Origin of the sequence: Pseudomonas sp. Sample_14 (assembly GCF_004307515.1) — a bacterium.
In the GTDB taxonomy this organism is placed as follows: Bacteria; Pseudomonadota; Gammaproteobacteria; order Pseudomonadales; family Pseudomonadaceae; genus Aquipseudomonas; species Aquipseudomonas atacamensis.
On sequence record NZ_RCOC01000093.1, the window covers coordinates 180,777 to 229,148 of the forward strand.

Sequence of the window (48,372 nt, forward strand, 5' to 3'; positions counted from 1 at the left end):
CACAATCAGGCTGAGGTACACCAAGGTGTAACCCAGCGTCAGCCCGAAGCCGGGTATGACGGGGGAGATACGACGCGACATAAAAGTCCCTGGTTGAAAACGCATCAATGTGGGAGCGAGCCCTGTGGTGAGGGGATTTATCCCCTCACCACAAAAGCTCAGTCCCACATGTCATGTGCCCAGACATCAGGCCGGTTGAAGGCGAGATTACTGCGCCTGATAGATCTGGTCGAACACGCCGCCGTCGTTGAAGAATTTCGGCTGCGCGGATTTCCAGCCGCCGAAGTCCTTGTCGATGGTCACCAGTTCCAGTTTCGGGAACTGCTGTGCGTACTTGGCCGCTACTTCCTTGTCACGTGGACGATAGAAGTTTTTCGCGGCGATTTCCTGGCCGGCCGGGCTGTACAGATGCTTGAGGTAGGCTTCGGCGATCTGCGCGTTGCCCTTCTTCTCGGCATTCTTGTCGACCACCGCCACGGGTGGTTCGGCGAGGATCGACAGCGACGGCACGACGATGTCGAACTTGTCTGCGCCGCCATCTTCTTTCAGCGCCAGGAACGCTTCGTTTTCCCAGGCTAGCAATACGTCACCCTGACCGTTGTTGACGAAGGTGATGGTCGAACCACGGGCGCCGGTGTCAAGGATCGGCACATGCTTGAACAGGGTTTGTACATATTCCTTGGCCTTGGCCTCATCACCCCCGTTGGCTTTCAGGCCATAGGCCCACGCGGCGAGGAAGTTCCAGCGCGCGCCACCCGAAGTTTTCGGGTTCGGCGTGATCACCGAGACATCGTTCTTGACCAGATCGCCCCAGTCCTTGATGCCTTTCGGGTTGCCCTTGCGCACCAGGAACACGATGGTCGAGGTGTACGGCGTGCTCGCTTCCGGCAGACGCTTCTGCCAGTCGGCGGGCAGGCTCTTGCCGAGCTTGGCGATTTCATCGATGTCACCGGCCAGGGCCAGGGTCACCACGTCAGCCCGCAGACCGTCGATCACCGCACGGCCCTGCTTGCCCGAACCGCCATGGGACTGCTGGATTTTCACCGTGTCGCCGGCATGATCCTGCTGCCAGAACTTGATGAATTCGGCGTTGTATTCCTGATACAGCTCCCGCGTCGGGTCATACGACACGTTGAGCAGCTCGTAATCCTTGGCAACGGCGGAACCGGCAAACACGGCGCTGGCCAGCGCGGCCAGAGCGTAACGGCGAATCGACGACATGGTGAAAGCTCCTGGAATTCCTGGTGGTGGCTTTTTCTTGTGTATTGCTGGAATCGGTCCCGTTTCAAAGATCGCCGCCTTCGCCAGCTCCTGCACACAGCCCCCTGTAGGAGCCGCCGAAGGCTGCGATCTTTTGATTTCAGCCCGGTTGCTTACCGGGTTGCTGCAAACGGAATTTCTCTTTGCGTTCGATCTGTACGACTTGCGCGTTGTGCACAGTGATCTCCACCGCGCCGAACCGCAGATCGCGCAGGGCGCTCTGGATTTCCCGCAAGATGGTGCTTTCGTCCTGACCGTCAACGCTGCGAAGGGATGCGCTCATGGTGCTGCTCCTTTGAAGGGGGTTTGCCTGGCAGTGGGCGGCACTGCGTTCGGCGTGGGAGCAATATAAGAGAGGCAGGAATATTCTTAAAAAGACTATTTAAGAATGTTTATATAACCAAAAAATAATATGAGAAAGGGCAAGGGGTTTGCGCTGATTTGAAATCGTCAAGAGCACTTGTGGCGAGGGGATTCATCCCCGGTGGACTGCGTAGCAGTCCCATTTCTTGGGGCCGCTACGCGACCCAACGAGGATAAATCCCCTCACCACAAGGTCGGTGATAGCCAGATAGGTCTTTTCAGCCAATCAATGGCGTTCTCGCCCAATCAAGCCGATCCGCAGACACCGGCCGCCCAAACCAGTAGCCCTGCCCCAGATCGCATTCCTGCGCCAACAGAAATGCCGCCTGCTCAGCCTGCTCGATCCCCTCGGCATGCACCTGCATACCCATGCTCCGCGCCAGCGCGATGATCACCCGGACAATCGCCACGTCATCCTCATCCCACGGCAACCCGGCGACGAAGCCCTGATCGATCTTGAGTTTCTGCACCGGCAGGCGCTTGAGCCGCAGCAACGACGAATAGCCGGTGCCGAAATCATCGATGGCCAGACGCACACCCAGTTCGCGCAAGCGATGCATCTGTTCCAGCGCCACTTCCGGATCATCCATCACCGCGCTTTCGGTAACTTCCAGTTCCAGATACGCCGGATCCAGCCCGGTGTCGTGCAGCACCTGCGCTACCTGCTGGTAAAGCTCACGTCGGGCAAACAGCCGCGAGGAGACATTCACCGCGACGAACGCCAGCACCACACCGCTCTGCTGCCATTGGCACATCTGTCGGCAGGCCTGCTGCATCACCCAGGCATCGATCTCGGCGATCAGCCCGGTGCGCTCGGCAATCGGAATGAATTCCGCCGGCGACACCAGCCCGCGCTGCGGATGCTGCCAGCGCACCAGTGCTTCGACGCCGATCAGACGGCTGCTGTGCAGGTCATGCACCGGTTGGTAGTAGACGCGCAACTCCTCCTGCTCCAGTGCACGGCGCAGCTCGAAGGCGATTTCGACCCGTTGCTGGGCATGGGCGGTCAGCTCTTCGGTATACAGCGCGTAGCCATTGCGTCCGCTGCTTTTGGCCTTGAACAGCGCACTGTCGGCATTGCGTAACAACTGCTCGGCGCTCAAGGCGTCGCTGGGGAACAGGCTGATACCGATGCTTGCGTTGATGAACAGTTGATTGCCATCTACCAGCACCGGCTCCTTCAACGCGTCCAGAGTCCGTTGCGCCAGCGCGGCGGCCTGGGCCGGCTGTGGACAACTTTCCGCGAGTACCGCGAACTCGTCACCGCCGAGCCGTGCGAGGGTGATGCCGGGGCCGAACAATGCCTGCAACCGCGTCGCCACCGCTTTGAGCAATCGGTCGCCGACGTTATGGCCGAGGCTGTCGTTGATCAGCTTGAAATGATCCAGATCAAGCATCAGCAGCGCGCAGCCACGCTTGTGTGTCTGCGCGGAAGCCAACGCCTGCTCGGCGCGGTCGCTGAACAGCAGGCGATTGGGCAGATCGGTCAACGGATCGTGATGCGCCAGGTGTTTGAGTTCGGACTCGGAATCCTTGATCGCACTGATGTCGGAGAACACCGCCACGTAATGGCTGAGCCGGCCGAAATCATCGTTAATCACCCGAATGGTCTGCCACTGTGGATAAATCTCGCCGGTCTTGCGCCGGTTCCAGATCTCGCCGCTCCATTCACCTTCAGCCTCAAGGGTGGCGAACATCGCCTGATAGAAGCCCGGCGGATGATGGCCGGACTTGAACAGACTCGGCTGCTGGCCGATGACTTCGTCGCGCCGATAACCGGTGATCTCGATAAAGGCGCGGTTGACGTGGACGATCAGGCCCCGGTGATCGGTAACCAGCACGCCTTCACGGGTGCAATCGAACACGGCGGCCGCTTGACGCAGACGCTCACGGTCGCTGTGGCGCTCGCGCAGGCGGGCACCGATGCCGAGAAACCGACACAGCCGCGCCCGCGCGAGAAAAATCAGCCCGGCGCTGACCGCTGCCAGCAAATAACCGTTGATCAGTTGCCAGCGGGCCAGCGCACTGGAGTTATCGAAGAATCTGCTTAATAAATGATCGGAAACCTGCAGCCACACGGCGGCGAGTACGAGGTAGAGCAGCGCTGCACGCAAGGCATCGCGGTAAGTCGCAGACATTCGGTCGTCCATGTCCCTACAAAAAGGTTGGAATTATAGGTCAAGAAACATTCAGCGACTTCTTATCTGAAAGGGCGACTGGTTTTATCTGTGTGCTTAGTGATAATGCAACGGCTGTTTTTATCTTTATCGAGGGCCCTATAGCCTATGTGGTACGAAGGTTTTCTTGGCTTGTCGGCCTGGTCACTGGTCGCGGTCACCCTGCTGATGACCCATGTGACGATTGTTGCCGTCACGGTCTATCTGCACCGTTACTCGGCCCATCGCTCGCTCGAGCTGAATGCGGGTCTGAAACACTTTTTCCGTTTCTGGCTGTGGCTGACCACGGCGCAGAACACCCGCGAGTGGACCGCCATCCACCGCAAACATCACGCCAAATGCGAAACCGAAGATGACCCGCACAGCCCGGTCATCAAGGGCCTGTCCACGGTGCTGCGCACCGGTGCCGAGCTGTACCGCAGCGAAGCGCAGAACCCGGAAACCCTGCGCATCTACGGCAAGAACTGCCCGGAAGACTGGATCGAACGCAACGTCTACAGCCGCTATCCGCTGCTGGGCGTGGCGATCATGGGCGCGATCGACCTGCTGCTGTTCGGCACCATCGGCATCACCATCTGGGCGATCCAGATGATGTGGATTCCGGTGTGGGCCGCTGGCGTGATCAACGGCCTCGGCCATGCCGTCGGCTACCGCAACTTCGAATGCCGTGACGCGGCGACCAATCTGGTGCCGTGGGGCATCCTGATCGGCGGAGAAGAGCTGCACAACAACCATCACACCTACCCCAACTCCGCCAAGCTGTCGGTGAAGAAGTGGGAATTCGACCTCGGCTGGGCGTGGATCAAGGTCTTCTGCTTCCTGCGTCTGGCCAAGGTGCAGCGGGTCGCACCGATTGCCCACCGCGTCGAAGGCAAGGGCAGCCTGGACATGGACACCGCCATGGCGATCCTCAACAACCGCTTCCAGATCATGGCCCAGTACCGCAAATTGGTGATCGGCCCGCTGGTCAAGCAAGAGCTGGCCAAGGTCGATCATTCGGTGCGCCACCAGTTCCACCGGGCCAAACGCCTGCTGTCGCGGGAAACCAGCCTGCTGGAAGACCGTCATCACCTGCGCATCCAGACCATGCTCGAACACAGCCAGGCGTTGAAAGTCATTTACGAAAAACGCCTGGCTTTGCAGCAGATCTGGGTCAAGACCAGCTCCAATGGCCACGACATGCTCGCCGCCATCAAGGAATGGATTCACGAGGCCGAGGCCAGTGGCATCCAGTCGTTGCGTGACTTTGCTGATCAGTTGAAAACCTACTCGCTGCGTCCTGCGACTGCCTGACCTGCAACGAGGCTGCGATCTCGAAGATCGCAGCCTCGTTGCACACGTCGCCTCCTTAACCCCGCCGCCCGGCGGGACTCGGTAATGGCCGGGAACTTCGCCGAAAATCCTCTATCTCAAAGACACTTCGCCATTCCGGCGGGTTGTCCTGTGGCCGTTGTCGACATTGCGGCGCGCCCTTTGAGATTTGTGCCGATGGTCAACAACAACCAGAAAGACACAACCTACACCCAATGGCCTGAGGCCGCGCAAACGCTGATGGCGCTGATGCATGCGCAGGGCGAAGTCGCGCGCCTGAGCGAGCGCGAACAATTGATCAGTTCGCTGCTGGTCAGCGTCAACGCCGTGCTCTGGGCTTTCAACTGGGAAACCCGCCAGGTGTTGTACGTCAGTCCGGCCTATGAACGGATCTTCGGCCGTTCCGCCGCGCTTGTGCTGGCTGACTACAACCAATGGCGTGACAGCATTTACCCCGATGATCTGGAGTACGCCGAACAAAGCCTTGCCGAAGTCCTGCACCGAGGTGCGGTGGAAGATCGCGAGTACCGCATCATTGCCGCCGATGGCCAGGTGCGCTGGCTCAGCGACAAATGCTTTATCAATCGCCAGGACGAGCCCGGGCAGCCGGTGATCATCGTCGGCATCGCCGAAGACATCACCGACAAAAAACACATGGAAACCGAGCTGCAACGCTTGGCCACCACCGATGTGCTGACGCAAAGCAGCAACCGCCGCCACTTCTTCGAATGCGCCCACCGCGAGTTCGCCGAGGCCCGCCGCCAAGGCACACCGCTGGCCTTCCTGCTGCTGGACATCGACGATTTCAAAGTGATCAACGACAGCTACGGCCACCCCGAAGGCGACAATGTGCTGCAACGGATCGCCGAATGCGGGCGCGGCTCATTGCGCCGTGGCGACCTGTTCGGGCGGATTGGTGGTGAGGAGTTCGCTGCGGTGTTTCCTGGCTGTGCACCGGAGATGGCGGTGCAAGTGGCGGAGCGCCTGCAACAGGAGATCCAGCGACTGCGCTTCAACCACGACGGGCAAGCATTCAGCATCACCGTAAGCCAGGGCCTGACCAACCTCACCGACGAAGACAAGAGCCTGGACAGCCTGTTCGCCCGCGCGGATGCCGCGATGTACGAGGCGAAACGGCAGGGCAAAAACCGGATCATTGCGGCCTGACCCGTATTTTGTGGCTGCAGCAATTCCTGTGGGAGCGGGCTTGCCCTCGATGAGGCCTGCACCTTCAACAAAAATGTTGCTTGCGCTGGCGCCTTCGCGAGCAGGCTCGCTCCCACATTGGAATGTGGTGATCTGTCATTTGCGCATCCGCATCAACTCCGGCAGCCCGATCTTGAGCAACCGCGCCGTCCGGCTCTTCGCCAGCTCCTCGACACCTTCATGCTCGGTCAGCCGCGCCATCTGCGCGGCCATGTGCATCACCAGCGCCTCGCGACTGTAAACGCCACCACCGAGCTGGTAGGCCGAAGCAATCAACTCGCGCAACTCCAGCGGCAGACGCCAGCGGGTGCGCAATGCCGAGCCATAAGAAGCGCCAAACTTCCCCAACGCTTCACCGACCTCCTCCAACTCGTCCAGCTCGCCGCCGGCCTGCTGCCATTCCTGCAGGCAGCGCAGCAGCGCCAGATCACCGAGCCGATGCAGCATGCCCGCGCAATAGCAGCGCTCCTGATCCAGATCGAGCAGGCGTGCCAGCGTGCGGGCGTATTCCGCCGTGTGCAGTGACAGCCCCCAATAGCGCTCGGCGTAATCCGCCAGGCATGGATCGCTGAGCCGCGCGCTGCGTTTGAGCGCTAGCCCGAGAATCAGGTTCATGCTCTGCCCGGTGCCGAGTCGGTGCAGCGCCTGGGCCAGGGTTTGCACCGGCGCGCCGTAGTGTTGCGCGGCACTGTTGGCGGCTGCGATCAGCACGGCGGTAATCTGCGGGTCAGTGCGGACCTCTTCTTCCAGCAGTTTGAGGTCCAGCCCCTCGGGATTGAGGCTGCGCTTGACCGCCACTTGCACGTCGGTCATCAACGGCGCGCCATCGGCCTGCTCGCGACGCCGTTCAAGGAACACCGACAGGGTCATGCCCGGCGCCAGTGCCGGCACTTCGCAAACCACTGCTTCGCCAGCGTTGAGCAGCAACCCCTGCAAGCGCTCGGTCAGGCCTTCCATGTTCAACGGTTTGGTCAGGTACGCCGTCGGCGCCAGCGGAATCGCTTCGCGCACGCTGGCGCTGTCGTTGCGGCTGCTCATCAGAATGAACGGCAGCGGCGGATTGCGTTTGCGCTGGCGGACGCTGCGCAGCACATGCAATCCGTCGATGCCAGGCAGCTCCCAATCGACGATGGCCAGGTCATAGGGCACCTCGCTGAGCAGCGACATTGCCTGCTGGCCATCGGCACACAAATCCAGGCGCGCATCGCAGCGCACATTGAGCAGCACTTGTTTGAGCAGGTCGCGGGACCAGGGATCGGCCTCGGCAATCAACACCCGGGGTACGGCGGGTAAATCAACGGCAGTCATGCGCGCTCTCCTTGCAATGCCTGAACCTTAGCCAATGCTGGCGATTCGATACAGCGCAAACCCGTCCGATGTGTTTCAAGGAGCGAAAAAAACCCGCCGAAGCGGGTTTTTGTCGAGCGGGTCACAGCAATGGATCAGAGTTCAGAGAAGCACTCTTCGATGATCGCCAGGCCTTTGTCCAGTTGCTCGTCCGGCGACGTCAGCGGAACCAGCACACGCAGCACGTTACCGTAAGTGCCGCAGGACAGCAGGATCAGGCCCTTGTCACGCGCCTTGGCCACCACGGCAGCCACGGCAGTCGGGTTCGGCTTGTGGCTGTCGCCGTTTTCGAACAGCTCGACCGCGATCATTGCGCCCAGCGCACGCACTTCACCGATGACCGGGTACTTGGCCTGAATCGCCTTCAAACCGGTGACCAGGCGCTCGCCGACAGCCTTGCAGCGGTCCAGCAGTTGCTCTTCTTCAAACACTTCCATGACTGCCAGCGCAGCGGCGCAAGCGATCGGGCTACCGGCGTAGGTGCCGCCCAGACCGCCCGGAGCAATGGCGTCCATGTATTCGGCCTTGCCGCACACGCCGGCCAGCGGGAAGCCGCCAGCGATGGACTTGGCGAAAGTGGTCAGATCGGCGGCAACGCCCATCTGTTCCATGGCGAAGAAGGTGCCGGTACGGCCAGCGCCAGTCTGCACTTCGTCAGCGATCAGCAGGATGCCGTGCTGGTCGCACAGCGCACGCAGACGCTTCATGAATTCCTTCGGCGCGACGTAGAAACCGCCTTCGCCCTGCACCGGCTCGATGATGATTGCAGCGATGTCTTTCGGCTCGGCGTCGTTCTTGAAGATGCGTTCGATGGAAGCGATCGAATCGTCGATGCTCACGCCGTGCAGTTCGTTCGGGTACAACGCGCGGAAGATGCCGCCTGGCATCAGGCCCATGCCCGCCGAGTACGGCACGACTTTACCGGTCAGGCCGAGGGTCATCATGGTGCGACCGTGGTAAGCGCCGGTGAAAGCGATCACGCCAGCGCGGCCAGTGGCGGCACGGGCGATCTTCACGGCGTTTTCGACGGCTTCGGAACCGGTGGTGACCAGCAGGGTTTTCTTGGCGAAATCACCCGGCACCTTGGCGTTGATTTTTTCGCACAGCTCAACGTACGGCTCGTAGGCCAGTACCTGGAAGCAGGTGTGGGTCAGCTTGTTCAGCTGTTCAGTCACGGCGGCGATGATTTTCGGGTGCACGTGGCCGGTGTTCAGTACAGCGATACCGCCAGCGAAGTCGATGAACTCGCGACCTTCAACGTCGGTCACGGTGGCGTTCTTTGCCGACTCGGCGAAGATCGGGTGAATCTGGCCAACACCACGAGGTACGGCATTGGTGCGGCGGGCCATCAGTTCAGCGTTAGTCTTGCTCATTACAGTCCTCATTCGCCGCTCATCGGGCGGCGTGGTTCAAGGATGAAGCGGGAGAAATAGGCGGTGGCAGCATGCGATGATCGACTGCCACAGCGTTCCTGGCCGCAGAGAAAATTCCTGTTTGAAACGACGCAAAGGGACAGCGCTCTCGTGCCCTTTGCGTTTGCAGCGATCCCTTTCCCGGCTTAGATGCCCAGGCAGAGGTATTTGATTTCCAGGTAGTCTTCGATGCCGTACTTGGAGCCTTCACGGCCCAGGCCCGAGGCCTTGATGCCGCCGAACGGCGCGACTTCGTTGGAGATCAGCCCGGTGTTGACGCCGACCATGCCGTACTCCAGCGCTTCGGCGACACGGAACACACGGCCAAGGTCACGCGCGTAGAAGTAAGAAGCCAGACCGAATTCGGTGTCGTTGGACATGGCGATCACTTCGGCTTCGTCTTTGAAGCGGAACAGCGGCGCCAGCGGACCAAAGGTTTCTTCCTTGGCCACGGCCGCGTTTTTCGGCACGTTGGTCAGAATGGTCGGCTCGAAGAAGTTGCCTTCCATCGCCTTGCCGCCCGCCAGTACGGTGGCGCCTTTGCTTACGGCGTCAGCGATGTGTTCCTGAACCTTGGCCACGGCTTTTTCGTCGATCAGCGGGCCGGTGGTGGTGCCGTCTTCCAGACCGTTGCCGATCTTCAGTTTGGCCACCGCCACTTTCAGCTTCTCGGCGAACGCATCGTAGACCGCGTCCTGAATGTACAAGCGGTTGGCGCAGACGCAGGTCTGACCGTTGTTGCGGTACTTGGAAATGATCGCGCCTTCGACGGCCTTATCCAGATCGGCGTCGTCGAACACGATGAACGGCGCGTTGCCGCCCAGTTCCAGCGAGACTTTCTTGATGTCCTTGGCGCATTCGGCCATCAACTGGCGACCGATTTCGGTCGAGCCGGTGAAGGACAGTTTGCGCACGATCGGGTTGCTGGTCAGCTCGCTGCCGATGTCACCGGCGCTGCCGGACACCACGCTGAACACACCCGCCGGAATGCCCGCGCGCTGAGCCAGTTCGGCGAGGGCGAAAGCGGAAAATGGAGTTTGCGATGCTGGCTTGAGCACCATGGTGCAACCGGCGGCCAGCGCCGGGCCGGCCTTGCGGGTGATCATTGCCGCCGGGAAGTTCCACGGGGTGATCGCAGCGGTGACGCCGATCGGCTGCTTGATCACGATCAGGCGCTTGTCCGGCTGGTGGCCTGGAATCACATCACCGTAGATGCGCTTGGCTTCTTCGGCGAACCACTCGATGAACGATGCGGCGTAAACGATTTCGCCCTTGGCTTCGGCCAGCGGCTTGCCTTGCTCGAGGGTCATCAGGCGCGCGAGGTCGTCCTGGTTCTCGATCATCAGTTCGAACCAGCGACGCAGCTTGCCGGCACGCTCTTTGGCGGTCAGCGCACGCCAGGCCGGCAGCGCTTTGTCAGCGGCTTCAATGGCACGGCGGGTTTCAGCGGCGCCCATCTTCGGCACGGTGCCGAGGATTTCGCCGGTGGCCGGGTTGTTGACCTTGATCGTCTGACCGTTGTCGGCATCGACCCAAGCGCCATCGATGAAGGCTTGCTGGCGGAACAACTGGGTATCTTTAAGCTGCATGTCGGCTTTCCTTAACAGCACCGCGGCCTGCGCGGAGCAAATTATGATTGTAGAAAGGCGCCTCGCAAGGCTGCCGTCAGGGAAATCAGTGAGCGGATTGTGGCGCATCAACAGTGCACGACCGGGCGCACCTGCGCTGCAACTTCCCGCCAAAGAGCGTTTGAAATCTCAAACGGATCGTAGGTTCAAAGGGGGTAAAGGACAATAGGTCGTTCGAAAAAAAGAACAAAAATGCCGCTTTTCAGATCAACGTACTGAAAACCCGTGCCGCAGGAAAAACCTTAGATCAACCCCGGCAAAGCGCCAAGCGAGGGTTTTGCAGGACGTTACCGCTTTAAGGAATGCAGCGATTTGCACCGACACGCACACTGACAAAACCCGCCAAACCCGGCATGGACGCCCCGAGCCGACCTAGGTATGATGTCGCCCGCTGCACCAGTAGCTCAGCTGGATAGAGTACTGCCCTCCGAAGGCAGGGGTCGTGGGTTCGAATCCCGCCTGGTGCACCATGAATCATACGAGAAAGCCCCGGACTGTGATGGTCCGGGGCTTTTTTGTGGGCGATGACAGGATCGCTGGAACGCCGTCACTCCGTCGTCCAGTCAAACTCGTCATATTCATCGTCGTCATCCCCCTCCTCCTCAGCCTCGTCGAATACCTCGTCTTCTTCAACGAGGTCTTCTTCCGGCTGATTCAGCAGAAACTCCTTACGTGTCTCGGTTACTGCCCGCCGCATTTGTTCGCCCTTTTCCGGGCAGTTGAGTAGCTGGGCGATGCGGTCGATTTTTGCTGCCACGGTGTCCTCCAGCGCATTGGCAATGGCTCGATAGTGCGCGTTTTCGCGGGGCAATGCCAAATGGCTGGGGAATCAGAGCAGTCAGCCGCCCGTGAGCGGCCGAGCCTCAGCGGTGATAACGCCGCACCGCGCTGCTATTACGCAGCACATGGCCTTTGATTTTTTCCATCAGCTCGGCGCGGGTCAGGCCTGCAGGCAGGGCGTCCGGGGCGAGGTCGAGGGCGTAGATCTGGATGATGTAGTGGTGCGCGCTGTCGCCCACTGGCGGGCATGGCCCCATGTAATGGGTGTTGCCTTTGCTGTTGGTGCCACCGACGCCTTCGAGGGCGGATTTGGCACCGACGCCGGCCGCGATCTGGTGGGTGGTGGGTTTGATGCCGTAGTGAATCCAGTGATCGACGCCCAGGCCTTTCTGGCCATCCGGGTCGTGCATGACGATGGCGTAACTCTGGGTACCGGCCGGGCCGGCGTTCCAGCTCAGCGCCGGCGACTGGTTTTTGCCGCCGCAACCGGGTGCGTCGCTGGCAGCGGCCGAGGTGAACAGACGGTTATCCGACACGCCGGGGATGCTCAGGGTGAAGCGCTCCTGGGCCTGAGCCGGGAACTGCACGCAAAGGGTCACGGCGATGGCCGCCAGCCATGGGTTGAGAGAGGTCAATCGGGTCATTCCGGGAGCACCTTGTGCAGTGAGGCCGTCGTCGGCCCGCAAACTATAGCTGTACCGTTCGTGCCTTGGCAGTAGCAAATGGCTGAACCTCGCGCGGCGCCGCCAACTCACAAGAGAAATGCCTGCGAGGAAGCCGAAAATGTCCCTGCACCGTGTCGCCCGTTTCGCCGATGTCCCGCAAGACCGTGGCCTGCAAGTCGAAATCGGCGACTGCAAGATCGTCCTGCTGCGTGCCAACGGCGAGTTGCGGGCGTTTCAGGGCCTGTGTCCACATGCCGGCGCACCGTTGGCCGAGGGGGCGATGTGTCACGGCAGGTTGATCTGCCCCTGGCACAAGGCCGCGTACCGCGCCGAGGACGGTGGCCTGTGCGAGCCGCCATCGCTGGACAGTCTCAAGCGCTATCCACTGGAGTTGCGCGGCGATGAAGTCTGGGTCGATGACCAGCCCCTGCCCGATCCGCACACCCCGCCCGCTGACGACCCTAGAACGTTCGTGGTTGTCGGCGCCGGGGCGGCGGGCACGGCTTGCGCGGCGGCGCTACGGGAGAAGGGTTTTGGCGGGCGCATCGTGCTGGTCGATGGCGAACCGGATGCCGGCTACGACCGCACGGTGTTGAGCAAATTTGTTCTCGCTGGAGAGATGTCACCGAAAGAAGTCCCGCCCCTGCGCGATGAGGCGTTCTATCAAGCGCAACGGATTGAACGCGTGCAAGGCGAAGTGACTTCACTCGACGCCCCAGGCAAAACGCTTCATCTGCACAACGGCGGCATCCTGCGCTACGACGCCGCTGTACTCGCCACCGGTGGCGCGCCCAATCCGTTGAAGCTGCCTGGTGCCGAGTTGGCCAACGTCTTCGTCCTGCGTTCGAAAGCCCAGGCTGAACAGATCATCAACGCCGCTCAACCGGGCCAGCGCGCGGTCATCATCGGCGACAGTTTCATTGCCCTCGAATGCGCGTCAGCGCTGCGCGAGTTCGGCCTCGACGTCACCGTGCTGGCACGCCATGCAATCCCGTTTGCCAAGCAATTCGGCGAGGCCGTGGGCAAGGCGATTCGCGCCCTGCACGAAGAGCACGGGGTGAAGTTCATCAGCGAACACGAGGCTACGGAGATCCTTGGCGAGGACAAGGTCGAGGGCGTGCTGCTCGACAACGGTCTGCGCCTGGCGGCGGATCTGGTTCTCGCCGGCGTCGGCGTTCACCCCGCCACCGAGCCTTTCGAATCATTGCCCAAGGAAGAAGACCAATCGTTGCGTGTCGATGACGGCATGCGCGTCAGCGATGACCTGTGGGCCATCGGCGATATCGCCACGTTTCCGTTGAATGGCCAGCCAACCCGCATCGAGCATTGGCGCCTGGCCCAGCAACACGCGCGCATCGCTGCCGCCAACATGCTCGGTGGCGAGGAACATTATCTGGATGTGCCGTTTTTCTGGACCTACCACTTTGGCAAGAACTACGACTATCTCGGTCACGCGCAGGAATGGGACGAGGTCGAGTTCAGCGGTGAGCCGGAACAGCCGCCGTTCATTGGCCTGTTTGCAAAAGACGGCATCGTCGTCGCGGCGGTGGCCTGCGACAAGCAACGCGCAATGGCGCTGCTGGCTGAGCGAATGAAGCAACCTCTGCAAATGAAAGAGGCCTGGACGCTGATCCAGGCCTGACAACGACCTTCGGCAGCTCCTACACAGGCCGTGTGGAGTTCAGGTCAGGCGTTTCACCGGCTCGCGACTGTCGTCTTCTTCGGCATGCAGAAAGATCACCCGTGGATGCTCCAAAGGTGCCAGCGGCGCCGGCAGTGCTTGCTGCTGAAGCGGCCACAAATGCGTTTCGACATGGCTGATGTCGCCGTCCTGGTCGTTGTGAATGGTCATCACCCCCGGCGTGCGCAGTTTCTGGAAACGCTCATCGCACAGTTTGAAACTCTTGCTCAGACCTTCATCACCAATTACCGGCGACGGCAAACGGCGCTGGGCGAAGCTGCGGCTTTTGCGTTGCTGATAACGCGCCCAGCCGATCAGGATCACCGCGTTGACCAGCGCCACCCACATATAAACCTGCAAAGTGCCCAAGGCATCGAACGCCGAATGATCGATGCGCGGGCCACCGCTGGTTTCGATCAATGGCCATAACCCGCGTACCAGCAGGAACAGCAGGCCGACCCAGGCCAGGACGGTGAGGATCACGTCGATCACCACCAGAAAGGGCCGTTGGCGAGTCCGGATAATTTTCATTTGATGACTTCCTCCTGGTCGTCGCCAAGCGGTTTGATACCCCGATCAGGACTGACCCAGCGCGCGCGTTTTTTGTGTTGGCTGAACAACACCTTGGGGAAGCTGACCAGGGTGGTCAGCAGACTGACGAGCCAGAACACCAGCGGATACCAGACCACCCAGAACATGGTCTTGCCCAGACCCGGTTCATAGCGCCGATCGATGATGATGCTGACAGCGAACTGCACCAGGCAGACAAACGCCAGCAACAGACCGGTGAAGGCCGGCGGCATCAGGTGATCGACGGCGATCGCGTCGGGCATGACCATGAACTTGCCCATGCCCCAGAAAATCACCGACAGCAGGAAAGTGAACGCCCAACCGGTGGACAGGCAGTATTCGAACAGCAGCGGCCACAGGTAGCGATGGCGGTACTGCCAGATGCCGCGAATGTTCTTGAACAGCACTTCGGCGCCGCCCTGAGCCCAGCGCAGACGCTGCTTCCACAGGCCGCCGAGGGTTTCCGGCATGAGAATCCAGCACAGCGCACGCGGTTCGTAGAAGATGCTCCAGTGATCCAGTTGCAGCTTCCAGCTGATGTCGATGTCTTCGGTGATCATGTCCGGGCTCCAGTAGCCGACCCGGTTCAGCGCAGTACGACGGAACGCGACGATCACGCCGGAGACGGTGAAGATGCGCCCGAACACCCGTTGCGTACGTTTGATCAGCCCGATGATCGAGGAGAACTCGCCGACCTGCACCCGCCCGATCAAGGTCGAACGCGTGCGGATCCGCGGGTTGCCGGTCACTGCGCCAAGACGTGCGTTATCCAGCATCGGCGCGACCAGGTACGCCGCCGTGTTCGGCGCCAGCAAGGCGTCGCCATCGATGCACACCAGATACTCGCTGCGCGCAGCGATCGCGCCCATGCGCAGAGCCACAGCCTTGCCCTGGTTTTCCGCCAGATGCAGAACCCGCAGTCGCGGATCTTCCTTGGCCAGCGCATCGAGCACTTCGGCGGTGTTGTCCTTGGAGCCGTCGTTGATCGCGATGACTTCGATGTTCGGGTAGTGCTGGGCCAGCGCCGCGTAAATGGTATCGGCAGCGTTATCGCCTTCGTTGTAGCAAGGAATCAGGATCGAAATCAGCGGCTCGCCTTCCAGCGGCGGCGGCAGCGTGTCGTCCTGCCATGGCCAGTGGCGCTCCCAGTGCAGCCAGAAATACAGGCCGCCGGCGATCCACAACCCGGACATGAACAATGGGTAGAAGAACACGAACGACATCAGGAACTGGCCGGTCACGAGGAAGATCAGCCCCAGCGGAACGCCAAGGACAATCGCCAGAACAAGCAGGGCTAACAGTCTATCCAGCATGTTATGGATTCCATTTGTTGGAGAGTGCAGGCCTTACGGTTTTCAGGTCTGGCAGGTTGTCGAGGAAGTTGTCCGGGTAGTAACCGAAACTGGTTGCGCCCTGGCGCTTGAGCCGGCCCATCCAGTCCGCCAGATGCACGGCGTCGATATCGGCCTGATCCTTCTGGTTCCAGTCACGCGCCTGCAATTCGAACACGGTGCGGTTGAGCGCGCCGGGACGTTTCTTCACCGTGGCAACCAGTTCTTCCAGCCACGGGCCGGACTCGGCCAGCGTCTGTTTTTCCATCAATGGCATGGCCATCGGCGCCGTCCAGTCGTAGGTGGCGAGGAAGTCATCGAGGTTCTGCGCGAACCACGCTTCGCTTTCAGGATTGAGCATCGGCTCGGCGAAGATGTTGCGTGCGGTCAGCACTTGCGGGCCGCGAATCGCACGGACCTTGGCGGTCAGTTCGTTGGTGAAGTCGATCAGGTAGCGGCTCTTGAAACGCGTCCAGCGTTGCATCGCCGCCGGATCGTCGCGCAGCGCGGCAATCGAACCCGGCAGACCTTGAGCGGCGTAGGCCTTCAAAGCATCCGGGCTGGCGTCTTCGAAATCCGAAAGCACCGCATCGTCGTGGTAGAGAATGCCGTCGACCGAGGTCAGCCGCGCCACGTCTTCATAGATTTCACCGATGATCTTGCGCACTTCGGGATTGAACGGTGACAGGCGTTTGTACTGCTTCGGGTCGACCGAGGTGATGGCGGTTTTCGGGTCCCAGCGGGTTACACGCGGCAGCTTCGAATCCAGCTCGAAACTCAGCACCGGCATCCACGCAAAGACCTTCACGTGGGCACGGGTGCGCAGTTGCCAAGCGACGCGGTCGAACAGGTCGGCGCGCATCGGCAGGTGGCGGTTGGGGAAGTACAGCGAATGCACCAGACCATCGCCCTTGGGATCGGCGAAGGCTTGCAGAAACACCGTGCTGGCGCCCAGGTCAGCCATGCGCTGCACCAGTTTGCCGAGGTTGATGTCCTGCTGGGCCGGGTCCGGGTCGTAGACGTTGTCGAGATCGACATGCACCACGCGCATCGGCGCTTCGGCCTGCACCGAAACGATGCTGTTGGCGAAATGCTCGCCGTCAGGATCGGACGCGACGAGAAAGCGCGGCCCGCTCATCAGGTTATCGAGGGTGTCGAGGCCGTCGTCCAGGGTCAGGGCCATTTCATAGCCCTCCTCACCGACCACGGTCAGCGAGGTACCGTCGGCGGTGCCGTACGGCCAGACCCAGACCCGTGGTTTGTAACCGGTGGCCTTGCGGATCTTCTCGGAAATGTTCTTCACGTCGGTACGAATGCGTGCCTGGAAATCGGCTTCGGATTCATAGCGTTTGGTGACCGGGTCATAACGCCGGGTCGCGGCGGCCGGTTGCAGGTTGCCCTGCGGGTTGCCAAGGATGCCTTTGTGGTTGGCATCGGTGTGAGCGGCGATCTCTACCAGACCGGACTTGGAAATTTCGCGAATCTGCTGCCAGGTCAGGAAGTTGTCACGGTTACGCGGCGTGCCGGCGAAATCCACCGGTTGATTGAGCGGCGTGTCGATCCAGGTGCCCACCGGCGCCAGCAAGGCTGGCCAGTTGTAGGCGCGCAGCACCGGCAGCACGCGGGTATAGAAGCTGGCATAACCGTCGTCGAAACTGAGCAGCACCGCTCTCGCCGGCAGCTCCGGGCCACCCTTGCGCGCGGCCATGATCTGGTCGACGGTCACTGGTTTGTAGCCGTTCTCGCGCAGCCAGGCGAGTTGCTCGATCATGCGCTCGGTGCGCACCGCCACCACGGCCTGATCGGGATCACGGTCTTCGACGTCGTGATAGGCAATGCCGAGCACATGGTTTTTTGGCCACGGTTGTTCACTGGCCGCGACCGGGCGCTCGGAGGGCGGCGCGAAGGCCGGGGCTTGCTGGGCGCAGGCGCTGATCAGCAGCGCTCCCAGCAGAAGGATGAAACGCGAGATAAAAGGCATCTTCAAACTCTTCTAGAAGCGGAAAGTGAGGTCGACGAGCAGACGCAGATCAGTTTCCCGATCACCGTCGTAAGGCCGGTTGATCACACTGAACATGCCGCCCACATCGAACACGTCGTTCCAGGCGTACCGTTGGCCGTAACCGAGCAATGCCATGCCGCCGGTGCCGTGGTCGCGCTGGCTGTAGGTGCCCGCGCCGGCCTGGAATTGCTGGCTCCAGGAAGTCTCGTAGCGGTGGTAGAGCACGTGGTTGACGTTGACCAGCGGCATCACACTGAAGTCCGACTTCGGATTGAAGTACGGCACGTCGTCGGATTTCGAGTTGTGGCTGGTGCCGACTTCCAGGCCGGCGTCGACCTGAATGTTCGGCGCGGTGTAGATGCCCTCGCGCCCGGTCACCAAGGCTTCGACGCGGTTGTTGCCATCGCTGAAGTGCGACGGGCTGACCGACACGCGCCACTCGCGGCTTTCGTTGGCGCGCCAGCGCAGGAACGCACTGCCGCCATTGGCCTTGATGTCGCTGTTGAGCGCGCGCAGCGGCGTTTCCGCCGAGAGGTATTCGAGGCTGCCGCCGTACTGCCAGTGATCGTTGATGTCGCGGGCTATCGCCAGGCGTGCGCCTTGTTTGTCACCGAAGCCGTAATCGTGATTCGACACCTCGGCTTCGAGGGTCATGTCACGGGTGCGCCGTTCCAGGCCGACACGCTGGAAACGATGGTGGCCAGTGCCTTCGGCGAAATCACCGGTGGCATAACCGGCGCCGGCAAACACCCGCCAGTCTTCGTTGATCGGTGGGCTGTAAAGGGTGCTCTGGATACCGAAATCTCGGCTGCCGCTGACCGCACCGGCATCGCCGCTGCCGCCACCGTTGGCCTTGCCGCCGTAGGCTTCGACGCGCAGTTCGGCCATGTCATGCACTTCGCGTTCGCGAGCCAGGCGCTGCACCTGCCGGTTGTCCGGATAGCGCGCGACCACGTCGTCGACCAGCGCATCGTTCTGCCGCCACTCCTGCAACTCCATCGCGGTGCGCGCCTGAGCGACTTCCAGGCCGGCATCGCGCGGGGCCATGCTCTCGGTTTCCTTGAGCTGGCTTTCCGCGCGGCGCGGCATCTGGCGGGCGAGGTAGAGATCGGCCTGGGCCAGACGCAAGCCAAGGTTACCCGGCGCTTGATCGACCAGCGTCTGCAAGCGCTCTTCGCCGTGCGGAAGATCGGAACCGTAGGTGCCAGCCTGAGCGGCGAGTTGCTGGGCGTCCATCCATTCGTCGTTGGGGTTGCCGACCGGCAAACCCTTGAGTTCGACGCGCGGACGCTGGGATTTCGCTGCGTCCTCGGCGACCTTGCGAGCTTCGTCGGCGCGGTCGCTTTCCAGCAGCGAGTAGTACAGCGCAGTGGTGTCCTCAAGACGATCACCGACATCGGCGTCCGGCGCTGAAAGCACCTGGCGATACAGATCAGTGGCAATCTCAGGCTCGCGCTGATCCAGATAAGACGCCGCCACCCAGCGCAGGGCGTAGGTCGGAATCTCCACACCCTCCGCTTGCAGTTTCTGGTATTCACTGATGACGTCGGCAGTGCGCGCGCGGGCCTTGAGCGCGCCCATGCGATCGATGCGCCAGCGCGTCACGTCGTCGTGAGCAGTGGCGTCAGGGGCCCAGGTCGCGAGCAATTTGTCGTAATCGGCCAGCGCGCGGTCGGCAATGACGTAGCGTTCCTTCTCGCTGCGCGTGGCCAGTTCGGCGAGGCGCACGCGTTCGGCGGCGAGATCGCCTTCCAGGCGGCGCAAGGTCACCGGATCAATCAAACCGGGACGTTGACTGGCCAGACGCAGCGCCGGTTCAGGCAGACGGGCCTTTTGCAGGGCGACCACGTACTCGCGGGCGACTTCCGGTTTGTTGCCGGCGCGGATGAAGGCTTGATCGAATTCAAACAGCGCATCGTATTGTTTGCCGGCGCGGCCGAGGGCATAGCCCAAGGCCAGGCGGCGTGACGGATCGTCGGGTTTGGCGGCGACCAGCGCCTGCGCGCGGGTGACGGCCTGATCGGGCTTGCCGGCATCGGCCTGAGTCAGCGCGAGGCCCAGTTGCAGGTCAGCGTTGTCCGGCTCCAGCGCCAGCGCCTTGTTGTAGACCTGGGTAGCCTGATCCCAGCGCTTGAGGTTGCGATAGGCACGCGCGGCGGCGGTCAGTGCCTGCACCGGCAGGACGCGGTCGCGACCCTGGGTTTCATAGACCTTGACCACTTCGGCATCGAGCCCGGCCCAACTGGCGATTTGCAGGTGATCGCTGACCTGGCCGTCGCTGGCCTGGCCCGGCGGCACCTGACGCAAAACCGTCAGCGCAGGCGTGTAATGCCCGGCGCGGGCATCGCGCACCATCTCGTCGTAGGGTGTGTCGGCCAACGCCAGCACTGGCCAGAGCAACTGGCTGCACAGGGCAAATCGGAACAAAGGGCGCAAACCACGATGTAATACAGGGCCATCAATACGCGGCATTTGTCAGCATCCTTACATGGCCAGCCGGGTCGCAATGCCCTCCTTGCCCATTCGTAACGGTGGCCGACGATGACAGCCCTCGGCCAAGCTTGGTGAGGCAGTCTGCACGCAAGCGTAGTCGAATTTTCACAACGCAATAATTGTTCAGAATCGGCCCATCTGTACAAAACCCGTACAGCAAAACGCCCGGCGCCTGTTTACACAGGGGCCGGGCGTCTGGAGGGCGCGCGGTGGGCTTATTGCTCTTGGGTGACGCCGGCAAACTTGCTCATCAGGAAGCCGATGAACTGCTCGACGGTCATCTTCTGGCCGTTGAATTCGACCTGATTGGCCGCGTAATGCAGTTTGGTCACCACGTTGGTGCCGTCGGCGACAGCCAATTGCGAGCCGACCGCCATGCCGGCGAACATGTCCGCCGCTTCCTTGGACTGATCGACGATGGCTTTGGCGTCAGTCTGGCCATCGAGTTGCGCCTGCACGCTGAGCAGATCGACCAGCATCGGCTTGGACACCTGAATGTTCAGGTCGAGCAGCGCGATCAGTTGCTTGCCGAGTTGATCCGGCGGCAGGTCCATCGATTGCGGCTTGGTCAGGTCGATCACCAGATTGGCGCGGCTTTCACCGTTGGCGGTGTTGAACGACAGGTTCTCCAGCGCCAGCTGCGGACCGGCCGCCAGCAACTTCTGCAGATCGGCTTTGACCTGGGCGTTTTCCGCTTCGGTCAGATTCAGCTCCGGTGCCGGCAAACCTTGTGCGGCGGCCTCGGCGGCGGCTTTTTCATACGGCTGCAATTTGGTCTGGTAGATCTGCATCAGCGACATGGTCGACGGAATGTCGAGGTTCTTCAGGCTCATGGCCATGGCCGCCGAACCGACTTTTTTGTCGTTGAGCGTCACTTCGCCGATTTTGTAGTCGGCACGCCCCGAGGCGTTGCTGCCGCTTTCTTCGGTGCGGTTCTTCATTTCGAAGTTCTTCACGCCCAGCACCATCGGCTTGGCGCCGAAGGTGGTTTTGCTGCTGGTCACTTCCAGGGTGTTTTCCCCGGTGTAGTAGCCGTAGCTGCTCTTGGCGAGGTTGCTGGCCAGGGTCAGACCGTTGAGCTCGACCTGCACCGGCGCCTGGTCTTCCGACACGGTGACCAGTTTCAGATTGTCCATGTAACCGTCGGCCTTGACCTTCTGCGCCTGGGCGCTGGCGGCGATGTCCATGCTCAGACCGGAAAACTTCAGGCTCGACTGCTCATCCAGCGCAGTTTCGAACGGCACCAGATTCAGAGTGCTGGTGGTCGATTCGTCGTAACCGATGTTGGTCACGCCCTTGAGCGGCGCGGCGCCGTTGGTGGCGGCGAACCATTTTTCCGTGGACGGGCTCTTTTCCAGCTCGTAGTTGCTGGTGGCCATGACCGGCAGCCACTTCAGCGAAACCAGACGCGAGAACGGCAGCGGGCCGTGTTCGATGTGGTCGACGAACAGCAGCTCGACCGGCGCATCACCGAACATCTCGCCCTCGCCCTTGAGGCGATAGTGCGCGGTGCTGGTGAAGGTGTGGCGTTCCAGCGACACCAGTTCCAGCGACGCGGTGCCGTTGGAGCCGGCCATGGCGGTCTGCAACTCTTTGTTGGCGTTGGTCACGGCGTTGTTCAGCACGCCTTCGATCTTGGTCCCGGTGTACCAGGCCCCGCCTGCGCTGATCGCGCCGATGGCAACAACAATTCCGAGAAGCACGCCTGCTGATTTATTCATGAATGACCTGATCGGTTTCCGTGGCTGTGGATGAAGTCGTCTTCCTTGAACCCGGGATCGGGTCACGGCTCGACTGTGCAAAAGTGACGGGAAGGTTAGCATCCGCCACTCGGAGTGGTTGGCTTTTTAATCCGGCCATACGGCTGTGCCGGTCATACCGAAACCTGAGACGGTTTTGCCCCTAAAAGGTGCCGCAGGTCCTTCATGCTGTCCTGAATCATTGCCGACGCAGACTGGCCGTCATAGCGGATGCTCGATTCGTAATAGCTGTAAACGCTGGATGACTGACGCACCGAGGAAAGCCAGTTGAACGATCCCACGGCGAGCCATGCGTCATCCACCAGAAGCATCTTGCTGTGCACACTGCGCACCTGCGTGTTTCTGAACTTCGCTCCGGCCTCTTCAAGCAACCGGACACACTCTTCGAAAGCTTGCGCTTTTGTCGGCTCGGCACTGCACAATTCACGACTGCTGATGACCACGACGCTGACGCCACGGGTGCATGCCTCGCGGATCAGCGTCGGTACCTGATCCTGCCTGATTGCATCCTTCGTAAGATAGGGAGACACGATGATCAGACGCTCTCGGGCGCTTTCGAAGGCTGATCGCAGGGTTTGCCTGTGACTTTCCAGATCGCTGATTTGCTCGGTGAAATACGGGTTATAGGCCGGCACCAGCCATTGCAGGGGGATTCCCTTGAGTTCATTGCGCTCGTCCTTGAACAAATGCCGGCCGAGAATCGCCGACGGGGTTGTTCCGACCGGGTTGAAGAGGTTCATGTTGCCAAACACCAGAAACGCGTCTTGTGCCCGAGAGATAGCAACGTTCAAAAGAGAACCTGCATCCTTGTCGAAAAAAGGCGACCCGGGTTCGGTATCCAGACCATAGGTCGGTGAAAATATAATCAGCCGGCGCTCAGCGCCCTGCAGACTGTGAACGGTGCCTACCGTTATGCCATGTCCGGCACCGAGACTGTGATCCAGCGCCTGACGAATTGCCGAGGTCTGCGCCGCGAACGGCGTGACGACCGCCACCAGATCCTTGTAAGCTTTTTTGTCTTCGGCGAAAGAAGCCTCGATGCCTGCTCGATGTTCCTGCAACCAATGAGCAATCACCTGTGCCTCGACCTGATTGCGTCGGCTTTTACCGACACGTTGGTCCAGCCCCGTCAGGTGGACGTAGCCCAGACTGGGACTGAAACGGCGAGGGCCTTCTTCGCGGCAAGGCTGCAACAATTGTTTGTAAACCAGCTCATTGCAGATCTCGATGATTTCGCGCCAACAGCGACGATGCTCACTGAGGAACATGCCACGACCACGCCTGGCATGCTTGGTGTAAGGCGTAGCCTGTTGGGCGACCCGCATCAGATTGCCTTTTGAAGCTGATCTGCCCGATTCGCAAAACGCCTCCCAGCCATCGCCCAGCAGGCCGAAGTGCCGAGCATTGGCCAGATCGATCGAGGACGGCAAACCATGTACCGGGGCAATTTGATCGACGTCACCGACAACCATCGCCCGCTTGGCCAGCGCAAAGGCGGGAACGCCGATCTGGGAGGCGACCTGGCCGGCTTCGTCGACGATCAACAGATCGATGCAATCGAGCAAGGGAAGGTACTGGCTTTTCCAGCCACTGAACCGGTTTGGCAATGAATAAAGGGTGACCACGGAGCAAGGAAACAACTTGGCCAGACGGCGGTATTGGCGCTCGAGTCGCTCCGGCGACAGGGTGTCCTCTACTTTGGAAAAACGCGCAAGCGTTTGCTCGACCTCCAGCAGATAACGCGCTTCCCAGTAATGGGTCGCCCATTTGAACGCTTCAAATCGCAGCCCTTTGTCGAGTGCGTCCTGGATGACTGCGGTTTCAAGCTGCCCATTGGCGTCGCCGAAGCTCTCCAGCCGAGCGATTGTTTCGTTGAGCGTCGAGAGCGACTGGCGTGTCGTCGTCAACTGCGTTTGTAGCCGCTCGTGGTTTTTCGAGAGCGCTTCGGCTTGCTTGGCCAATAGCGCATCGAAGGCTTCGCGGCTGCCGACATGATGGATCTGCGCTCCCAATGTTTCGCTGTGGTCGATGGCGACCCGAGCAAAGAAGACATCGTCGCGGCGGCTTCGCAGCGACTTCCGCCCGCACCAGGCCATGAACGTGACGAAAATGTTTTCCTGCTCTACGTGAAGCTTCCAGGCCAGCTTCAACTTTTGAACCTGCACCAGCGCGTCGGCAGCCCTCTGCAGGTCTTTCACGCCGCCGTTGATCGAACCCTCAAGCGCTGAGCGTGCGTGTGCCGCCATTTCCTGCGAGACACTCACTGCGCCGAACAGCGTATTGAGCGCGATCAGATCTTCAGTGACGCGTTCGATACGACTGCAGCAAGCTTCGAGTCGAGCATGAAGCTCGGTGGTTGCGCCTTCAAGCGACGGCTCGCGTAAGCGTCCCAATGCGTTTTGGGCGCACTGTAGAAAATGGTCAAGGGCCAGCGCAAAACCTTCGGCCTTTTCCACCAACTGAAAGTCATGCACCGAGTTCTTGCCCATACCTTTCAAGGCATGAACGGTGAAGCCGTGCATGTCGTTTTCTCGGCTTTTGGCAGGCAGGTACAGACCGTAACTCTCAAGCCCTTTGATCCACCGACCGGTCAATGGTCCATCTCGCTCCTTGACCTTGGCGAAGGCTTCCAGGATGTTGACGACAGCTTGATTGTTCGTCGAGGTTGCGACGATCAGCGGCGGCTCCTCTTGCGCCCTCGCCTGTTTGATCCACAGCGAAGCGATGACGCTCAACAACAGCGTGGTTTTACCGGTACCCGGAGGGCCATCGACGGCTGTCACCGCGTCCGGCAGGGAAAAAAAGTGCACCAGCGATTCACGCTGCGATGGCGACAGCCCATAGCGGCATTCCATTTGCCCCAGATGTTCAATCGAACCTGCCAACTGCTGCTCGGCCGTGAGCAACGGCTTGTCTGTGACAGGGTTGAGGAGAGTTTCGAGCAGATGCAGCGCGGCATCACTGTCGTGACGCAAATGATCGAGCAAGGTCTGGATGTGCTGCGTTGCACCATTGGCGCTGGTTGCAAGCAGAATCAGCGGGTGATTGAGCCTTTCGTACTGATCGACCTGAAGATTTTCCCACTCCTGCCCGCAGACCTCACGACAAAAGGTTCTGGCGTTGTAGACAAGACTGTTCCAGTCCGTCGGACGAGGTAGCCGGGCATACACCCGGTCGACGTCTTCCACGGTACCGACCGTAACCTGATAGGCACTTGGCTCAAGGAAGTTGCGTGGCGCAACGGGTCGCAGGTTTTCCGGATCAATGCTGAGCTTGCCGTTGCGTTGCAACAGGCCGAAAAAGAACAGTGGTGCGATGCATTCAGGCAGCAGTCTGCTTGGATGGCCATGCTCCGGTCGCAGGCCGAAGAGAAAAGGGCAGACGATGACTCGTAGTGGCCAGCCCTCATCGGCGTCGACCTTGACCGCGCGATCAGTTGAGCTGGATTTGGGTCTCTGCCCGTACAGCTTCTTGCAGCAATGGTCGGACAGCTCGCCGCGTATGATTTCGTCCAGCGTGAGCGCGCGCGAGGCCTGATCAAGCTCAGGCATCAAATTACAGGCGTCGGCCAACGCAGCGCTCAAGTAGTCGAGATGAACCTTTACATTCCCTTGCATCAGTTTTGCAGCCATCAAAAAAGTCTGCGGCCATTATGCCAGCAGGGTAGAAAAACCCCATCCTGGGATTTTCAGGAATACTGAACCTCGATTTCATCCAGCTGATGATCAAAGCTCTTCAGCCGAGCGGTCCAGGTATACACCAGCACTTCAAAGTCGCGATCGATCACCGCTCCGCCGGTGGTATCCGCCCGCACATCGCAGAAATCCAGCTGATAGCGTTCGCGGGCCATGGCCGTGGCGACGTCGGACAGCTCGCGGGCGTTGTTCAGCCAGTGCCAGCCGTCATCGGCGATCTGCTTGTCGAGTTCCAGGCATTGCTTCTTCAGGGCTTCGAGGCTTTTTTCCAGCGGCGTGCCGGTGAGCTCGCCCATGACTTCGGCGAAGGTTCGCCCGGGCTGCCAGTAGCTGCCCCAGAAGTAGCGGTCGAACACGGTTTCGACCCGGCGCAGGGCGACTTTGGTGTCCCAGATCAGCACGAGCATCCTGCCCCGTTCGAGCTGGCGCTTCTTGACCCGTTGCAGCTGAATCGAGGTCCACGCGACGACGACGATCGCCATCACCGCGATCAGCGCAACGGCGCTGTCGAGGAAGATCATCGCCGTATCGATCTGGTGGGCCAGCATGATCCCGTAGAAATACGTGGCCGAGAGCAGCACCAGTGCGACCAGAGCGCACCAGAAGCCGAGAGCGTAAGGGTTTTTCATTATTGGTTTCCCCTGGGCCAGCACGAGCAATGTGCATTGCAGGAGCGCTTGGCATGGGGCGCCCCTCCAACACTTCAAAGCATAGCAACGACCTCAGGGTTTGCTGGCGCTCGAGGTGTTCGTTCGTCCGCTTTCCCAGCCACCGCCCAGGGCGAGGAACAAATCGATCTGGCTCATCGCGACCTGGGTGTTGGCGGCGGCCAGTTGCGCGGTGACATCGGTATAGGTGCGGGTTGCTTGCAGGTCGGCAAGGAACGACTCGCGGCCGGCCTGGAAGAAGCGGTGCGTCTGCTCGGCGGCGAGCTTCGCCGACTGCTCGGCTTCGGCCAGCGCATCGCGGCGTTGCAGCAGCGCGCTGTACTGGGCCAGACCGGTCTGGGTCTCGCGGATGGCGTTGAGCACCACGCCGTCGAAATGCGCCAGCGCGCCTTGAGTGTTGGCCTCGGCTTCACGAATGCGCGCACGGGCGCCGTTGGTCGGTACTTTCCAGCTCAGCGACGGGCCAAAGCCCCAGCGGTTGGTCGACGGATCGCCGAGGTCATCAATGATGCCGACGGTGCCGATGGTCGCGCCGATGCTGATGTCCGGGTACAGCTCACCGGTGGCGATGCCGATGCCGGCGGTTGCCGCTGCGAGACGCCGCTCGGCCTGACGAATATCCGGGCGGCGCTTGAGCAGCGCAGCGCCGTCACCGACCGGCACCAGTTGCGCGATCTTCGGCAACTCGGCGCAACTGGCGGTACCTGCCGGCAACTGTTCGACCGGTTTGGCCAGCAGCATCGACAGACGGAACAGCCCCGCCTGACGCGCGGCTTCATAGCGCGGCAAGTCGGCGCGCAGGGATTTGAATTGGGTCTGCGAGCGGGTGACCTGGGTCTCGTCGCCCCGCCCGGCATCGCGCAGGCGCTGGATCAGCGTGGTGCTCTGCGATTGCAGATCGAGAGAGTGCTCGGCGATTTCCCGCTCTTCGTTGGCTGCGCAGACCTGGGTGTAAGCACGAACCACGTCCGCCACCAAGGTGATACGCGCAGTGTCGGCGGCGGCCTGAGTTGCATCGGCATTGGCTTTGGCCGCTTCGATGCCGCGCTGCAAGGTGCCCCACAGGTCGAACTGGTACGAAGCGCTGATGCCGATATCGGCAATGTTGGCCACCGGGACTTTCTCCGGCAGCAGGAACGCCTGACCGGATTCCTGCAAACGTTGCGCGCCCATTTTCACCCCGCCGCTCCAGCCACCAGCGGCCTCGGCTTCATCCACCTGAGCACGTGCCCGCGACAGGTTCGCCGCCGCTACACGCAAATCGGTATTGGAAGCCATGGCCTGCTGCACCAGTTGATCAAGGCGCGGGTCTTTATACAGCCGCCACCAGTCGGTCGGCACCGGCGCCGAGACAACCGGTTTGCCGGCGACTGCCAGCTCACCCTGAATATCCTTGCGCTGCACCGCCGCGTCAGTGGGCACCTGATAATCCGGGCCGATCATCTGACAGGCCGAGAGCATCACGCCCAACCCGGCGATCAACCAGGCCCTGCTCATGGCTGCGGCTCCTCATGCTGATCGTCGATGATCGACACAGTGGCGGTACGCCCGGCGATCATGCGGAAGTCGGCCGGCACCTCATCAAAAGCGATGCGCACCGGAATCCGCTGCGCCAGGCGAACCCAACTGAACGCCGGGTTGACGTTGGGCAGCAGGTTGCTGCCGCTGGTGCGGTCGCGGTCTTCGATACCGGCGACGATACTTTCGACATGTCCGCGCAACCGCGCGCGGTCACCGATCACGCGGATATCCACCGATTGCCCGACGTGGATGCCGTCGAGTTTGGTTTCTTCAAAATAGCCGTCGATGTGGAAGGAGTTGCTGTCGACCACCGACAACACCGGGCGCCCGGCGGTGACGAATTCCTGCGGACGCGGCGCGCGGTCGTTGACGTAACCGTCGACCGGGCTGCGGATCACCGAGCGATCGAGGTTGAGCTGCGCACTGTCGACCGCCACCAAGGCTTCGGCCAATGCCGACTGTGCACGGGCGACGCGCGACTGGCTTTCTTCCAGCTGTTCGGCCGGCACCAGATTGCCGAGGCCACGGTTACGCTTGGCTTCACGCTGGGCCTGGGCGAGGGTTTCTTCGCGATCGGCAACGGCGGCCTTGGCCTGGCGCAGGGCCAGTTTGAAGCGATCCTGGTCGATGCTGAACAGCACCTGGCCACGCTTGATCAACTGGTTGTCCTTTACCTCGACCTGCTGGATCAACCCGGACACGTCCGGGGCGATCTGGATGATGTCGGCGCGAATGTGGCCGTCGCGGGTCCACGGCGCGAACATGTAATACATCACCATGCGCCAGACGAGGACAACGGCAAAAGTCACGATCAGCAGGGTCAGAACCACGCGACCGATGGTCAGAAACGGTTTTTTCATGTCATCAGGTATCGACTGAGTGAGTCCACGCCGTACAGCAGCACGGCGTAGAGCGCCACGTTGAACAATGCCCGGTGCCAGACCAGACGGTAAAAGTGCAGGCGTTGCAGCACGCCGTGCACCAACAAAAACAGCACGTAAGTAATGCCCATCAGCACCAGCAGGGTCGGCAGGAAAATGCCGCTGATATCCAGATCACCGATCATAGGGGCGCTCCATCGGGCAGCGGTTCTTCGGGCTCGGCGCTGGAGACGAACTCGACGCCGGGCAGCAAGGCCAGACGCAGACCGCTCAAGGCGTGCAACAGGTGTCGACGGGTTTCATCGTCGCCCTGGCCGTTCAGCGCACGTCGGGTGCGATCAAGGGTCATCAGCAGACCGCTCGGTGCCGGCAGGCGTTCGTCGGCTTTGAGGCAGGCGCGGAAATACTCGCCAACCTCGCCCACCACTTGTCGCAGCAGGGCGTTTGGCACGCCAGTGACGCGCGGGGTGTAGGCAAGCAGATCGAGCATGTTCAGACCGACACGCACTTCGCGCATGGCGATACCGGTGTCCTGACCGGTCAGGGCCAGGCGCGGCAGGTGCTGCATCAGCCGATCAAGCAGTTGCACGCCCAAGTGCCGATGCTCGGCGAGGCTGGCTGGCTCGGTCATGCTGACAATGTCTTTCCAGCTGAATCGGGTCAGACGCTTGGCCGCGAGTTCGGCACCGAATGGCCGCGCCACCAGCGTCCAGATAAAAGCGAACAACAGCCCCAGCGGTCCAGCCAGATTGGAGTTGGCGAAGGCGAAAAAGTCAGCGTCGTAGGCGCCCTGAATACTGATGAACGACGAGGTATTGACCAGCGTCAGCAGCATGCCGAGGTAGAAGCGCGGCTGCACGGTCAGCGTGCCGACGCAAATGAACGGCACGGCAAACGCCAGCACCAGCATCGGGAAATCGTGCAGGTTGGGCAGAATCAGAAACAGGTAAAGGCTGGCAAACAGCACCGACATCCCGGTCCAGAAAAAGAACCGGTAAATCTGCGGCGCCGGGTCGTCCATCGAGGCAAAGAAGCTGCACGCCACCGCTGCCAGGATCACCGCGCTGCCGCCGTCCGGCCAGCCGAGCAGGATCCACAGCACCGAAGCAACGATGATCGCCAGAATGGTCGAGGTCACCGAGTACAGCATCAGCCCGCGATCGATGAACGGCGTCAACCGGCCCAGGCGCCAATGCCGGTACACCGCGCGCCAGCTGTCCTGGCGCTCGCACAGAATCGCATCCTGCAGGCTGCGGCAGTCCTGCCACAGATCGATGAACTCACCGAGGCGGTAGATCGCATTGGAGAACAGCAACTGCTTGCGCTCCTCCAGCGCTTCGGCGCTCGGTTGCAACGCGTCAAGTTGATCTCTGAGTGCTTGCCAGCGCTCGAGATTGGCGTCCGCGTGGCCCAGCCATTCCCGGGTCGCGGTCAGCAACGGCTGGAATTTTTCCACCAGTTCCGGGGTGCGCCGCTCGAGTGCATACAACGAATCCTCAAGGGCATCGATCACCGGCAGCAGATGAATCATGCGCCCGCGCAGTTCCTTGGTGTTGCGCACGGTTTGTGGCCGCGCGCCTTCGTGGGGCAACTGGCCGATCATCAACTCGAGGCTGTTGAAGTTGGCGACCATGGCCATGCGCAGCGCGGTGACTTCTTCCGGTTGCACATCGCGGCTGAGAAACTTCAGGCTGTAGCTCGTCGCATCGGCGAACCACTTGCTTACTGCATCGTTGAACAGCGGCGCCAGCCGACGCGGCCAGAACATCGCACCGACCACCGCAGCGACGGCGATGCCAAGGAAAATCTCTTCGGTACGCGCCTCGGCCACGTCCCACACCGCCAGCGGATTATCCACCACCGGCAGGGCAATCAGCGGCAAGGTGTAACCGGCCAGCATCAGCGCATAGCTGTTGGCGGTGCGCAGATGCAGGGACATGAACAGCAGAATGCCGGTCCACAACGCGATCACCACCACCAGCACATAGGGGCTCTGTACGAACATCGGCACGAACAGCACCGCCGCCGCCGCGCCCAGGAAAGTGCCCGCCGCGCGGTACAGCGCTTTGGAGCTGGTCGGGCCGAGAAACGGGCTGGAGACAATGTACACCGTGGCCATCGCCCAATACGGACGCGGCATTTGCATGAGCAAGGCGATGTACAGCGCAATCATCGACGCTGCAAAGGTACGGACCCCGTAAAACCAGTCACGGGCCGGCGGCATGCCAGTGAAAAAACCGTTCAAGAATTGACCACCACAGGCGAACTCGCCGCCTCAAAAGCCCTCAGTACCCGAAGCGTAGCTTCCAGATCGCTGCGCTCGATGCCTTCCAGCACCTCATGACGCAAGCGCACCAGCTCGGCCTCCACCGCTTGCACCAGCTCGCGACCGGTATCGGTCAGGCTCAGGCACTTGGCCCGGCGATCCTGCGCATCTTCGGTGCGACAGACGTAACCGGCATGGCACAGCTGATCGAGCAAGCGCACCAGCGAAGGACTCTCCATCCCCGCAGCTTGGGCGACTTGCACCTGACGCACGCCCTCACCCAAACGCCCGATCATCAACAAGGGCACGGCGCAGGCTTCGGAAATTCCATAGTTGACCAGCGTGGTCTGGCAGATCTTCCGCCAATGCCGGGCGGCCACCACCATGGCGCTGCTGATGTTCATCTGGAGACTGTCGAGGGAATCGGACACGGGATAACGGACACTGTTAGTTTGCTAACTATCAATATCGCATTGGAGGGGAATTCAGTCAAGTTTTGAAACAAATCTCCCCACGCTTGGCCGAGGCGTACCACGAGTTGGATTTGTAATTTTTCGAAGAAAAAATCTAATGCGACGGACAAAACGAAATTTTTTTTACAGAAAGGAGTTTTTTTTTACATCTGAGCCTTTTCGCGCAATTTTTTTTACATGCTGCGCCTCATGCCAGACGATACAGCAACTAATCCCACACTTTGGTGGCCCAGTCCGGTCACTCAAGAATCTCATCGACAAACATCGGCCACTTGAATAAAGCGGGGGCTCGTTCAACGGTTCCTGGCAGTATCGTAAACACTGCTGCGTTCGCGCTTGCCAACCGCTAGCACGGAAACTACGACTCGTTCGTCGATGACTTGGTAAACCAATCGATACCCCGAGGCTTTGAGTTTGATTTTGTAGCAGTCGGGCATGCTGTGGAGGGCGTCAGCCGGGATTCTGGGAAGCTTCAGCCTCTCACCCAGCTTCTTTTTGAACTGCTCCCGCAACGTATGACCCAGCTTGTTCCACTCTTTGTGCGCAGACGGCAGAAACTCAAGCTTATAAGTCATCCAGGCTTACCGAAATGGGCGTTTCGTGGAGGCGCGAACGAACAATGTCAGCCAGCTCAAGATCATCAAGCCGCTCCATCATTGCTTCATAAACTTCGGCCGGCACCATATAGCCCATGACGCGATTGTGGTTGAGGACAGCGACGGCCCCCCCATGTGCACCGTTCAACACGGCAGTAGGATTTTTCTTCAGTTCAGAGACACTGACAGCCATATCGGCGAGAACGCTTTGCATAATAAGAACCTCAAATTAGGACGTGATTTTGGTCTATTTATGCCATGTGGACAACTGTGGCGTTCAACGAGGATACAACTTCGCGATGATCACCCCACCCGCCCCTTACGCAACATCACATTCAACTGATCCACCACCTCCGCCCAATCCGCATCATCCAGAATCTCCTCGCGCAGAAACTGCGCCTGACCTGCCGTCCAGAAAAACGCGTCAGCCAGATGCAATTCCGGCTTGAGCGGCGAATGGCTGGCGATGAATTTGTCGATGCCGGTCGGATCGTCATCGAGGCCGAGTTGTTTGAACAGGGCCGGTAGGCTGTGCTGCGGATTTTCCATGATGCAACTCCTCTGCAATTCAGGTCCGGCGTTGCGCCGTTTGCTGCAATGGAGTTGATCATAGCTGGCGCTGCGGGTTCAGGGTCTGGCGACGTCAAGTGAGCCTGCGGCCAGTTGCGCTGCCGGATAGACCGACTGCCATCCGCCACCGAGCGCCTTGTACAACCCGACCATCGCCAGTGACACGCCGGTCGAGCTTTCTACCCATTGTTCCTGCGTGGCGAGCAAGGCGCTCTGCACGGTTAGGACGTTGACGAAATCGACCACGCCTTCGACGTATTGCTGTTGCGCAGTACGCAGGGCGATCCGGTTCTGACGCACGGCTTCGGCGAGGCTGTCGCGACGGCGCTGGCTGGCGTTGTAGGCGGTCAGTTGATCATCGATTTCATGCCAGGCACGCAGCACGGTTTGCTGGTAGGCGATCGCCGCTTCCTGCTGTTGGGCTTCACGCAGTTGCAGCATGCCGCGCAAGCGACCGCCGTCGAACAACGGCAGGCTGAATTGCGGGCCGATGGCAAAGGCGCGCGAGCCCCAAGAACCGAAATCGCTCAGTTGCATGGCCTGTGAACCGAAGTTGCCGGACAGGGTGATGCGCGGATAGAAATCACCCTTGGCCACACCGATGTTGGCGGTGGCGGCGTGCAGACGCGCTTCGGCCTGGCGGATATCCGGACGGCGTTCGGCCAATTGCGACGGCAGGCCGATGGCGACTTGCAGTGGCGACTGCGGCACTGCCGCGTCTGTGGATAACGCTTGAGCGAGGGCCTGCGGCGGTTCGCCCATCAGCAGACTGATCGCGTTGATCAGTTGCGCCTGACGCTGCTCGAGCGCCGGCAGCCGTGCCTCGATGGCGGCGACTTGCGCGGCAGCTTCGGCGACGTCCAGGTCGGTGGCCACGCCATCGGCCAGCCGCAACTGCGAGAGTTTCAGGCTGTGGCGAGCGACGTCGAGGTTCTGCTCGGTGACGGCGCGGGTGTTCTGCACCCCGCGCAGCTGAATGTAGTTTTGCGCGGTGTCGGCAAGCACGGTCAGCAGCACGCCGCGACGATCATTTTCCGCCACTTCAAGATTGGCATCAGCGGCTTCGGTTTCACGGCGCACGCGGCCCCAGACATCCAGCTCCCATGAGGCGGAGAAACCGGCATCCCACAGGTTGAAGGCCTCGTCGCCGTTATTTCCCGATGGATCGTTCAAGCCTTTGCCACTGTTGCGTTTGCGCCCGTAGCTGCCGCTGGCGGTGCTGTTCGGATAACGCTCGGCGGTGATCACTTGGCGCGCGGCGCGGCTTTGTTGCAGGCGGCTGCTGGCCAGTTGCAGGTCGAGGTTGCTGGTCAGCGCGCGTTGGGTGAGCGCGGAAAGTTGCGGGTCGTGGAAGGTTTCCCACCAGCGTTCGTTCAGGGGTTCGCTAACGGCCTGGCTTGGGGCGGACCGGGCGGGTTTGGCCCAGTCGGCAGGCTGAGGGGCTTCGGGTTTCTGGAAGTCTGGGCCGACGGTGCAGGCGGTGAGACTCATTGTGAGCAAGGCACTGAAGGTTAGCTGCTGCCACTGGCTTTTTCGCGAGCAGGCTCGCTCCCACAGGGGGAACGCATTAAAAAATGTGGGAGCGAGCCTGCTCGCGAAGGCGGCAGCCGATTCAACACCGATCATCGCTGCGTCACCTCGCGCCCGGACGCCTTTGAGCTGGCGGTATCAATGCTCGCCTCGACCGACATCCCCACCCGCAACCGCTCAGCCAGTGGCTGGCCCGGTTCCAGCACGATCTTCACCGGAATCCGCTGCACAACCTTGGTGAAATTACCGGTGGCGTTATCCGGTTTCACCGCCGCAAAGGTCACGCCAGTTGCCGGCGCAATACTCTCGACGCGGCCGGTCAGGGCTTCGCCACCGAGACTATCCACTCGGACTTGCACATCCTGCCCGGGCTGCACATCGGTCAACTGGGTTTCCTGAAAATTGGCCACCACGTAGGCCTGCTGCAACGGCACCACCGCCAACAGCTTGCTGCCCGGGGTGACGTAGGCGCCGACACGCACCGCGCGCTCGCCGATCATGCCGTCCTGCGGCGCAGTAATACGCGTGTAAGAGAGGTTGAAACTGGCAATCTCCAGCGCCGCCTGCGCGTGTTTCAGATTGCCTTCGGCGGCGTTGCGCTGGGCGGTGAGAATCTCGACCTGCTTGCGTTCGGCCGCCAGCTTCGCGGTCGCGGTGTCGAGGCGAGCCGAGGCCTGATCGATGCGCGTGCGCGCCTGCTGCGCGTTCTGCACGGTACCGGCACCGACACCGGCGAGGTGGTTGTAGCGGTTCAGTTCCTGTTGTGCGAAGGCCATTTCCGCTTTGGCCGAGACCACGGTGGCCTGCGCCTGAGCAATCAGCGACGCCTGCCGCTCCAGGGTCGCGTTGGCGTTCTGCAACTGCGCCCGCGCGACCAGGGTTTGCGCATCCGCCGCTTCCGCCGCTGCGCGCAGATCACGGTCATCGATCAGCGCCAGCAACTGCCCGGCCTTGACCTGCTGGTTGTCTTCGACCAGCACCTGCTTGATGAACCCGGCCACGCGCGGCACCACCAGCGTGTAGTCGGCGGAGACGAAGGCGTCGTTGGTGGTTTGCTCGGTGCGTTGGCCGAACAGCCCGGGCATTGCCAGATATACCAGCACGCCCACCGCCAACGCGGCAGCCACGGCCACCGCGAGTTTTTGCTTGGATTGAGTCATAAAAAACCTTCAGTTTCAGTACAGCGATCAGGTCGGCGCGCGCGGCGGATAAATCCGCGTCGGCAGCCAGAAAATCAGCAGGATCAACGCCACGGCAACGCCGGCCATGCACAGGTACAAATCGGACGAAGTCAGCACCACCGCCTGCTCATGCACGCGGTGAGCGAGACCCGGATCGCTGTGATCGGCCAGCGGCGAATTGCCGAGGCTGTCGACCAACATGGTCGAATGGAAATGCAGGCGCGCGGTGGTCAGCGCTTCGATGACGCCGGTGGCAACCACGGCAGCCAGGCCTTTGACGGTGTTGAACCACGCCGACGCGAAAGGCCCTTCCATCGGCGTGATACTGCCGGTCGACAACATCAGCAGCGGCAACACCGCCATCGGCTGGCCGAAAATCTGCAGCCATTGCAGGACGTAGAAATCGTCGCGAATCCACGCCGAAGTCAGGTGCGAACCGCCCAGGCAGGACAGCGCGAGCATGCTCAGACCAATGCCGAGCACCCAGCGGCAATCGACCCAGCGCAAATTGCACAGCGCTGCCACCAGCGGCAGCGCGATCAACTGCGGCAGCGCGGCAATGAGCATGATCGGCGCGGTTTGCGCCGGACGATAACCCTGCACCTGGGCCAGATAACTCGACGGAATCAGCACCACCGCCAGCAGCACGATCAGCACCCCGGCGAGGGTGATCAACGCAAACAACAGGTTGCGGATGCCGAGCATCTGCAGCTTGAAAAACGGAATCGGCTGCGACCACTCATTGATCAGAAACGCCACCAGCAGCAGCGAACCGGCACCAAGCAATCCACAGATCAGATTCGACTCGAACCAGTCCAGTCGATTGCCCTGCAACAGACCGATCACCAGCATGCAGATCGCCGGAAAGCCCAACAGCAGGCCCTTCCAGTTGAACGCCCTGAGACGTTCCAGCCGCAGCGGATCCTGGGGCAATCCGTAAGCCACTGCGGCCATCGCGATCAGGCACGGCACGATGATCTGCCAGAAGGTCCATTGCCAGCCGACGTATTCGGTCCACAGACCGGCCAGCGGCGTGCCGAGTCCCGGGCCGAAAGTCGCGGTCAGTGCGTAGCCGGCCAGTCCGTACAGTTTGATGTTCGCCGGGAGAAAGCGCAGCGCGACGGTCATCAGCATCGGCGGCAATGCACCGCCGGCGAGGCCTTGGAGGATGCGCATCAGCAGCAGACTTTCGTAGTTCGGGGCGAACGGGCACAGCACGCCGAGCAGGGTAAACAGACCGATGGCGCACAGTGTGAAGCGACGCAGCGAGAAGCTCACCGAGCACCACGGCGCGAAGGCCATGGCCGCGACCGACGTGGCCGTGTAGCTGGCGACCAGCCAGGTGCCTTCGTCGTAACCGATGTGCAGCGCGCCGCGAATGTCGGCGAGTGCGACTTTGGTGACCATCTCGTTGAGGCCCGAGACCAGCACGGCCAACAGCACGCCGACCAGACCAATGATGATCCGCGCCCCGAACACCGGTGGCGCAGCCGCCGTCGCCGGGCTGGTCGCGGCGAGAGGCGCCGGGACCGTCAGGGATGTCATGAATGAAAAGCTCCGGGGGTGAAATACCGGAGCATTTTAGTGAGGCTTGATGCTGACGAAAATTGACTTATTGGCAGGTTATAAGTGCATCAGACACAACGGTGAATGCCTATGTGGGAGCGAGCTTGCTCGCGAAAGCGGTGGACCAGTCGCCATTGAGGTGACTGATCCACCGCTTTCGCGAGCAGGCTCGCTCCCACAGGGATTCGATGGTGCCTGATGATTTACGGCTGTGCCGCCAGCCACGTTTCATCGCAGCAGGTCTTGAGGGTTTCACGCAGCCAGCGGTGGGCCGGGTCCTTGTCGAAGCGCGGGTGCCAGGCCTGGGTCAGCATCAGCATAGGCAGCGGAATCGGCAGATCGAATGAACGCAGTTTCAGGCCCAACCGCCGTACGCTGAGCAGTGCTTCTTTGGGCACCGGCAGGATCAGGTCGGAGTCGGGCAAGGCAAACATCGCCGCGTGGAAGCTCGGCGCGATCACCGCCACCCGGCGCTCCAGCCCCAACGCATTCAACGCCGTGTCGATCGGGCCGCGAGCGATGCCACGCCGCGACATGCTGATGTGGGAAAAACCGGCGTAGCGCTCAGCGGTGATTTCGCCGTCGAGCAGCGGATGGTTCTCGCGCACCAGGCCGACGAAATGCGTGGAGAACAGGTTCTGTACCTTAACCTCCGGCGTGAGCGGACGGGTGTTGCTGACGCTCAGATCGATGCGTCCTTCGCGCAGCGCCTCATCGTCGCCATCGCCTTCCGGGACGAAGCGCAATTCGCAATGCGGGGCGAGCTGGTCGAGGGTGTCGAACAGCTTGCCGCCGTAAACGCCGACGAAGAAATCATTGGCGCGGATGCTGAAACGTCGACGCAAGGTGCCCAGCTCGACGCTATCGGCGGAGCGAAACAGCAGCGCCGCCTGCTCGACCACATCGCGCACCTGTTCGCGCAGTTCGAGGGCTTTGGGGGTCGGTACCAGGCCACGCCCGGCGCGCACCAGAATCGGATCGCCGATGGCTTCGCGAATCCGCGTCAGCGTGCGGCTCATGGCCGCCGGGCTGAGGTTCATCCGCCGCGCCGCGCCGACCACACTGCCCTCGTCGAGCAAGGCATCGAGAGCGACCAGAAGGTTCATGTCCGGGAGTTGCATGCTGAGCACTCTTGGCTGATCTGGATTGATCCGGGCGCAATGCTAGCAGATCAAAAGATCGCAGCCTGCGGCAGCTCCTACAGAGGATGGTTTTCCCATGTGGGAGCTGCCGAAGGCTGCGATCTTTTCAGGTCAGCGCTGCATACCCCAGCGCTTCACCGTCACCCGCTCAAGGGTGGCAAACACCAGATTCTCCACCAGCAGACCAATCAGGATCACCACCGCCAACCCGGCGAACACCTTGTCGGTGTACAGCTCATTGCGATTCTGGAAGATGTACCAGCCCAGCCCGCCCTTGCCACTGGTTGCGCCAAACACCAATTCGGCTGCGATCAAGGTGCGCCAGGCAAACGCCCAGCCAATCTTCAAACCGGCGAGAATCGACGGCAGTGCCGCCGGGATCAGTATGAACAACACAAGGCGCAACCCCTTGAGACCATAATTGCGCCCGGCCATACGCAGCGTTTCGGAGACGCCGAGAAATCCGGCATAGGTGTTCAGCGCCAGCGCCCACAGCACCGAATGCACCAGCACGAAAATCAGACTGTTCTGCCCCAATCCGAACCAGAGCAGCGCCAGCGGCAACAGGGCGATCGCCGGCAACGGGTTGAACATCGAAGTCATCGTACTGAGCAGATCACGTCCCAACTGGGTCGAAACCGCCAATGTCGTCAGAGCGAACGCGAGGACAATGCCGATCAGGTAACCCTTGATCAGCACCACCAGGGATATCCACACCTTGGCCAGCAACTCGCCACTGAGCAGACCGTCGAACAGGGCCTGCGCGGTTTGCAAAAAACTCGGCAGCATCAGGTCGTTGTTCTGAATCCGCGCGACCACTTCCCAGATGATCGCCAGCACGATCAGGATCAGGCTTTTGCGCAACCAGCCCTGTTGCCACAGGCGCGTGCCAAGCGGCAATTCGCGCTCGACCGGCACTGCGGTCAGCGGCTCGAGCACGGTTTCGAATTCTTCACGCACGGATGATGAATGGCTCATCGGGTAGTCCTCCTGACCGCTCAATAAGCGATGCGAATATCGTTGAAGTCGTGATCACGTTCGGTCTCCGGCGCTTGGCCCTCATCGAACAGCAGACGATGAATGCGCCGCGCCGACTCCTGAAACGCCACGCCGCCGAGGCTGTGCAGGTCGTATTGATGGCTGTGCACTTCGGCGCGCACCCGCCCCGGATGCGGCGACAGCAAGAGGATGCGATTGCCGACCACCAAGGCTTCTTCGATCGAATGGGTGACGAACAGCAGGGTGAAGCGCACCTCTTCCCAGAGCAGCAGCAACTCCTCCTGCATCTTGCGGCGGGTCAACGCATCGAGTGCAGCGAAGGGTTCGTCCATCAAAAGAATTTTTGGTTGCATGGCCAACGCCCGGGCGATCGCCACCCGCGCCTTCATGCCGCCGGACAAGGTGTGTGGATAGGCGTCGGCAAACGCTGCCAGACCGACCTTTTCCAGGTAGTGCAGCGCACGCTCTTCGGCGTCTTTCTTGCTCAAGGTGCGCGAGGCCAGCAGCGGGAACATCACGTTTTGCTTAACGGTTTTCCACGGCGGCAACTGGTCGAATTCCTGAAACACGACAATGCGGTCCGGCCCCGGCGCATCGACGCGCTGGCCTTGCAAGCGGATCTCGCCTTCGCAAGGCTGGATGAACCCGGCGACCGCCTTGAGCAGGGTCGATTTCCCGCAACCGGACGGGCCGAGCAGGACGAAACGATCAGCCGGGTCGACGGCGAAACTGACTTGATGGGTAGCGCGCACCACCCGTTGCGGCGTGCGGTATTCGAGGCTGACGTGATCGACGGCCAGCAACGCTTCGCTGCGGGCGATCGGGTTGCTGGCCGCGTGGCCTGGCAAAGGGGCGTTCATGATCTATCTCCGGCAAATCAGAAAGGCGCGTCGCCCTGAATGGTCGTGCGATACAGCTTGCGGCGCAGATGCGCAGGGCAGCCGGCGGCAAGGTGGATCAGCGAGCGGTTGTCCCAGAACACCAGGTCATGCGGTTCCCACTGATGGCGGTAGATGTTTTGCGGCAGCACGCTGTGGGCGAAGAGTTCGCCGAGCAACTGACGACTTTCGTCTTCCGGCAGACCGACGATGCGCGTGGTGAAGCCTTCGCTGACGAACAAGGCTTTGCGGCCGTTTTCCGGATGGGTGCGCACCACCGGATGCACCACTTCGGCGACCTGAGCCAACTGTTCAGGGGTCAGGGTCGGGCGCCAGTTACCCTCGAACTTGGTTTCGCTGTAGCGCGCGGTATAGGAATGCGCAGCGCAACGTCCTTCGACCGCAGTGCGCAACGCAGCGGGCAAGTCGTCCCAGGCTTTGTGCATGTCGGCGAACAGCGTGTCGCCGCCCTCGGCGGGCAGCTCTTGGGCGTGCAGCATCGAGCCGAGACTCGGCAGCTCTTTATAGGAGAGATCGGAATGCCAGAACTTGCCGGCGTCTCCGAGACCGATGTTCTGGCCGTTCTCGATGATGTTGGAAACGATGAGGATTTCCGGGTGATTGGCCAAGAGGAATTGCTTGAGCACGTGGATCTGCAACACGCCGAAGCGGCGGCTGAAATCGATTTGCTGTTGCGGGGTGATCTGCTGATCGCGAAAGACCAAGACGTGGTAATCCAAGTGCGCGCGATGAATGCGCGCGAAGTCCTGATCATTGACCGGCCGGCGCAGGTCGAGGCCAACGATCTCGGCGCCGACGGCACCGCTGAAGGGGCGAATTTCAAAAACTTGTGGCGCGGCAGTTGCGGCGCTTTCGGTGGCAGTAGCGGCGGACATCAATCATCTCCCACGCACGGCGCGTTCATGGACGCGCTCGTCGATCAGACACTCACGCTGGATTGCGTGTCGGTTCAGGTCGTGCGGCGCGCCGATTGGTCGGCAGGTACGCAGGGAGATGACTTTATAGCTATAAGAATTGGAAACTAAATACCGTTAATGAATAACGATATGGCGAATGGTGAGGGGGTGGGTGACCATTTGCGTCACTTACCGACGAATATGTAGCGCTTCGGAGGAAGCCTTCGCGAGCAGGCTCGCTCCCACAGTTGGAATGCAATCTCCTGTGGGAGCGAGCCTGCTCGCGAATAGGTCGTCACCAGCGCCGAAAATCTAGCGCTCGTGCAACGCCTCAGCCCGCGCGCGGATGATCGGCTTGAGCAAATAGCTCAACACCGACTTCTTGCCAGTGATGATATCCACCGAAGCGACCATCCCCGGAATGATCAGCAGTGGCTTTTCATCCGTGCCCAAATGACTGCGCTCAGTGCGCACTTTGATCACGTAGTAGGTGGTTTTCTTGTCTTCGTCGGTGATGGTATCCGCACCGATCTGCTCCAGCTGTGCCTTCAGTCCGCCGTAAATGGTGTAGTCATAGGCGGTGAATTTGACGATCGCTTCCTGACCCGGATGCAGGAACGCGATGTCCTGCGGGCGGATCTTGGCTTCGACCAGTAGGGTGTCGTCCAGCGGCACGATTTCAACCATGTCGCTGCCCGGCTGGATTACGCCGCCGATGGTGTTGACCAGCAACTTGTTGACGATACCCCGCACAGGTGAGGTAACCAGCGTACGGCTGACGCGGTCTTCCAGCGCCTTGCCGGTGGCCTGGGCCTTGTTCAGATCGGTGCGCGCTTCGTTGAGCTGGGTCAGCGCTTCGCTGCGGAATTTGCCGCGGGTTTCGTCGATCTTGCGCTGCACTTCCTTGATCGCCGATTCCGCGCGCGGAATGGCCAGCGTGGTCGCATCGAGCTGGCCACGGGTTTCCACTTCGGCACGCTTGAGGCGCAACACTTCCACCGGCGAGACCGCGCCCTGCGCCACCAGCGGCTCGGACATGTTGATTTCCTGACGCTGCAAGCCGAGTTGCTGACGGTACTGCGCCTGCTTGGAGCTGAACTCACGCAGCTCTTGCTGACGCTGGATCAACTGCTCCTGCAAGCCGCCGATTTCATCGTGCAACTGCTGACGGCGGCTGATGTACAGCGACTCTTCGCTTTTTGCCTGGCCCGGCACGGCTTTGAGCACGTCCTCGGGGAAATTCAGCGGACGATCATCGACTTCCGCGCTCAGGCGCTCGACCCGCAGCAGCATCGACAGGCGATCAGCCTCGGTTTCGCCGACGTTGGAGGCAAAACGCGTGTCATCGAGACGAATCAGCGGCGCGCCGGCCTCGACGATCTGGCCTTCCTTGACGAACAGCTCGGAGACGATACCGCCCTCCAGGTTCTGGATTTTCTGGATCTTGGAAGACGGAATCGCCTTGCCGTCGCCCTTGGTTACTTCGTCGATCACGGCGAAGTTGGCCCAGAGCATGAGGAACACGAAGAAGCCGATGATCGCCCAGATGGTCAGGCGCACGACGCGCGGGGCGTCTTCTATCAGCGCCTTGTTGACCTCTGGCAGCGGCTGGCCCTGCAGCGAGGCAGAGCCCTTGAAGTAGCGACGGATCGACTCCTTGACACCGGACTTAAGCAACACTGATCTGCCCCTTCTTCAACGCTTCCATCACGGCGGCTTTCGGGCCGTCGGCGAGAATCTGCCCGCGATCGATCACCAGCAGGCGATCGACCAGCGACAACAGCGATGCCCGGTGCGTGACCAGCACCACGGTCTTGTTTTCAATCACTGCTGCGAGGCGTTGCTTGAGGCGTTCTTCGCCGGTGTTGTCCATCGCACTGGTTGGCTCATCCATCAGCAGAATCGGTGGATTGAGCAACAGCGCCCGGGCCAGGGCGACGTTCTGCCGCTGGCCGCCGGAGAGGTTCTGCCCGCGCTCGCCGACTTGCAGCTCGTAGCCTTGCGGGTGCAGACGGGCGAATTCGTGCACGCCGGCCAGTTCGGCGGCTTGCAGCACCAGCTCGTCTTCGACGTAACGCGCGCCGGACACCAGGTTGTCACGCAGGGTGCCGGACAGCAGCTGAATGTCCTGCGGCACGTAACCGATGTTGTAGCGCAGTTCGCTGACGTCGATCTGGCGGATGTCCACGCCGTCGACCAGCAAGGCACCGTCGTCCGGTTGGTACAGGCCCACCAGCAGTTTCGCCAGCGAACTCTTGCCCGAACCGCTGCGGCCGATGATGCCGATCTTCTCGCCGGGACGGATCACCAGGTTGATGTTCTTCAGCGCCGGGTTCTGCTGGTCCGGGTAGGTGAAGCTGAGCTGACGGCATTCGATCGCACCCTGCAGCACCTTGCGGCTCAGCGGGCGCTCCTCGAAGTTGCGCTCCTGCGGCAGCTCCATCATCTGGTCGACCGAGGTCATGGTCACCCGCGCCTGTTGATAGCGCGTGAGCAGGCCGGACAGCGACGCCAGCGGGCTCAGCGCGCGGCCACTGAGCATGTAGCAGGCAATCAGCCCGCCCATGCTCAGGTTGCCGGCGATGATCTGGTACACGCCGAAGACGATCATGATCACCCCGGCCAGTTGCTGGATCAGCAAGGTGATGTTCATCGCCAGACCGGAGAGCATTTTCACTCGCAGCTCGAGGCGACTGAGGGTGCCGATGGTCTGCTCCCACTGATACTGGCGCTCGCTTTCAGCGTTGTTGACCTTGACCGCGTCCAGCCCGGCGAGGGTTTCGATCAGGCTCGACTGGCGCTCAGCGCCCAGCGCCATGGTGCGCTCCATGGTCGCGATCAACGGCTTCTGCAAGGCGTAGCCGATCAACAGGGCAATCGGGAACGCCAGGACCGGGATCCACACCAGATGCCCGCCGAGAATGGCGATGACGATGAAAATCAGGATGGTAAACGGCAGGTCGATCAGACTGGTCAGGGTCAGCGAGGCGAGAAAGTCGCGCAGACTCTGAAACTCATGGATGTTCTGGGCAAAACTGCCGACCCGCGCCGGGCGGTATTTCATCGCCATGCCGACAATGCGCTCGAACAGCGTGGCGGAGATGATCAGGTCGGTTTTCTTCCCGGCCAGATCCAGGCACAGGCTGCGCAGGCTCTTGAGGATCAAGTCGAAGATGTAAGCGCCGGTGATGCCCAGCGCCAGCACCCAAAGGGTTGCTTCGGCCTGGTTTGGCACCACGCGGTCGTAGACGTTCATCACGAACAGCGGCGCGGCCATGGCGATGATGTTGATCAGGAAACTGGCGGCGATCGCATCGGCGTACAGCCAGCGCGAACGCTTGAGGGTGTCGCGAAACCACGAGCGTGCACGCGGGATCAGCGTGCCGTGGTTGACGTCGAATTTGTGCTGCGGCTGGGCGAAGAACACTTTGCCGGTGTAATCGTCGGTCAGCAGTTCGCGGCTGACCACCGATTCGCCGCCGTCGCTTTCGCTGAGCAGCACGCGTGCTTCGTTGTCGCCCTGCCAGCCGAGCAGGACGGCGCTGCGGCCATCCTTGAGCAGCAACAGCGCGGGCATGGCGATCGCCGGAATTTCTTCGAGCTTGCGCTGCAACACCCGCCCCTGCAACCCGGCGCGAGCCGCTGCGCGCGGCAGCAACTCGACACTCAAACGTTGTTTGGGCAGCGGCAGGCCGGTGGTCAGCATCGCCGCGCTGGCAGGCTTCTGGTGCAGCATGCACAGGGCGAGCAGACCATCCAGCAACGGATCGTCATGCAACGCGCGTGGATCATGGCTGAGTTGAACTCGACTGACTTCTGATTCCACGCTCGACACTCTTTAACAGTTGAAAGGGATAACTCAGTTCATCCCAGGCAGCTGGACCTTGGGCTTCACGTCGTTCTGCACAACGGATGCCAACGGCGCGACCACTCCCTGGCTTTTGAGCAATTGGCCCATGGTCGCCTTGATTCGATACTGAGTAAATAACTGAATGTTCTTGATTTCCGCCAGACGCCGCGAGGCGGTGAACAGCTCGTTTTCGCTGTCGAGCAAGTCCAGCAGGGTGCGTTCGCCGAGGCTGAATTGACGCTGGTAGGCAGTACGCACCGAAGTGCTGCGATCGACGTATTGCTGAGCGATCGGCACCTGAGCGTTGGCGTTGTTCAGGGCGTTCCAGGCCAGGCCGAGCTCTTCGTTCAACTGACGCAGGGCGTTGTTGCGGATGTCCAGCGCCTGGTTGGCCAAGTACGACTTGGATTCCAGATCGGCCTTGTTGCTGCCACCGGAATACAGGTTGAAACGCATGCGCAGCATGGCCTGCCATTCATTGTTGTGGCCGTTCTGGCCGTCGAGATCGTTGTCGGCGGTACGGCCTAGTTCGGCGTCGAAGCGCGGGTAAAAGGTCGATTTGGCGGTGGCGAACTGCTTCTCGGCAGCGGCAATATCCGACTCGGCGGAACGCAGGATCGGGCTGTTTTCCAGCATCTGCGCGCGGGCTTCATTGAGGTTGGCCGGCATCATCGCCATGAACGGCGCCGGGCGCTCGAGCTGGTCGGGCATCTGGCCGACGGCGCTGAGGAAGTTGGTTTCCGCGTCGGCGAGGTTGGTCTGTTCGGTGATCAGATTGTTGCGGGCCTGGGCCATACGCGCTTCGGCCTGATCAAGGTCGGCACCGCTGCCGACGCCGCGCTGGGTGCGCAGCTGGATCTGATCGTAGATGCGCTGGTGGCTCTTGAGGTTTTCCTCGGCCAGACGGACGAATTCGCGACGGGTCAGCACGTCCAGATACACCTGGGCGACAGTCAGTGCAGTACGCTCGGAAGTGCCCAGCAGTGAGTAAGCACGGGAGCTGACGTTGGCTTGTTGACGCGCCACTTCGTTGGACGTCGCGAAACCGTCAAAAACCATTTGCGAGAGACGTAAACTTGACTCGCTGCGGTTCAACGTCTCCCAGTGATTGCTTCCACCGTTCGCTCGAGTGGTCACACTGTCAGTGCCTTCACGGCCATAACCGCCGAGCAGATCGACCTTGGGCAGGTATCCCCCTTTCGCAGCCTTTAACTGATAATCCGCCGCCAATCGACTGTTGACCCCCGCCTGAATCTCCGGATGGACATCCAGCGCCTGTTGCATGGCTTCTGGTAAGGATTGTGCTTGTGCGAATGAGGCGGCGAGAGCGAAGGGAGCGGCAAGGAGCAAAAGCGAACGCATGGTTGGAATTTTCCCGGAACTTCTTGTCTTGAATCACAGCAGAACGTGGTGCTGCGTCGGATGATGGCAACCCGAAAGACCGTATGTCGGAAAGTTCAAAACAGGAACTGGATGACAGGCTGAAGGACAGGTCGCCGCGGAAATATCAATGTGACATTAGTGGGGCGATTGTTTAGGATGGCTCCCAGAAGGTCAATAGTTTGGCATAAAGTTAATCGCGATAATTTATAGCCAGATTATTGACGGAAATACAGCGTCAATAAGTTATCCATCTATAGAAAGTACGTCCAGACTGAAGTGGCGCCGACGCCCGTCAGGTCCATGGAAGTCAACTGAATGTGACACCCCGGAGAGTCTTCAATGAGCAGTGTTGTTGCCGTCGTCAAAAGCATTGTCGGTCAGGTTTTCGTGGTGTCCCCAGAGGGCGTGCGTCGCGTACTCGTTGAAGGCGATCGCCTGTATGTCGGCGACCAGATCGATACCGGCCTGTCCGGCGCGGTGTCGCTGGAACTGGCCGATGGCCGCATGCTCGATCTGGGCCGTGACACCCAGTGGAGCGCCAGCTCGCCTGACTCCAGCACTGACCTGGCCGAAGCCACCGCGCAGGCTGCGCCTTCTGTAGAAGAACTGCAGCAAGCCATCGCCGCCGGTGTCGACCCGACCACCGCACTCGAATCCACCGCGGCCGGCCCGACCGCCGCAGGTACCGGTGGCGCCGCCGGTGGTGGTCACAGCTTTGTCATGCTCGACGCCACCGCTGGCCGCGTCGATCCGACCATTGGCTTTCCGACGGCGGGCATCAATTCTGCCGGCCAAGTCGCGCAGGACACCACCGGCGGCCTGACCACCGACACCACCACCAACGCGCTGCGTGACTCGACCCTGAGCCTCAGCGCCACGCCGACCATCACCGAAGCCGGCGGCGTGCTGGTGTACACCGCGACCCTGACCCAGGCGCCGCTGACCGACCTGACCATCACCCTGTCCAATGGCGCAGTAATCGTCATCCCGGCCGGCGCCACCACCGGCACCGTCAACGTGCCGCTGGCGCCGAACGACACGGTCTACAACGACCCGACCCAGATCGACGTGACCGTCACTGGCACCAGCGGCGGCAACGGCATCACCGTGACCCCGCCGACTGTCCCGGCGACCACGCAAGTCACCGACACCGTCGACACCACTACCGTCACGTTGACGGCTGGTTCGAGCGTGACCGAAGGCGGCCAGATTACCTACACCGCGACGCTGACTAACCCGGCGCAAACTCCGGTGACGGTCACGCTGTCGAATGGCTCGACCATTACCATTGGCGCTGGCCAGACTACCGGCACTGTTAACGTGCCGACCCCGACCAATGACGTTTACAACAACGGCAGCACCGTTACGACGACGATCACCGGGGCTACCGGCGGCAACTTTGAAAACCTGGTGCCGAATCCGACGCCAGCAGTAACTACGATCACCGACTCGGTCGATAACACTGGCCTGACCCTGACCGCGACCAACAATATTGTTGAAGGCGGTCAGATCACCTACACCGCGACGTTGACCAACCCGGCGCAAACCCCGGTGACCGTCACTCTGTCGAACGGCTCGACCATCACCATTGCGGCTGGCGAAACCGTTGGTACCGTCAACGTGCCGACTGCGGCCAACGACGTGTACAACAATGGCAGCACCGTCAGCACCACGATCACTGGCGCTACCGGTGGCAATTTCGAAAATCTGGTGCCAAACACCACGCCAGCCGTTACCACGATCACTGATTCGGTTGATGACACCGGCCTGACTCTCACCGCGACCAACAACATTGTTGAAGGCGGTCAGATCACCTATACCGCGACCCTGACCAACCCGGCGCAAACCCCGGTAACCGTCACGCTGTCCAACGGCTCGACCATCACCATCGCGGCTGGCGAAACCGTCGGCACCGTCAACGTGCCGACTGCGGCCAATGACGTTTACAACAATGGCAGCACCGTCAGCACGACGATCACCGGGGCTACCGGCGGCAACTTCGAAAACCTGGTGCCGAACACCACGCCAGCAGTCACTACGATCACCGACTCGGTCGACAACACCGGCCTGACGCTGACCGCGACCAACAACATTGTTGAAGGCGGTCAGATCACCTATACCGCGACCCTGACCAACCCGGCGCAAACCCCGGTAACCGTCACGCTGTCCAACGGCTCGACCATCACCATCGCGGCTGGCGAAACCGTCGGCACCGTCAACGTGCCGACTGCGGCCAATGACGTTTACAACAATGGCAGCACCGTCAGCAC

General features: G+C 61.1%; 38 protein-coding genes and 1 tRNA gene (1 of these 39 cut by a window edge). 5 read left to right on the forward strand and 34 right to left on the reverse strand.

Going from position 1 to position 48,372, the window contains the following annotated elements:
• The 4 genes from cysT to dibA form a co-directional block, all read right to left on the reverse strand.
• Positions 1-81 carry the start of a sulfate ABC transporter permease subunit CysT gene (cysT, locus tag D8U61_RS23205; protein WP_016772245.1) on the reverse strand. 738 nt of this gene lie to the left of the window's left edge, so 81 of the gene's 819 nt are visible here — the first part of the coding sequence; the start codon lies at positions 79-81; the stop codon falls past the left edge of the window.
• Positions 82-207: 126 nt separating this feature from the next.
• Complete coding sequence (locus tag D8U61_RS23210) at positions 208-1,221, reverse strand: sulfate ABC transporter substrate-binding protein (protein ID WP_130902972.1); 1,014 nt, start codon at positions 1,219-1,221, stop codon at positions 208-210.
• A 139-nt stretch (positions 1,222-1,360) separates the two neighbouring features.
• The gene (gene oscA / locus D8U61_RS23215) at positions 1,361-1,543 is read right to left on the reverse strand and encodes a sulfur starvation response protein OscA (RefSeq protein ID WP_007917682.1); all 183 of its coding nucleotides are present in this window, start codon (positions 1,541-1,543) and stop codon (positions 1,361-1,363) included.
• A gap of 298 nt (positions 1,544-1,841) precedes the next feature.
• Positions 1,842-3,761, reverse strand: a complete 1,920-nt coding sequence (gene dibA, locus D8U61_RS23220) for a phosphodiesterase DibA (protein ID WP_130927717.1) — start codon at positions 3,759-3,761, stop codon at positions 1,842-1,844.
• Between the two features lie 147 nt (positions 3,762-3,908).
• Here dibA and desA point away from each other — a divergent pair, with 147 nt between their 5' ends.
• Entirely contained in the window at positions 3,909-5,093 is a 1,185-nt protein-coding gene (gene desA / locus D8U61_RS23225) for a delta-9 fatty acid desaturase DesA (RefSeq protein WP_125925858.1), read from the forward strand.
• A gap of 195 nt (positions 5,094-5,288) precedes the next feature.
• Entirely contained in the window at positions 5,289-6,278 is a 990-nt protein-coding gene (locus D8U61_RS23230) for a sensor domain-containing diguanylate cyclase (RefSeq protein WP_122611179.1), read from the forward strand.
• A 135-nt stretch (positions 6,279-6,413) separates the two neighbouring features.
• Here the strand turns inward: D8U61_RS23230 and D8U61_RS23240 are convergent, their stop codons facing one another.
• The 3 genes from D8U61_RS23240 to gabD all read right to left on the reverse strand — a co-directional run bounded on the left by D8U61_RS23240 (position 6,414) and on the right by gabD (position 10,665).
• On the reverse strand, positions 6,414-7,625 hold the full coding sequence (locus tag D8U61_RS23240) for a response regulator (protein WP_125925859.1): 1,212 nt from the start codon (positions 7,623-7,625) through the stop codon (positions 6,414-6,416).
• Between the two features lie 134 nt (positions 7,626-7,759).
• The gene (gene gabT / locus D8U61_RS23245) at positions 7,760-9,037 is read right to left on the reverse strand and encodes a 4-aminobutyrate--2-oxoglutarate transaminase (RefSeq protein ID WP_016772251.1); all 1,278 of its coding nucleotides are present in this window, start codon (positions 9,035-9,037) and stop codon (positions 7,760-7,762) included.
• A gap of 185 nt (positions 9,038-9,222) precedes the next feature.
• Complete coding sequence (gabD, locus tag D8U61_RS23250) at positions 9,223-10,665, reverse strand: NADP-dependent succinate-semialdehyde dehydrogenase (RefSeq protein ID WP_024011131.1); 1,443 nt, start codon at positions 10,663-10,665, stop codon at positions 9,223-9,225.
• A gap of 432 nt (positions 10,666-11,097) precedes the next feature.
• On the opposite strand from gabD, the gene D8U61_RS23255 reads away from it, so the two are divergent.
• A tRNA-Arg gene (locus D8U61_RS23255) sits at positions 11,098-11,174 on the forward strand.
• Positions 11,175-11,251: 77 nt separating this feature from the next.
• On the opposite strand, the gene D8U61_RS27850 is transcribed toward D8U61_RS23255, so the two are convergent.
• On the reverse strand, positions 11,252-11,521 hold the full coding sequence (locus D8U61_RS27850; RefSeq protein WP_016772252.1) for a hypothetical protein: 270 nt from the start codon (positions 11,519-11,521) through the stop codon (positions 11,252-11,254).
• Between the two features lie 46 nt (positions 11,522-11,567).
• Positions 11,568-12,128 carry a YbhB/YbcL family Raf kinase inhibitor-like protein gene (locus D8U61_RS23260; RefSeq protein WP_016772253.1) on the reverse strand — a complete coding sequence of 187 codons (561 nt, stop codon included), beginning with the start codon at positions 12,126-12,128 and terminating at the stop codon, positions 11,568-11,570.
• A 139-nt stretch (positions 12,129-12,267) separates the two neighbouring features.
• Between D8U61_RS23260 and D8U61_RS23265 the strand changes: the two genes are divergently transcribed.
• Positions 12,268-13,791 (forward strand): FAD-dependent oxidoreductase, encoded by a 1,524-nt coding sequence (locus D8U61_RS23265; protein WP_130927718.1) that lies wholly within the window; start codon positions 12,268-12,270, stop codon positions 13,789-13,791.
• 39 nt (positions 13,792-13,830) lie between these two features.
• Here the strand turns inward: D8U61_RS23265 and pgaD are convergent, their stop codons facing one another.
• The 25 genes from pgaD to D8U61_RS23390 form a co-directional block, all read right to left on the reverse strand.
• Entirely contained in the window at positions 13,831-14,361 is a 531-nt protein-coding gene (pgaD, locus tag D8U61_RS23270) for a poly-beta-1,6-N-acetyl-D-glucosamine biosynthesis protein PgaD (protein ID WP_016772255.1), read from the reverse strand.
• A complete protein-coding gene (pgaC, locus tag D8U61_RS23275) occupies positions 14,358-15,713 on the reverse strand; it encodes a poly-beta-1,6-N-acetyl-D-glucosamine synthase (protein ID WP_056786973.1) in 1,356 nt (451 codons plus the stop codon). The genes pgaD and pgaC overlap by 4 nt, the downstream gene beginning before the upstream one ends.
• Before the next feature lies 1 nt (position 15,714).
• On the reverse strand, positions 15,715-17,712 hold the full coding sequence (pgaB, locus tag D8U61_RS23280) for a poly-beta-1,6-N-acetyl-D-glucosamine N-deacetylase PgaB (protein WP_110644743.1): 1,998 nt from the start codon (positions 17,710-17,712) through the stop codon (positions 15,715-15,717).
• Between the two features lie 12 nt (positions 17,713-17,724).
• Entirely contained in the window at positions 17,725-20,205 is a 2,481-nt protein-coding gene (gene pgaA / locus D8U61_RS23285; protein WP_130927719.1) for a poly-beta-1,6 N-acetyl-D-glucosamine export porin PgaA, read from the reverse strand.
• 236 nt (positions 20,206-20,441) lie between these two features.
• Positions 20,442-21,947 (reverse strand): YdgA family protein, encoded by a 1,506-nt coding sequence (locus D8U61_RS23290; protein ID WP_016772258.1) that lies wholly within the window; start codon positions 21,945-21,947, stop codon positions 20,442-20,444.
• Between the two features lie 152 nt (positions 21,948-22,099).
• Positions 22,100-25,618, reverse strand: a complete 3,519-nt coding sequence (locus tag D8U61_RS23295; protein WP_130927720.1) for an AAA domain-containing protein — start codon at positions 25,616-25,618, stop codon at positions 22,100-22,102.
• 56 nt (positions 25,619-25,674) lie between these two features.
• Positions 25,675-26,310 carry an NADH:ubiquinone oxidoreductase subunit N gene (locus D8U61_RS23300; RefSeq protein WP_071174014.1) on the reverse strand — a complete coding sequence of 212 codons (636 nt, stop codon included), beginning with the start codon at positions 26,308-26,310 and terminating at the stop codon, positions 25,675-25,677.
• 93 nt (positions 26,311-26,403) lie between these two features.
• A complete protein-coding gene (locus D8U61_RS23305; protein WP_130887563.1) occupies positions 26,404-27,846 on the reverse strand; it encodes a TolC family protein in 1,443 nt (480 codons plus the stop codon).
• Positions 27,843-28,730: an HlyD family secretion protein gene (locus D8U61_RS23310; protein ID WP_016772263.1), complete on the reverse strand. Its 888-nt coding sequence runs from the start codon at positions 28,728-28,730 to the stop codon at positions 27,843-27,845. The genes D8U61_RS23305 and D8U61_RS23310 overlap by 4 nt, the downstream gene beginning before the upstream one ends.
• Positions 28,727-28,936, reverse strand: a complete 210-nt coding sequence (locus tag D8U61_RS23315; protein WP_016772264.1) for a DUF1656 domain-containing protein — start codon at positions 28,934-28,936, stop codon at positions 28,727-28,729. The genes D8U61_RS23310 and D8U61_RS23315 overlap by 4 nt, the downstream gene beginning before the upstream one ends.
• Positions 28,933-30,996 (reverse strand): FUSC family protein, encoded by a 2,064-nt coding sequence (locus D8U61_RS23320; RefSeq protein WP_130927721.1) that lies wholly within the window; start codon positions 30,994-30,996, stop codon positions 28,933-28,935. Before D8U61_RS23320 ends, D8U61_RS23315 begins: the two co-directional genes overlap by 4 nt.
• On the reverse strand, positions 30,993-31,421 hold the full coding sequence (locus tag D8U61_RS23325; RefSeq protein ID WP_016772266.1) for a MarR family transcriptional regulator: 429 nt from the start codon (positions 31,419-31,421) through the stop codon (positions 30,993-30,995). Before D8U61_RS23325 ends, D8U61_RS23320 begins: the two co-directional genes overlap by 4 nt.
• A gap of 362 nt (positions 31,422-31,783) precedes the next feature.
• Positions 31,784-32,065: a type II toxin-antitoxin system RelE/ParE family toxin gene (locus D8U61_RS23330; RefSeq protein WP_122751862.1), complete on the reverse strand. Its 282-nt coding sequence runs from the start codon at positions 32,063-32,065 to the stop codon at positions 31,784-31,786.
• Positions 32,055-32,300 carry a type II toxin-antitoxin system Phd/YefM family antitoxin gene (locus D8U61_RS23335; RefSeq protein WP_041477418.1) on the reverse strand — a complete coding sequence of 82 codons (246 nt, stop codon included), beginning with the start codon at positions 32,298-32,300 and terminating at the stop codon, positions 32,055-32,057. Before D8U61_RS23335 ends, D8U61_RS23330 begins: the two co-directional genes overlap by 11 nt.
• Before the next feature lie 89 nt (positions 32,301-32,389).
• On the reverse strand, positions 32,390-32,635 hold the full coding sequence (locus tag D8U61_RS23340) for a DUF2789 domain-containing protein (protein ID WP_125925865.1): 246 nt from the start codon (positions 32,633-32,635) through the stop codon (positions 32,390-32,392).
• A gap of 78 nt (positions 32,636-32,713) precedes the next feature.
• On the reverse strand, positions 32,714-34,282 hold the full coding sequence (locus tag D8U61_RS23345; protein WP_177433362.1) for an efflux transporter outer membrane subunit: 1,569 nt from the start codon (positions 34,280-34,282) through the stop codon (positions 32,714-32,716).
• Positions 34,279-35,346 (reverse strand): HlyD family secretion protein, encoded by a 1,068-nt coding sequence (locus tag D8U61_RS23350; RefSeq protein ID WP_076564925.1) that lies wholly within the window; start codon positions 35,344-35,346, stop codon positions 34,279-34,281. Before D8U61_RS23350 ends, D8U61_RS23345 begins: the two co-directional genes overlap by 4 nt.
• Positions 35,347-35,373: 27 nt before the next feature.
• On the reverse strand, positions 35,374-36,912 hold the full coding sequence (locus tag D8U61_RS23355; RefSeq protein WP_130927723.1) for an MFS transporter: 1,539 nt from the start codon (positions 36,910-36,912) through the stop codon (positions 35,374-35,376).
• Positions 36,913-37,136: 224 nt separating this feature from the next.
• Positions 37,137-38,054: a LysR family transcriptional regulator gene (locus tag D8U61_RS23360; protein WP_016772273.1), complete on the reverse strand. Its 918-nt coding sequence runs from the start codon at positions 38,052-38,054 to the stop codon at positions 37,137-37,139.
• 132 nt (positions 38,055-38,186) lie between these two features.
• The gene (locus D8U61_RS23365; protein ID WP_041477414.1) at positions 38,187-39,053 is read right to left on the reverse strand and encodes an ABC transporter permease; all 867 of its coding nucleotides are present in this window, start codon (positions 39,051-39,053) and stop codon (positions 38,187-38,189) included.
• Between the two features lie 20 nt (positions 39,054-39,073).
• Entirely contained in the window at positions 39,074-39,934 is an 861-nt protein-coding gene (locus tag D8U61_RS23370; RefSeq protein ID WP_125925869.1) for an ABC transporter ATP-binding protein, read from the reverse strand.
• Between the two features lie 17 nt (positions 39,935-39,951).
• Positions 39,952-40,848 (reverse strand): TauD/TfdA family dioxygenase, encoded by an 897-nt coding sequence (locus D8U61_RS23375; RefSeq protein ID WP_130902982.1) that lies wholly within the window; start codon positions 40,846-40,848, stop codon positions 39,952-39,954.
• A 333-nt stretch (positions 40,849-41,181) separates the two neighbouring features.
• Positions 41,182-42,549: an HlyD family type I secretion periplasmic adaptor subunit gene (locus tag D8U61_RS23380; RefSeq protein ID WP_024011116.1), complete on the reverse strand. Its 1,368-nt coding sequence runs from the start codon at positions 42,547-42,549 to the stop codon at positions 41,182-41,184.
• Positions 42,539-44,695, reverse strand: a complete 2,157-nt coding sequence (locus tag D8U61_RS23385; RefSeq protein ID WP_071174003.1) for a type I secretion system permease/ATPase — start codon at positions 44,693-44,695, stop codon at positions 42,539-42,541. Before D8U61_RS23385 ends, D8U61_RS23380 begins: the two co-directional genes overlap by 11 nt.
• Positions 44,696-44,728: 33 nt before the next feature.
• A complete protein-coding gene (locus D8U61_RS23390) occupies positions 44,729-46,081 on the reverse strand; it encodes a TolC family outer membrane protein (protein WP_130927724.1) in 1,353 nt (450 codons plus the stop codon).
• Positions 46,082-46,441: 360 nt separating this feature from the next.
• On the opposite strand from D8U61_RS23390, the gene D8U61_RS28140 reads away from it, so the two are divergent.
• Positions 46,442-48,372 (forward strand): retention module-containing protein (locus tag D8U61_RS28140; protein WP_241663651.1); only part of this gene is annotated, 1,931 nt, incomplete at its 3' end.

Bases quoted from the DNA above. Each gene is read 5' to 3' on its own strand.
- D8U61_RS23290 (WP_016772258.1), bottom strand. From the start codon at position 21,947: ATGAATAAATCAGCAGGCGTGCTTCTCGGAATTGTTGTTGCCATCGGC.
- D8U61_RS23325 (WP_016772266.1), bottom strand. From the start codon at position 31,421: ATGAACATCAGCAGCGCCATGGTGGTGGCCGCCCGGCATTGGCGGAAG.
- D8U61_RS23260 (WP_016772253.1), bottom strand. From the start codon at position 12,128: ATGACCCGATTGACCTCTCTCAACCCATGGCTGGCGGCCATCGCCGTG.
- D8U61_RS23300 (WP_071174014.1), bottom strand. From the start codon at position 26,310: ATGAAAAACCCTTACGCTCTCGGCTTCTGGTGCGCTCTGGTCGCACTG.
- D8U61_RS23370 (WP_125925869.1), bottom strand. From the start codon at position 39,934: ATGAACGCCCCTTTGCCAGGCCACGCGGCCAGCAACCCGATCGCCCGC.
- D8U61_RS23375 (WP_130902982.1), bottom strand. From the start codon at position 40,848: ATGTCCGCCGCTACTGCCACCGAAAGCGCCGCAACTGCCGCGCCACAA.
- pgaC (WP_056786973.1), bottom strand. From the start codon at position 15,713: ATGCTGGATAGACTGTTAGCCCTGCTTGTTCTGGCGATTGTCCTTGGC.
- dibA (WP_130927717.1), bottom strand. From the start codon at position 3,761: ATGTCTGCGACTTACCGCGATGCCTTGCGTGCAGCGCTGCTCTACCTC.
- D8U61_RS23315 (WP_016772264.1), bottom strand. From the start codon at position 28,936: ATGATCGGTGATCTGGATATCAGCGGCATTTTCCTGCCGACCCTGCTG.
- D8U61_RS23305 (WP_130887563.1), bottom strand. From the start codon at position 27,846: ATGAGCAGGGCCTGGTTGATCGCCGGGTTGGGCGTGATGCTCTCGGCC.
- D8U61_RS23310 (WP_016772263.1), bottom strand. From the start codon at position 28,730: ATGAAAAAACCGTTTCTGACCATCGGTCGCGTGGTTCTGACCCTGCTG.
- oscA (WP_007917682.1), bottom strand. From the start codon at position 1,543: ATGAGCGCATCCCTTCGCAGCGTTGACGGTCAGGACGAAAGCACCATC.
- D8U61_RS23340 (WP_125925865.1), bottom strand. From the start codon at position 32,635: ATGGAAAATCCGCAGCACAGCCTACCGGCCCTGTTCAAACAACTCGGC.
- D8U61_RS23335 (WP_041477418.1), bottom strand. From the start codon at position 32,300: ATGCAAAGCGTTCTCGCCGATATGGCTGTCAGTGTCTCTGAACTGAAG.
- D8U61_RS23330 (WP_122751862.1), bottom strand. From the start codon at position 32,065: ATGACTTATAAGCTTGAGTTTCTGCCGTCTGCGCACAAAGAGTGGAAC.
- D8U61_RS23365 (WP_041477414.1), bottom strand. From the start codon at position 39,053: ATGAGCCATTCATCATCCGTGCGTGAAGAATTCGAAACCGTGCTCGAG.
- D8U61_RS23265 (WP_130927718.1), top strand. From the start codon at position 12,268: ATGTCCCTGCACCGTGTCGCCCGTTTCGCCGATGTCCCGCAAGACCGT.
- desA (WP_125925858.1), top strand. From the start codon at position 3,909: ATGTGGTACGAAGGTTTTCTTGGCTTGTCGGCCTGGTCACTGGTCGCG.
- D8U61_RS23355 (WP_130927723.1), bottom strand. From the start codon at position 36,912: ATGACATCCCTGACGGTCCCGGCGCCTCTCGCCGCGACCAGCCCGGCG.
- pgaB (WP_110644743.1), bottom strand. From the start codon at position 17,712: ATGCCTTTTATCTCGCGTTTCATCCTTCTGCTGGGAGCGCTGCTGATC.
- D8U61_RS23240 (WP_125925859.1), bottom strand. From the start codon at position 7,625: ATGACTGCCGTTGATTTACCCGCCGTACCCCGGGTGTTGATTGCCGAG.
- gabT (WP_016772251.1), bottom strand. From the start codon at position 9,037: ATGAGCAAGACTAACGCTGAACTGATGGCCCGCCGCACCAATGCCGTA.
- pgaD (WP_016772255.1), bottom strand. From the start codon at position 14,361: ATGAAAATTATCCGGACTCGCCAACGGCCCTTTCTGGTGGTGATCGAC.
- D8U61_RS23295 (WP_130927720.1), bottom strand. From the start codon at position 25,618: ATGGCTGCAAAACTGATGCAAGGGAATGTAAAGGTTCATCTCGACTAC.
- D8U61_RS23345 (WP_177433362.1), bottom strand. From the start codon at position 34,282: ATGATCGGTGTTGAATCGGCTGCCGCCTTCGCGAGCAGGCTCGCTCCC.
- D8U61_RS23350 (WP_076564925.1), bottom strand. From the start codon at position 35,346: ATGACTCAATCCAAGCAAAAACTCGCGGTGGCCGTGGCTGCCGCGTTG.
- D8U61_RS23210 (WP_130902972.1), bottom strand. From the start codon at position 1,221: ATGTCGTCGATTCGCCGTTACGCTCTGGCCGCGCTGGCCAGCGCCGTG.
- D8U61_RS23230 (WP_122611179.1), top strand. From the start codon at position 5,289: ATGGTCAACAACAACCAGAAAGACACAACCTACACCCAATGGCCTGAG.
- gabD (WP_024011131.1), bottom strand. From the start codon at position 10,665: ATGCAGCTTAAAGATACCCAGTTGTTCCGCCAGCAAGCCTTCATCGAT.
- pgaA (WP_130927719.1), bottom strand. From the start codon at position 20,205: ATGCCGCGTATTGATGGCCCTGTATTACATCGTGGTTTGCGCCCTTTG.
- D8U61_RS23360 (WP_016772273.1), bottom strand. From the start codon at position 38,054: ATGCAACTCCCGGACATGAACCTTCTGGTCGCTCTCGATGCCTTGCTC.
- D8U61_RS23390 (WP_130927724.1), bottom strand. From the start codon at position 46,081: ATGCGTTCGCTTTTGCTCCTTGCCGCTCCCTTCGCTCTCGCCGCCTCA.